At 61.0% G+C, this 48,113-nt stretch carries 49 protein-coding genes and 1 tRNA gene; 22 read left to right on the forward strand and 28 right to left on the reverse strand.

Annotated elements, in window-relative coordinates:
* Window positions 1-72 precede the first annotated feature (72 nt).
* The 4 genes from ACOYQJ_RS23465 to ACOYQJ_RS23480 all read right to left on the reverse strand — a co-directional run bounded on the left by ACOYQJ_RS23465 (window position 73) and on the right by ACOYQJ_RS23480 (window position 4,180).
* Entirely contained in the window at window positions 73-1,059 is a 987-nt protein-coding gene (locus ACOYQJ_RS23465; RefSeq protein WP_422908337.1) for an Ldh family oxidoreductase, read from the reverse strand.
* A 105-nt stretch (window positions 1,060-1,164) separates the two neighbouring features.
* Window positions 1,165-2,127 (reverse strand): calcium-binding protein, encoded by a 963-nt coding sequence (locus tag ACOYQJ_RS23470; RefSeq protein WP_422908338.1) that lies wholly within the window; start codon window positions 2,125-2,127, stop codon window positions 1,165-1,167.
* A 90-nt stretch (window positions 2,128-2,217) separates the two neighbouring features.
* Window positions 2,218-2,901 (reverse strand): ABC transporter ATP-binding protein, encoded by a 684-nt coding sequence (locus ACOYQJ_RS23475; protein ID WP_422908339.1) that lies wholly within the window; start codon window positions 2,899-2,901, stop codon window positions 2,218-2,220.
* The gene (locus ACOYQJ_RS23480) at window positions 2,894-4,180 is read right to left on the reverse strand and encodes a lipoprotein-releasing ABC transporter permease subunit (RefSeq protein ID WP_422908340.1); all 1,287 of its coding nucleotides are present in this window, start codon (window positions 4,178-4,180) and stop codon (window positions 2,894-2,896) included. Before ACOYQJ_RS23480 ends, ACOYQJ_RS23475 begins: the two co-directional genes overlap by 8 nt.
* Before the next feature lie 142 nt (window positions 4,181-4,322).
* On the opposite strand from ACOYQJ_RS23480, the gene ACOYQJ_RS23485 reads away from it, so the two are divergent.
* The 3 genes from ACOYQJ_RS23485 (at window position 4,323) to ACOYQJ_RS23495 (ending at window position 6,198) form a co-directional block, all read left to right on the forward strand.
* Entirely contained in the window at window positions 4,323-4,652 is a 330-nt protein-coding gene (locus ACOYQJ_RS23485) for a DnaJ family domain-containing protein (RefSeq protein WP_422908341.1), read from the forward strand.
* A 123-nt stretch (window positions 4,653-4,775) separates the two neighbouring features.
* Window positions 4,776-5,885 carry a pyridoxal phosphate-dependent aminotransferase gene (locus tag ACOYQJ_RS23490; protein ID WP_422908342.1) on the forward strand — a complete coding sequence of 370 codons (1,110 nt, stop codon included), beginning with the start codon at window positions 4,776-4,778 and terminating at the stop codon, window positions 5,883-5,885.
* Window positions 5,886-5,982: 97 nt separating this feature from the next.
* A complete protein-coding gene (locus tag ACOYQJ_RS23495; protein WP_422908343.1) occupies window positions 5,983-6,198 on the forward strand; it encodes a histidinol phosphate aminotransferase in 216 nt (71 codons plus the stop codon).
* 2 nt (window positions 6,199-6,200) lie between these two features.
* Here the strand turns inward: ACOYQJ_RS23495 and ACOYQJ_RS23500 are convergent, their stop codons facing one another.
* Complete coding sequence (locus ACOYQJ_RS23500) at window positions 6,201-7,409, reverse strand: pyridoxal-phosphate-dependent aminotransferase family protein (RefSeq protein ID WP_422908344.1); 1,209 nt, start codon at window positions 7,407-7,409, stop codon at window positions 6,201-6,203.
* 131 nt (window positions 7,410-7,540) lie between these two features.
* Here ACOYQJ_RS23500 and ACOYQJ_RS23505 point away from each other — a divergent pair, with 131 nt between their 5' ends.
* Both ACOYQJ_RS23505 and ACOYQJ_RS23510 read left to right on the forward strand, forming a co-directional pair.
* Window positions 7,541-8,266 (forward strand): fused DSP-PTPase phosphatase/NAD kinase-like protein, encoded by a 726-nt coding sequence (locus tag ACOYQJ_RS23505; RefSeq protein ID WP_422908345.1) that lies wholly within the window; start codon window positions 7,541-7,543, stop codon window positions 8,264-8,266.
* Window positions 8,263-10,035 carry an ABC transporter ATP-binding protein gene (locus ACOYQJ_RS23510; RefSeq protein WP_422908346.1) on the forward strand — a complete coding sequence of 591 codons (1,773 nt, stop codon included), beginning with the start codon at window positions 8,263-8,265 and terminating at the stop codon, window positions 10,033-10,035. The genes ACOYQJ_RS23505 and ACOYQJ_RS23510 overlap by 4 nt, the downstream gene beginning before the upstream one ends.
* A gap of 4 nt (window positions 10,036-10,039) precedes the next feature.
* Here the strand turns inward: ACOYQJ_RS23510 and ACOYQJ_RS23515 are convergent, their stop codons facing one another.
* Window positions 10,040-10,717, reverse strand: coding sequence for a TIGR04283 family arsenosugar biosynthesis glycosyltransferase (locus tag ACOYQJ_RS23515; protein WP_422908347.1), 678 nt, complete (start codon window positions 10,715-10,717; stop codon window positions 10,040-10,042).
* A 61-nt stretch (window positions 10,718-10,778) separates the two neighbouring features.
* Between ACOYQJ_RS23515 and ygfZ the strand changes: the two genes are divergently transcribed.
* Complete coding sequence (ygfZ, locus tag ACOYQJ_RS23520) at window positions 10,779-11,516, forward strand: CAF17-like 4Fe-4S cluster assembly/insertion protein YgfZ (protein WP_422908348.1); 738 nt, start codon at window positions 10,779-10,781, stop codon at window positions 11,514-11,516.
* The gene (locus ACOYQJ_RS23525; protein ID WP_422908349.1) at window positions 11,513-12,313 is read left to right on the forward strand and encodes a fructosamine kinase family protein; all 801 of its coding nucleotides are present in this window, start codon (window positions 11,513-11,515) and stop codon (window positions 12,311-12,313) included. The genes ygfZ and ACOYQJ_RS23525 overlap by 4 nt, the downstream gene beginning before the upstream one ends.
* Window positions 12,314-12,319: 6 nt before the next feature.
* Here the strand turns inward: ACOYQJ_RS23525 and ACOYQJ_RS23530 are convergent, their stop codons facing one another.
* Together ACOYQJ_RS23530 and efp are read right to left on the reverse strand one after the other, a co-directional pair.
* On the reverse strand, window positions 12,320-12,787 hold the full coding sequence (locus ACOYQJ_RS23530; protein WP_422908350.1) for a GNAT family N-acetyltransferase: 468 nt from the start codon (window positions 12,785-12,787) through the stop codon (window positions 12,320-12,322).
* A 75-nt stretch (window positions 12,788-12,862) separates the two neighbouring features.
* On the reverse strand, window positions 12,863-13,426 hold the full coding sequence (gene efp / locus ACOYQJ_RS23535) for an elongation factor P (protein ID WP_422908351.1): 564 nt from the start codon (window positions 13,424-13,426) through the stop codon (window positions 12,863-12,865).
* 217 nt (window positions 13,427-13,643) lie between these two features.
* Here efp and ACOYQJ_RS23540 point away from each other — a divergent pair, with 217 nt between their 5' ends.
* On the forward strand, window positions 13,644-13,967 hold the full coding sequence (locus tag ACOYQJ_RS23540) for a DUF6280 family protein (RefSeq protein WP_422908352.1): 324 nt from the start codon (window positions 13,644-13,646) through the stop codon (window positions 13,965-13,967).
* A gap of 110 nt (window positions 13,968-14,077) precedes the next feature.
* On the opposite strand, the gene ACOYQJ_RS23545 is transcribed toward ACOYQJ_RS23540, so the two are convergent.
* Both ACOYQJ_RS23545 and ACOYQJ_RS23550 read right to left on the reverse strand, forming a co-directional pair.
* Window positions 14,078-15,382 carry a hypothetical protein gene (locus ACOYQJ_RS23545; RefSeq protein ID WP_422908353.1) on the reverse strand — a complete coding sequence of 435 codons (1,305 nt, stop codon included), beginning with the start codon at window positions 15,380-15,382 and terminating at the stop codon, window positions 14,078-14,080.
* A 132-nt stretch (window positions 15,383-15,514) separates the two neighbouring features.
* Window positions 15,515-16,168 (reverse strand): protein-L-isoaspartate O-methyltransferase family protein, encoded by a 654-nt coding sequence (locus ACOYQJ_RS23550; protein ID WP_422908354.1) that lies wholly within the window; start codon window positions 16,166-16,168, stop codon window positions 15,515-15,517.
* Between the two features lie 184 nt (window positions 16,169-16,352).
* Between ACOYQJ_RS23550 and ACOYQJ_RS23555 the strand changes: the two genes are divergently transcribed.
* A tRNA-Cys gene (locus ACOYQJ_RS23555) sits at window positions 16,353-16,426 on the forward strand.
* 184 nt (window positions 16,427-16,610) lie between these two features.
* On the opposite strand, the gene ACOYQJ_RS23560 is transcribed toward ACOYQJ_RS23555, so the two are convergent.
* The 8 genes from ACOYQJ_RS23560 to ACOYQJ_RS23595 form a co-directional block, all read right to left on the reverse strand.
* Window positions 16,611-16,763 (reverse strand): hypothetical protein, encoded by a 153-nt coding sequence (locus tag ACOYQJ_RS23560; RefSeq protein ID WP_422908355.1) that lies wholly within the window; start codon window positions 16,761-16,763, stop codon window positions 16,611-16,613.
* Between the two features lie 485 nt (window positions 16,764-17,248).
* Window positions 17,249-18,610 carry an FGGY-family carbohydrate kinase gene (locus ACOYQJ_RS23565; RefSeq protein WP_422908356.1) on the reverse strand — a complete coding sequence of 454 codons (1,362 nt, stop codon included), beginning with the start codon at window positions 18,608-18,610 and terminating at the stop codon, window positions 17,249-17,251.
* Window positions 18,607-18,921 carry an L-rhamnose mutarotase gene (gene rhaM, locus ACOYQJ_RS23570; protein ID WP_422908357.1) on the reverse strand — a complete coding sequence of 105 codons (315 nt, stop codon included), beginning with the start codon at window positions 18,919-18,921 and terminating at the stop codon, window positions 18,607-18,609. Before rhaM ends, ACOYQJ_RS23565 begins: the two co-directional genes overlap by 4 nt.
* Window positions 18,921-19,904 (reverse strand): ABC transporter permease, encoded by a 984-nt coding sequence (locus ACOYQJ_RS23575; RefSeq protein WP_422908358.1) that lies wholly within the window; start codon window positions 19,902-19,904, stop codon window positions 18,921-18,923. Before ACOYQJ_RS23575 ends, rhaM begins: the two co-directional genes overlap by 1 nt.
* Window positions 19,901-20,881: an ABC transporter permease gene (locus tag ACOYQJ_RS23580; protein ID WP_422908359.1), complete on the reverse strand. Its 981-nt coding sequence runs from the start codon at window positions 20,879-20,881 to the stop codon at window positions 19,901-19,903. The genes ACOYQJ_RS23575 and ACOYQJ_RS23580 overlap by 4 nt, the downstream gene beginning before the upstream one ends.
* The gene (locus ACOYQJ_RS23585; RefSeq protein WP_422908360.1) at window positions 20,878-22,416 is read right to left on the reverse strand and encodes a sugar ABC transporter ATP-binding protein; all 1,539 of its coding nucleotides are present in this window, start codon (window positions 22,414-22,416) and stop codon (window positions 20,878-20,880) included. The genes ACOYQJ_RS23580 and ACOYQJ_RS23585 overlap by 4 nt, the downstream gene beginning before the upstream one ends.
* A gap of 75 nt (window positions 22,417-22,491) precedes the next feature.
* Window positions 22,492-23,487, reverse strand: coding sequence for a rhamnose ABC transporter substrate-binding protein (rhaS, locus tag ACOYQJ_RS23590; RefSeq protein WP_422908361.1), 996 nt, complete (start codon window positions 23,485-23,487; stop codon window positions 22,492-22,494).
* A gap of 36 nt (window positions 23,488-23,523) precedes the next feature.
* Window positions 23,524-24,324, reverse strand: coding sequence for a DeoR/GlpR family DNA-binding transcription regulator (locus tag ACOYQJ_RS23595; protein ID WP_422908362.1), 801 nt, complete (start codon window positions 24,322-24,324; stop codon window positions 23,524-23,526).
* Between the two features lie 188 nt (window positions 24,325-24,512).
* On the opposite strand from ACOYQJ_RS23595, the gene ACOYQJ_RS23600 reads away from it, so the two are divergent.
* Together ACOYQJ_RS23600 and ACOYQJ_RS23605 are read left to right on the forward strand one after the other, a co-directional pair.
* Window positions 24,513-26,615 carry a bifunctional rhamnulose-1-phosphate aldolase/short-chain dehydrogenase gene (locus ACOYQJ_RS23600; RefSeq protein WP_422908363.1) on the forward strand — a complete coding sequence of 701 codons (2,103 nt, stop codon included), beginning with the start codon at window positions 24,513-24,515 and terminating at the stop codon, window positions 26,613-26,615.
* Window positions 26,616-26,684: 69 nt separating this feature from the next.
* On the forward strand, window positions 26,685-27,923 hold the full coding sequence (locus ACOYQJ_RS23605) for an L-rhamnose isomerase (protein WP_422908364.1): 1,239 nt from the start codon (window positions 26,685-26,687) through the stop codon (window positions 27,921-27,923).
* Between the two features lie 36 nt (window positions 27,924-27,959).
* Here the strand turns inward: ACOYQJ_RS23605 and ACOYQJ_RS23610 are convergent, their stop codons facing one another.
* Complete coding sequence (locus ACOYQJ_RS23610) at window positions 27,960-29,612, reverse strand: ABC transporter permease (protein ID WP_422908365.1); 1,653 nt, start codon at window positions 29,610-29,612, stop codon at window positions 27,960-27,962.
* Between the two features lie 82 nt (window positions 29,613-29,694).
* Here ACOYQJ_RS23610 and ACOYQJ_RS23615 point away from each other — a divergent pair, with 82 nt between their 5' ends.
* On the forward strand, window positions 29,695-30,576 hold the full coding sequence (locus tag ACOYQJ_RS23615; RefSeq protein WP_422908366.1) for a hypothetical protein: 882 nt from the start codon (window positions 29,695-29,697) through the stop codon (window positions 30,574-30,576).
* Between the two features lie 79 nt (window positions 30,577-30,655).
* On the opposite strand, the gene ACOYQJ_RS23620 is transcribed toward ACOYQJ_RS23615, so the two are convergent.
* On the reverse strand, window positions 30,656-30,913 hold the full coding sequence (locus ACOYQJ_RS23620; protein WP_422908367.1) for a DUF2312 domain-containing protein: 258 nt from the start codon (window positions 30,911-30,913) through the stop codon (window positions 30,656-30,658).
* 140 nt (window positions 30,914-31,053) lie between these two features.
* Here ACOYQJ_RS23620 and ACOYQJ_RS23625 point away from each other — a divergent pair, with 140 nt between their 5' ends.
* Window positions 31,054-31,269, forward strand: coding sequence for a hypothetical protein (locus tag ACOYQJ_RS23625; protein ID WP_422908368.1), 216 nt, complete (start codon window positions 31,054-31,056; stop codon window positions 31,267-31,269).
* 2 nt (window positions 31,270-31,271) lie between these two features.
* Here ACOYQJ_RS23625 and ACOYQJ_RS23630 read toward each other — a convergent pair whose 3' ends face one another.
* From ACOYQJ_RS23630 to ACOYQJ_RS23640, 3 genes are all read right to left on the reverse strand, one after another.
* The gene (locus ACOYQJ_RS23630; RefSeq protein ID WP_422908369.1) at window positions 31,272-33,233 is read right to left on the reverse strand and encodes an enoyl-CoA hydratase-related protein; all 1,962 of its coding nucleotides are present in this window, start codon (window positions 33,231-33,233) and stop codon (window positions 31,272-31,274) included.
* Window positions 33,234-33,410: 177 nt separating this feature from the next.
* A complete protein-coding gene (locus ACOYQJ_RS23635) occupies window positions 33,411-33,626 on the reverse strand; it encodes a hypothetical protein (protein ID WP_422908370.1) in 216 nt (71 codons plus the stop codon).
* A gap of 32 nt (window positions 33,627-33,658) precedes the next feature.
* Complete coding sequence (locus ACOYQJ_RS23640) at window positions 33,659-33,976, reverse strand: TraR/DksA family transcriptional regulator (protein ID WP_422908371.1); 318 nt, start codon at window positions 33,974-33,976, stop codon at window positions 33,659-33,661.
* Window positions 33,977-34,116: 140 nt separating this feature from the next.
* On the opposite strand from ACOYQJ_RS23640, the gene ACOYQJ_RS23645 reads away from it, so the two are divergent.
* The 4 genes from ACOYQJ_RS23645 to ACOYQJ_RS23660 all read left to right on the forward strand — a co-directional run bounded on the left by ACOYQJ_RS23645 (window position 34,117) and on the right by ACOYQJ_RS23660 (window position 36,402).
* A complete protein-coding gene (locus tag ACOYQJ_RS23645) occupies window positions 34,117-34,980 on the forward strand; it encodes an MBL fold metallo-hydrolase (RefSeq protein WP_422908372.1) in 864 nt (287 codons plus the stop codon).
* A 117-nt stretch (window positions 34,981-35,097) separates the two neighbouring features.
* On the forward strand, window positions 35,098-35,523 hold the full coding sequence (locus ACOYQJ_RS23650) for a YeeE/YedE family protein (RefSeq protein ID WP_422908373.1): 426 nt from the start codon (window positions 35,098-35,100) through the stop codon (window positions 35,521-35,523).
* The gene (locus ACOYQJ_RS23655; protein ID WP_422908374.1) at window positions 35,523-35,960 is read left to right on the forward strand and encodes a DUF6691 family protein; all 438 of its coding nucleotides are present in this window, start codon (window positions 35,523-35,525) and stop codon (window positions 35,958-35,960) included. Before ACOYQJ_RS23650 ends, ACOYQJ_RS23655 begins: the two co-directional genes overlap by 1 nt.
* Window positions 35,961-35,970: 10 nt before the next feature.
* Window positions 35,971-36,402: a protein tyrosine phosphatase family protein gene (locus tag ACOYQJ_RS23660; RefSeq protein ID WP_422908375.1), complete on the forward strand. Its 432-nt coding sequence runs from the start codon at window positions 35,971-35,973 to the stop codon at window positions 36,400-36,402.
* A gap of 14 nt (window positions 36,403-36,416) precedes the next feature.
* On the opposite strand, the gene ACOYQJ_RS23665 is transcribed toward ACOYQJ_RS23660, so the two are convergent.
* The 5 genes from ACOYQJ_RS23665 to ACOYQJ_RS23685 all read right to left on the reverse strand — a co-directional run bounded on the left by ACOYQJ_RS23665 (window position 36,417) and on the right by ACOYQJ_RS23685 (window position 42,458).
* Window positions 36,417-37,613, reverse strand: a complete 1,197-nt coding sequence (locus tag ACOYQJ_RS23665; RefSeq protein WP_422908376.1) for a FliM/FliN family flagellar motor C-terminal domain-containing protein — start codon at window positions 37,611-37,613, stop codon at window positions 36,417-36,419.
* 84 nt (window positions 37,614-37,697) lie between these two features.
* Window positions 37,698-40,376, reverse strand: a complete 2,679-nt coding sequence (locus ACOYQJ_RS23670) for an ATP-binding protein (protein ID WP_422908377.1) — start codon at window positions 40,374-40,376, stop codon at window positions 37,698-37,700.
* Complete coding sequence (locus ACOYQJ_RS23675) at window positions 40,373-40,663, reverse strand: hypothetical protein (RefSeq protein WP_422908378.1); 291 nt, start codon at window positions 40,661-40,663, stop codon at window positions 40,373-40,375. The genes ACOYQJ_RS23670 and ACOYQJ_RS23675 overlap by 4 nt, the downstream gene beginning before the upstream one ends.
* Entirely contained in the window at window positions 40,656-41,027 is a 372-nt protein-coding gene (locus tag ACOYQJ_RS23680; RefSeq protein ID WP_422908379.1) for a response regulator transcription factor, read from the reverse strand. The genes ACOYQJ_RS23675 and ACOYQJ_RS23680 overlap by 8 nt, the downstream gene beginning before the upstream one ends.
* Window positions 41,028-41,159: 132 nt before the next feature.
* A complete protein-coding gene (locus ACOYQJ_RS23685) occupies window positions 41,160-42,458 on the reverse strand; it encodes a helix-turn-helix domain-containing protein (RefSeq protein WP_422908380.1) in 1,299 nt (432 codons plus the stop codon).
* Window positions 42,459-42,677: 219 nt separating this feature from the next.
* Here ACOYQJ_RS23685 and ACOYQJ_RS23690 point away from each other — a divergent pair, with 219 nt between their 5' ends.
* The 5 genes from ACOYQJ_RS23690 to ACOYQJ_RS23710 all read left to right on the forward strand — a co-directional run bounded on the left by ACOYQJ_RS23690 (window position 42,678) and on the right by ACOYQJ_RS23710 (window position 47,938).
* Window positions 42,678-44,024, forward strand: a complete 1,347-nt coding sequence (locus ACOYQJ_RS23690) for a substrate-binding protein (RefSeq protein WP_422908381.1) — start codon at window positions 42,678-42,680, stop codon at window positions 44,022-44,024.
* Between the two features lie 158 nt (window positions 44,025-44,182).
* Window positions 44,183-45,193: a branched-chain amino acid ABC transporter permease gene (locus tag ACOYQJ_RS23695; RefSeq protein WP_422908382.1), complete on the forward strand. Its 1,011-nt coding sequence runs from the start codon at window positions 44,183-44,185 to the stop codon at window positions 45,191-45,193.
* Window positions 45,194-45,199: 6 nt separating this feature from the next.
* A complete protein-coding gene (locus ACOYQJ_RS23700) occupies window positions 45,200-46,402 on the forward strand; it encodes a branched-chain amino acid ABC transporter permease (protein WP_422908383.1) in 1,203 nt (400 codons plus the stop codon).
* A 12-nt stretch (window positions 46,403-46,414) separates the two neighbouring features.
* A complete protein-coding gene (locus ACOYQJ_RS23705) occupies window positions 46,415-47,170 on the forward strand; it encodes an ABC transporter ATP-binding protein (RefSeq protein ID WP_422908384.1) in 756 nt (251 codons plus the stop codon).
* A 12-nt stretch (window positions 47,171-47,182) separates the two neighbouring features.
* Complete coding sequence (locus tag ACOYQJ_RS23710) at window positions 47,183-47,938, forward strand: ABC transporter ATP-binding protein (RefSeq protein ID WP_422908385.1); 756 nt, start codon at window positions 47,183-47,185, stop codon at window positions 47,936-47,938.
* Window positions 47,939-48,113 lie beyond the last annotated feature (175 nt).

Genomic DNA, 48,113 nt, shown 5'->3' on the forward strand with positions numbered 1-48,113 from the left:
GTTGTTCTCCATTGCAGATACCAGCTTGAATCACGATCAGCGCCCGGTGGAAATCCCTTTTGTCAACACGGCCTAGGCTCCGCCTTGCCCCGCCAATTGCCGAAGCTGCGCCCACAATGCCTCTGGCACCTCGGCGCTGGCCTTTGGCTGCTTGCCTTGCCCCGGCATGCGGCAGCCCTCATCCTCGGCCACAAAACCTGCCAATTGTTCGACCCGGTCGTAAAAGCCCCCCTCGCCCGGATGAATCAGAACAAAATACTGCCCCAGATCATGCGGTTCGCCCTCGGGCGCCTTGAGCGGCTTGACCTCCCGGCTCAGGTAGCCTCCGCCCAGACAGGCGGCCAGAATCTCGACCATCAGGCCAATGCCCCAGCCTTTGTAGCCCCCAGATGAGACCATCGATCCGGCCAAAGCCGCGTCTGGGTCGGTGGTCGGTTGCCCGTCGACATCGATGGCCCAGCCTTCGGGGATCGGCTCGCCAGCGGCCTTGGCCATGGTGATCCGCCCTAAAGCCACCGTCGTGGTCGATTGATCGAACAGCATAGTCACGCCGCCCTGCCCGTCCGGCACCGCGAAAGAGATCGGGTTCGTCCCGATAACCCGCGTTTTACCGCCCGGCGGCGCCACGATGGGCGAAGCATTGGTGACACCCAGCCCAAGACACCCGGCTTTGGCAATCGCCTCCGTGAAATAGCCCAGCGCGGTGCAGGTATGGGCGTGATGCAAGGCAAGGCTGACGATCCCGAATTCGCGCGCGGCCTCAAGCGCCTGCGGCAAGGCCTTGGCAAAAGCGGGCTGGGCAAAGCCGTGTCCGGCATCCACGCGAAACTCGGCCGGGCGCGGGTGCGCAATATGCGGCGCCGCTTGCCCGTTGACCCGCCCCGTGACAAGCTGTTGGCAGTAGCTTTCAAGGTAATACAGCCCGCAGATGCGGTTTCCCCGCGCCTCCGCCCAGGCAATCGCGCGCGCCATTTCGGCAGCTATGGCGGACGTGGCGCCGTGGCTTTCCAAGGCTTGCGCGCTCAGCGTTTCTATCTCGTCGATGGCAATTTCGGGCATTAGGCACTCCGTCCATTCAGGGACCGGAGCCTATCGCGCCCCGGCCTTTAACCGAACGGTAGGCTGCAAGACGGTGGGCCTCAAGCGCGAAGGCAGGCTCAGGGTTCAAGTGGTCGGGGCCAGCGCGATATAGGTCAGGCTGCTTGCGGCGATCATTTCGCCGACGCCCGCCAGCAATACCACCGTTCCGTCTGACAGGTTGATTGCGAGCCCCTCTGCCGACAAGGTCTGAGCGGTGATCGCAGGGGCCGTTGCGCCTGAATATTCGATCATCAGCATGTCTTCGCTGCTGTCGAAATCGGTGATTTGCACGACACCATTTGCATAAAAGCTATCGGCGCCGGAGCCGCCCGTCCCGACGTCGCCATCTTCAAGAAAGAGCGCGTCGTCGCCGGACCCGCCGTCCAGTATGTCGGCTGCCCCGTCCGGCCCGGTTGCCAGACCGCCGTCAAGCCTATCGTCGCCAGAACCGCCGTTCAGCGTGTCCGACCCGAGACCGCCATAAAGCACGTCAGCGCCAGCCTCTCCCTCTAGCGAGTCGGCTTCGCTTCCGCCCGAGATCTGATCCGCACCATCACCGCCGATAAGAAGATCCATTCCCTCGGCACCCAGCAAAGTATCCTGCCCAAGGCCACCAAGCAGCGTGTCGTCCCCGGCACCGCCAAAGATCCAGTCAAAGCCATCGGCTCCATCGAGTATGTCATTGCCGGCACCGCTTTCGATGGTGTCGCTCTGCGCCGTGCCGGTGATCGTGTCGGCGCCGTCGGTCCCGACCAGAGTTGTCGGCGCAGTATCTGCGCCCGTGTCCCCAACAATGGTATCAACGCCCGTAACTGCTGTGTCCGTACCGGTTCCCAAGGTATCCGTCCCGGCCCCTGTCGCGTCGTCAGGCTCCTCGACATCGCCCCGGTTGGCCAGGAATTCCGCCAGCGACGAGAAATCCAAAAGCGCGTCTTGCGCCGCGACCTCATCCTCGGTCGTGGCGACTTCTGCGCCGTTGCCGCCGGTCGTGGCAGCAATGGCAAAGGGCACCAGGCCCAGCATCAAAATGATCAACTCCACGCCCATAACGGCACCTCGAATGACTGCTCGGGTCCGGTCTATAGGGAGAAATTGCTTAAATTTTGACGAAATTGGGGTGAACGGCCACGCCTGCGCTCAGGTCTCGCTCAGATACCCGGCATCCAGACGCAGACAGCGGTCCATACGTCCCGCCAGCTCAAGGTTATGGGTGGCGATCAGCGCCGAAAGGCCAGTTTCGCGCACCAGCCGCATCAAGGCGTCAAAGACCCGGTCCGAGGTCGCCGGGTCAAGGTTCCCGGTGGGCTCATCCGCCAAAAGCAGGCGCGGTTCGTTGGCCATGGCGCGGCAAAAGGCGACGCGCTGCTGTTCGCCGCCGGACATGGCGGCGGGGCGGTGATCAGCGCGCTCGGCGATGCCGACGCTCGCCAAAAGATCCAGCGCGCGGGCCTCGGCCTTGTTGCGCGCAACGCCATTGGCCAATTGCGGCAGCACGATATTTTCCAGCGCCGTGAACTCGGGCAGCAGATGATGGAACTGATAGACAAAGCCCAGATGCTCGCGGCGCATCAAAGTGCGCTTGCGGTCCGAACGGCTTTGCATTTCCTCGCCTGCGATCTCGACCTTGCCCGCGTCCGCCGTGTCCAGAAGCCCCGCGATATGCAACAGCGTCGACTTACCGGCGCCCGATGGCGCCACAAGCGCGACCACTTCGCCCTTGTTGACCGTCAGATCGGCGCCGCGCAGCACCTGCACCTCGGCCGGGGTGCCTTTTTTGTAGACCTTTTCGATGCCGGTCAGGCGCAAGACGGGATCACTCATAGCGCAGGGCCTCAACCGGGTTCAGCCGGGCCGCGCGGCGGGCCGGAAAGATCGTAACGACAAAAGACAGGCCCAGTGACAGGGCAATCGCTGCCGTGACATCCTGCACCTGCAATTTGGCGGGCAAGGCATAGATGCCGCGGATCGACGGATCCCAGACGCCTCCGCCGGACAGATAATTCACCGTGGCAAAGATCGGGTCGATGTAGATCGCGAACAGGCAGCCCAACAGCACGCCCAGCGCCGTTCCGATGATCCCGGTAAAGGCCCCGCAGATGAAGAACACCCGCATGACGGAACCTTCGGTCAGACCCATGGTGCGCAGAATGCCGATATCCCCGCCCTTGTTCTTGACCAGCATGATCAGCCCTGAAGTGATGTTCATCGCCGCGATCAGCACCAGCACCGAGAGGATCACGAACATCACGTTGTCCTCGATATCCAGCGCGCGCAGAAACCCACCGCTCGCGTCTTGCCACGTCCAGATCAGCGCGCCCACGCCTGCAGCCTCGGCAATGCCAGCGGTGTATTGTTCGACCTTTTCAGGGTTTTCGACGATCACTTCCAATTCATCCGCTTCACCTTCGCGGTTGAAGTAAAGCTGCGCCTCGTCGAAAGGCATGTAGATGCGGGTGCGGTCGATGTCATAGCGCCCGGCGGTGAAGATATAAGTGACCTCATAGCTCTTGACGCGCGGGCTGACGCCAAAGGCGGTCTTGACCCCGTTGGGCGAGATCAGCTTGATCTGATCGCCAAGGCCCACGCCCAGCATCATCGCCACCCCGGACCCGATCGCGACGCCGTCGTCGAACAAATCCAGCGTGCCGCGGCCGGTTTCAGGGTCGGCAACGCGCGGGATGGCCTTGAGATCCTCGGCGCTGATGCCAAAGACCTCGACCCCGGCGTTGCGCCCGTTGGCGGTGGCCATGACCTGCCCTTTGACCAGCGGCGCGACGCGCACGACACCTGGCACCTGCGCCACGCGCGTCGCCATGGCGTTGTGGTCCGGCAGGGTGCGGGTGCTGCGACCCTGATCATCCGTGCGCTCGATATGGTAGACGGTGACATGGGCATTCGCGCCAAGGATCGTATCGACAAACTCGGCCCGGAACCCGGCGCGCACTGCCAGCGTCGCAATCAGCGCGAAGACCGCCAATGTGATCCCGACAAGGCTGATCCACGTCATCACGGACACCCCGCCTTCGGCGCGCTTGGCACGCAGATAGCGCCATGCAATCATCCATTCAAACGGGGCAAAAGGGGGCGGTGTCTTGGCCATTCGTGCTCTTATCCGGCTGCTCTGGCCGGAAACTGGCCTTTTGGGCCGGTCCGGTCAAGCGCAACTGGGCGGAACCCGGCCAATCACCTGTTTCCCATTGAACGCGCTTTGACGTTTAGGGCGCCTTCGATAGAGTTGGCCCATGGACAAACTTCAACAGCTGACCGAGTCGCAGATCCGCAAAGCGCTGGCCGAAGGCAAGCTGTCCGGCCTTGAAGGCGAAGGCAAACCTTTGCCGCTGCGCCCGGGGGATGCACTGATCGATGCAGGCGATGCTGTCGGTTTTCGCATCATGGCTGAAGCCGGAGCGCTTCCCGACGAAATCAAACTGAAGGCCGCCTTGGATCAGGCGCGAAAGGACTGGCAGCAGGAAACTGATCCTGCCTTGAAAAAGCAGTTGATGAAGGTCATTGCGGACATCCAGCTGAGATATGAAATCGCCCGCGAAGCCCGGCAAAAGTTCCTGCGCTGATTTTCGTCTGACGCAGAACGGTGTTGCGGGGCACTTTGGTTTCTTGCCTGAATTCGCGCCCCGATAGACCACATTCAAATTGCGAGGCTTGCACCCGTCCGCGTCCCTGCCATAGTTGCAGGCATGACTGGACCCAGATACCCCGCCCTGATCGCTGCGCTTCCCTCAACCGTGCCGTTTGTCGGCCCCGAAGTGCAGGAGCGCCAACGAGGCGCCCCTTTCCGTGCCCGCCTTGGCGCAAACGAAAGCCTGTTCGGCCCCTCGCCCTTTGCCGTGGCTGCCATGCAGGACGAGGCGGCGGATATCTGGAAATACGCCGATCCCACCCACCATGATCTGATGGGCGCGCTTGAGGCGCATATGGGCTGTCCGCGCGAAAACATCGTGATCGGCGAAGGCATCGATACGCTGCTGGGCTATACCGTGCGGCTTGTGGTGGAACAGGGGGATGCGGTGGTGACCTCGGATGGCGCCTATCCGACCTTCAATTTCCATGTCGCGGGTTATGGCGGCGTTTTGCACAAGGTGCCCTACAAAGACGACCACGAAGACCTTGAGGCCTTGATGGACAAAGCTGCCGAGGTCGATGCCAAGCTGGTTTACCTCTCCAACCCGGACAACCCCATGGGCACGTGGCACAGCGGAGCCAAGATCGAAGCCGCGCTGAAACGTCTGCCCGAAGGTACCTTGTTCGTGCTGGACGAGGCCTATATCGAATTCGCCCCCGAAGGCACCGCGCCCCGGATTGATCCCGAAGACCCGCGCGTCGTGCGTTTCCGGACCTTTTCAAAGGCGTATGGCATGGCGGGCGCGCGCGTGGCTTATGCCGTGGGCGCGCGCGATCTGATCACGTCTTACGACAAGATCCGCAACCACTTTGCCATGAACCGGGTTGCGCAGACTGGCGCCTTGGCGGCCATGCAGGATCAGGAATGGCTTGAGGAAGTCGTCGATCTGGTTGGCGCTGCCAAGGCCGAGATCACCCGCATCGCCGAAGACAACGGCCTGTCCACCCTGCCCTCGGCCACGAACTTTGTGGCGATAGATTGCGGTCGCGACGGGGATTTCGCCCGTGCGGTTTTGGCGGCCCTGATCGCAGACGGCGTCTTTGTACGCATGCCCTTTGTGGCACCGCAGGATCGCTGCATCCGGGTCAGTGCGGGCCGGGCCGAAGACATGAAGATTCTGGCAGAGGCCCTGCCAAAAGCGCTTGAAGTGGCAAAATCCGGCTGAATTTACCAAAAATTCGGACCTTTACGGGATCGTGACCGTGAAGGGGCAAATGTTGCGCTATCATTTGGGTAGCAGCCGTGCCGAATAGGAGCGCCAGATGGAGAACCGTCATCCCAAGCGGGTCGAGGATTACACCTTGGCCAATCTGATCCTGATCTTCGTCAACCTGATGTGGATCTTCACAGCCGTCTGGTCGACCTGGGGGCTTGGCCCGGTGCTGATCCTTGCCGCGATCCTGAATCACCTGATCACGCGGCTGGATCTGCACAAGCGGCGCAAGGCCCCCGGTTTTGACAAGACCGAGCAGATCTAGGCTCAGCCTTTCGCGCAGACACCCGCCAGAAACTCGGTCGCCGCGGTGACGCCGCCTTTGCCATGTGGGATGTCCAACGCCGCAAAGCCGGTTTCGACCACCCCCAACAGGCCAAGGATCATATGGGCGCTGACATGGCCCATATGACCAAAGCGGAAAAAGCCGGTGCCATTCGGGTCATCGGGTTCGGACATGCCGATGCCCAGCCCAAGCGTCACCCCGGTCTGAGCGTCGGCCCATTCGCGCAAACGCATACCGTGCGGCGCCCCAAGCCGCAGGGATGTCACCGCGTGTGAGCGGAGCGATGGGTCGGGAATGTTCAGCGTCAGCGGTCCCGCACTGCCCCAGACATCGCAAGCGGTCCAGATCGCCCCGGCCAGCGCTGCGTGACGCGCCCAGATCGCCTCCATCCCCTCGGCCTTGATCATGTCCAGCGCCACGCGCAGACCGTACAGGTGATGGGTTGGCGCGGTGCCGTTGAAATACTGATAGAACATCTCGGGATTGGCGCGGTTTGTCCAATCCCAGTAGCGCGAAACCTGCGCCACGGCCCGGCGCTGTTCGGCGGCCTTGTCGTTGAAAAAGGCAAAGCCCAGCCCGGGCGGCACCATCAGCCCCTTTTGCGAGGCCGAGATCATCACATCGACGCCCCAGTCATCCATGCGAAACTCATCGCAGGCAAGCGACGCGATGCAATCGACCATCAGCAGCGCCGGATGCTGCAGATCGTCCAGAACCGCGCGCAGGGCCGCAACGTCGCTGCGCACCGAGGTCGATGTATCGACGTGCACCGCCAGCACCGCCCTGATCTTGTGCGCCTTGTCCGCCTCCAGCGCGGCGCGCACGCGCTGTGGGTCAATGGCACTCTGGCGGTCATGCTCGATCAGATCGACCTCGATCCCCATGGCCTGCGCCGTATCCGCCCAGCCCAGACCAAAGCGCCCGGTGGCTGGGACCAACACACGCTCGCCCGCGGCCACGGTGTTGGCCAGCACGGCTTCCCACATGCCATGACCGTTGGTGATATAGATCGCAACATGCCCGCCAGTCTGCGCGACATAGCGCAAATCCGGGATCATCCCCCCGACCATCTCGGGCAAGGCGCCTTCGTAGATATTGGGCGCGGGGCGGTGCATGGCCTGCAAAACCGCGTCCGGAATGACTGAGGGGCCGGGAATCGCCAGGTAGGGGCGGCCATGAGCAAGCGACATTTCGTGATCTCCTGAAGCACCCCAATCGGGGCCGCGACACACTACCCAGACCGGGCCGCGCGTCAATGCCACGCTTGCAAGACGCCGGGTCAAAGGCTACATCCGGCCCCTGATGTGACGGGACAGACTTGATGCTGCGTAAATTGTGGACCCAACTGGACAATGCGGAACGCCGGTTTCGCCGTTCCTGGGGCAAGGACATCTCGACCCCGTCAGCGCGGCGTTGGGCCAAGCTGCATTACCATCTGTTCGACCACGCCTTTCTGCGTATTTTATGGACGAACTTCTGGCCCGTGGCGCCCGGCGTCTGGCGATCCAACCAGCCGACCCATGCCCGGTTCGAGAAATACGCCGCCATGGGGATAAAGACGGTCGTCAATCTGCGCGGGGAAGACAAACACGCGCATTACCTGTTTGAAAAGGAAAGCTGCGAGGCGCTTGGCCTGAACCTGGTCAATGCCAAGCTCTGGGCCCGCGAAGCCGCCCCGAGACGCCGCATCCTGAACGTGATCGAAGCCCTGCGCGCGGCGGAAAAGCCAATGATGTTCCACTGCAAGTCCGGCGCCGACCGCGCCGGCTTTGTTGCGGCAACCTATCAGCTGGTCTTTGAAGGCGCCGACATTCAGGAGGCCAAGAAACAGCTTGGCCTGAAATTCATTCACCTCGATTTCACCGCCACCGGTGTGCAGGACTATGTTCTGGACATCTACGAGGCGCGACTGACCCTTGGGCAGATAGGCTTTGAAGACTGGATCGCGGCCGAGTATCAGGCCAAAGCCATTCAAGCCAGCTATGAGGCCAAGCGCCCTGCGATCGAGATCGCTCGGGATTTGATACCCCCCAAGGCACCCGCATGAGCAAGAAGTCCAAGGAACCACTCCCCAAAGTCTTGCCCGAACAGGCGCGCGGGTTGTTCCTGTGGCTTTGGCGTGGATATCTGCGCCGCTACACCGGGCTGATGTTCGTAGCCATGATCTTCATGTCCGTCGAGGGCGCGATGTTCGGTATGCTGTCCTACATGATGAAGCCGATGTTTGACGACGTCTTTGTCGGCGGCAATGCCGATGCGCTTGTCTGGGTGGCGTTTGCCGTTCTGGGCATCTTTCTGGCTCGGGCAGTTGCCGGGGTTGTCCAGAAGGTGGTGCTGACCCGGGTTTCGCAACTGTCCATGGGTGATCTGCGGCAGGACATGCTGCGCCATATCATGTCGCTGGACACCGGGTTTCATCAGGTCAACGGGCCGGGCCTTATGATGCACCGGGTCGAAGGCGACGTCTCGGCCATCGCCAAGATCTGGAACACGCTGATCACCGGTGCAGGCCGCGATGCGGTGGCGCTGGTGTCGCTGTTCTGGGTGGCTCTGCTGATCGACTGGCGCTGGACGCTGGTGGCGCTGGTTGGCGTGCCGCTGCTCGTGGTGCCATCGGTCTTTTTGCAGCGCTTCGTGCGCGGCAATGCCCGGCGCGTCCGCGATGTCACTGCGCGGATGTCCTCGCATCTGAACGAAGTGTTCCACGGCATCACCCCGATCAAGCTGAACACGCTCGAAGCCTATCAGCACAAGCGTTATCGCCTGATGACACGCGACCGGGTGCGCGCCGAAACGCGGGCCTCGGCGGGGCAAGCCTCGCTTCCCGGCCTGATCGACGTGATGAGCGGGATCGGCTTTGTCGGTGTGCTGCTGTACGGTGGTCGCGAGATTATCTCTGGCACCAAGACCGTCGGTGATTTCATGGCCTTTTTCACCGCCATCGGCCTTGCCTTTGAGCCTCTGCGACGGCTGGGCGCGGTCAGCGGGGCATGGCAGGTGGCCGCCGCCAGCATCGAGCGGATCAAGGCCCTGATGGAGACGCAGCCGGCCCTGAAATCCCCTGCGAATCCGGTGCCGCCGCCGCAGGGCGTGCCGCAGATCGAACTGCGCGACGTATTCCTCAGCTTTGGCGAGGCCCCGGCGCTGCGCGGCGTGTCGATGACCGCAGAGCCGGGCCAGACAACCGCATTGGTCGGCGCGTCGGGGGCTGGGAAATCAACCATCTTCAACCTGTTGACCCGGCTTCTGGATGCCGATCAAGGCGAGGTTCTGATCGGCGGCGTTGCAACGCGCGACATGGACCTTGGTGCTTTGCGCCGCATGTTCTCGGTCGTCAGTCAGGATTCGCTGTTGTTCGATGAAACCCTCCGGGAAAACGTGGTTCTGGGCCAGAATATCGACGACGACGCCTTGCAGCCTGCGCTTGAGGCCGCACATGTGTCTGACTTTCTGCCGCGCCTTGATAATGGCTTGGAAACGCCGGTCGGGCCACGCGGGTCAAACCTGTCGGGCGGACAGCGTCAGCGCGTGGCCATCGCGCGCGCGCTGCTCCGCGACACCCCCATCCTGTTGCTGGACGAGGCGACAAGCGCCCTTGATGCGCAATCCGAAGCTGTGGTGCAGGCCGCCCTCGAACGCCTGTCGCAAGGCCGCACGACCCTTGTGATCGCGCATCGACTGGCCACCATACGCAACGCCGACAAGATTATCGTGATGGATCACGGGCGCGTCGTCGATCAAGGCACCCATGACGAACTGATCGCCCGCGATGGCCCCTATCAGGAATTGTACCGTCTGCAATTCGATCAGCACTGACGGACTATTTGCGGTACTGTTTCGCCAGTTGCGCGGGATCAGCGCCGAACAGATAGCGGATCAGTATGGACAGGTTCCGCGCGCCGCGCCGCAGCCACCCCTGACGTTGATATTTGCCTGCATTGGTGACGGCATAGGCGGGCAGTTCCAGCATCTGCCGACGCAGAAGACGAGCAAGCGCAACGTCTTCCATCAGCGGGATGTCCGGAAAGCCTCCCGCCTTCTCATAACTCGCCCGGTCAATCAGCAGCCCCTGATCGCCATAGGGCAGCCCAAGATAGCGCGACCGCACGTTCGCCCAGCCCGAAACAAGCCGCGGCGCCAGCCCCTTGGCATCAAACCGCAGGCGAAAATGATAGGCGCCGGGGGTGGGCAGCGCCCGCAGGACGACCTCGGTCCAGCCCTCTTGCAGCGCCGTGTCGGCGTGCAGGAACAGCAGCCAATCGCCCGCAGCCGCCTCGGCCCCTCGGCGCAATTGCCCGCCACGCGACGGCGGGCCGGACACCACCTCGGCGCCTGCTGCCTCGGCAATTCCGAGCGTGGAATCCAGAGAGCCGCCATCGGAAAAGATCACCTCGCGGATCAACCCGGCGTTCAACCCCTCTCCCAAGGCTGAAAGACAGTGCGGAAGGCCGCTTTCGGCATCGAGTGTCGGTATGATAACGGAAATCGGTGCGCGCATGGGGCCTGTTCGCTGTAGCTTGACCGCCCTATATGGCAAGAAGAACCAAAAGGGGAGAGCCATGGCACATAGCGATAGAGCGGTTTTGCGGGTGAGCGGACCGGATAGCCTGAATTTCCTGCAAGGCTTGGTGACCAACGATGTCACCAAGCTGCAAAACGGACTAGTCTATGCCGCGCTCTTGACCCCGCAGGGCAAATACCTTGCGGATTTCTTTCTGGTGCCCGACGGCGAGGACATCCTGATTGACGCAGACGCCGCCCAGGCCCCGGCCCTGCTGCAACGCCTGAGCATGTATAAATTGCGCTCAAAGGTCGAAATCGCGCAAACCGATCTGGTCGTTTCCCGTGGGATTGGCAACCCGCCTGACGGCGCCTTTGCCGATCCTAGAAATGCGATACTGGGCTGGCGCGGATATGCCGGGCAACCGGGCGACGAGGCGGATTGGGACGCCCTGCGCGTTGCCGCATGCATCCCGAAAAGCAGCGTGGAGCTGACCCCCGACACCTTTATCCTTGAAGCCGGGTTCGAACGGCTGAACGGTGTCGACTTCAAGAAAGGCTGCTATGTTGGCCAAGAAGTGACCGCCCGAATGAAACACAAGACCGAGCTGCGCAAAGGTCTGGCCCAGGTCTTGGTCGAAGGCCGCGCCCCTGTTGGCGCCGAACTGACCTCGGCTGGCAAAGCGGCTGGCACGCTTTATACCCAAAGCGGCGGGCGCGGCATCGCTTACCTGCGCTTTGACCGCGCCTCGGAGGCCATGCAAGCCGAAGGGGCAACAGTGCGCTATCCGGCATGAGTGCGCATCTGCAGATCGAGACGCTGTTTGGTGCGCCTGTCGCCCGCGTGCGCCCTTTGCAAGGCGGCGATCTGTCCGAGGTTTTCCGCGTTGATCTGAAAGATGGGCGCCGCATTGCGGTCAAACGTGGCCCCCTGGTTTCGGTCGAGGCGCGGATGCTGACGGCCATGGCGCAGATCGGGGCGCCGGTGCCCGAGGTTCTGCATCAAGCGGACAGTCTGCTGTGCCTCGAATGGCTGGAAGAAACGGCCCCAACGGCGGGGAACTGGGCCGCGCTGGGACAGGCTTTGGCGCGCCTGCACCGCGTTGCAGGGCAAAGCTTTGGCTGGCCCGAAGATTATGCCTTTGGCAAGGTTCAGATCAGAAACACGGCCAGACAAGACTGGGTCACCTTCTGGGCCGAGAACCGCCTGCTGCCCTTCCTGCCAGATCTGCCCGCTGATCTTGCCACACGCGTCGAAGCCCTTGCGCGCGACCTGTCGAGCCATCTTCCAGACGCGCCCCGACCGGCCTTGTTGCACGGCGACATCTGGAGTGGCAATGCGCTGTTTACCGGCGACAAAACCTATCTGATCGACCCGGCTTGCTATTACGGCGACGCCGAAGTCGATCTGGCGATGATGGCGTTGTTTGGCGCACCCCCATCCGATTTCACCTCGGCCTATGGCGCGCTCGCTGATGGGGCGGCCTTCCGTCGTCCGATCTATCAACTATGGCCCGCGCTGGTGCACTTGCGGCTGTTCGGTGACGGGTATCGCCGGCTGGTCGAGAGATTGCTGGCGACGTCGGGGCACTGACCGAGCTCAGCCGCCAAGCGTCTTGCCCAGCACATGCACCGCTGGTCTCGCCCCCTGCAGCGAAAAGAATCGCTGCGCCTGATCGTTAAAGGCGTGATGCGTCACTCTCCATTCGCCGATATCCTCTTGGCGCATTTCGGCCTCCATCTCGGCGACCAAGACCTGCGCCAGACCCGCGCCCCTCAGCGCTGGCGCAACATAAAGATGATCCAGCAAAATGCATTTCCGGGCATTGCGAAAGCTGTCTCGCGGCAGATACTCGGGCACCGCCATGAGATAGGCCGACAAAATACCGTCCTCGCGATGGCCAAAGACCCAGGCTCCGGCCTTCACCTGCGTTTCCAGATGCGCCAACAAAGCCCCGCTCGATGCCTCATCGTGAAACACGTTTGGCAGATGGTTCACATGATGGGCATGCAGGGCCCGCAACAGCGGGACAACCTCGGGCAGCTCATGCGGGCTGAGTCTGGGCATGAAAAAGGCCTCCTGGCGCTGCGCCGGAGGCCTTGGTTCAGTTTGCCCACCGGTATCAAGGGCGAGACGCAGCCCTTAGGCGCGTTCGGAATATTCCATGGTTTCGGTGTTGACGACGATGTCTTCGTCCTGACCGACGAACGGCGGCACGGTGATACGCACACCATTGTCGAGAACCGCAGGCTTGAAGCTGTTTGCAGCGGTCTGGCCTTTGACCACCGGCTCGGTCTCGACAATCTTGCAAACCACCTTCTGCGGCACCGTCGCGTTCAACGCTTCGGCATCGTGGAATTCCACAACGATGGTCATGCCATCCTGAAGGAAGGGACGGCGATCGCCCAGCAGGTCAGCGGGCAGCTGAACCTGCTCATAGGTTTCAGTATCCATGAAAATCAGCTGGCCATCGTCTTCGTAAAGGAACTGCATGTCCTTCTGTTCAAGACGTACGCGTTCGACCTTGTCGGCGCTTCTGAAGCGTTCGTTAAGTTTTGAGCCGTTACGAAGATTTTTGAGCTCGACCTGAGCGAAAGCTCCGCCCTTTCCGGGCTTTACGTGGTCGACCTTTACAGCGGCCCAAAGGCCACCGTTGTGCTCCAGTACGTTTCCGGGGCGGATCTCGTTTCCGTTGATCTTGGGCATGTGGCAAAACCGTGGCAAAAGGTTGATGAATTCTTGACGGCCCCTATATCTGGCACAAGACGACCTTGCAAGACAACGATATGTCGTGTCGCATTCGCAGAAAGATATGCGAAAATTGCATAGGTGGTATGTGAATGTGGGGTATCCGAATCGGTACGAATAGGTCATAACCCCCCTCACGCCGAAAAAGACAAGAGCAATAATCAAAGGTCCACTCATGAAAGATTTCGTTGACAGCACCGCCTTCAATGCCGAGCAAGGCAACCGCGCACGCAAGCTGTTTGCGGCGGTGGTGTTGGCTGCCCTGGATGATGCCATTGCGGACGACAAGAAGTATGGAAACGGCCCCGAACAAATCGCCCGTTGGGCGCGTTCACGCGATGGTCGTGAAGTGTTGTCCTGCGCTGGGATTGACCCAAACGAACGTGTCGTTTCCGGCTTGATGGATTTCGTTGGCAAAGGCGTACGCACCTCTGTTGCGCTGTCGCGCGAAGAGAGCGAGCGTCGCAATGCAGCAGCGCAACAGGCCGAAGCTGCCTGATCCTAAAATCCAAGTCTGCCAGACAGAAAAACGCGCCCTTCGAGGGCGCGTTTTTTGTTGATCCAAAAGTCTGAATTATACGATCTGCACACTGCCGACGATATTGCCGTTCAGTCAAAATCCTGGCTGATCATGGCACGGTGAATCTCGCGGCGTACCAGCTTGCGGACGTTACGTGTGATCCGTTCGCCCAGCGCACCTTGCAGTTCTTGACGGACAATTTCGGACACCATTTGGCGCAGCATTTCGTCGTCAATAGTTGGCAAGGCCTCGGCTTCAGCTTCAGCTTCAGCTTCGACAGGGGCCTGAACAGCATTTTCGATACCAGCAGCCTTGGGCTGAGCGATCTTCACGTCTGCTGCGGGCGTGTGATGATCTTCCCACTCCAGCGGTGCAGAGGGGCGATGCACAAATGCCGCCTCTTCAACAGTATCTCCGTCCCATTCACCCGACTGATGCGCGACCATTTCTTCCAATGCGGCAATCTTGCTTTCCAAGCTCCGCGCCGGTGTTTCCTCTGATACCGGTTCTTCTGCTGCTTCGGCCTTGTCGGATTGTATTGCTCCGGCAAGCGCTTCAGCCGAAACATCCGTGACGCTGGCTTCCGGCTTTGTCTGGGTCAGATCCTCGGCGAGAAGGTCCTCCAAATCACCGCTGTCACCCTCGTCCATAGATGTCCCGGTCTCAACCTCGTCGCGGGCGTCCGCAGGAGCAGCGTCGATACGCAACGATTCGACTTCGACTTCGCGGCTCTCAATCGCGGCGCCTTCCGAGAAGGCGCGGGCGACCTCCTGTTCCACAAGCTGGCTCAAAATTGATGACGCGGTCAGAGGCGTGTCCGACTCAAAATCGTCATCCTCGAGATCGTCATCCGATTGCGAAACCTCATCCGAGTCTTCAAGGGAATCGGCCAGATCACCAGCATCCGCGTCAAGGAGATCCTGCAGTTGCAGCGTATCCGACGGCTCTTGTTCATCCGGTGCCGGTGTGCTGCGAAACTCAATGGTGTCCACAATCTCGTCAGAGGCGACCGGCAACGCAGGGGCGTCAGCCAGATCTGCCAACGCGGTTTCAAGCGCGTCCTGAACAGCGTCCTCAGACCCGACGAGTTTCGTCTCGGCCCCATCTGACCTGGCTTTACGTTCCGGCAGAATGGATTTGCGCTTGGGCAGATTGGTCGGATTGGTGAGCAGGACTGGCACTTCAGCAGAGGGCGCGGATTGCTTTGGCGTCTCCTCGATTTCCACGCTCTCGTCGCGGTCGTCCTGCTTAACGCGCAACGCTGGCGTCAGAACCAGACGGTCCGCCTGTGCCGGCGATTCGTGCGGGCGTTTCGGGCGCGTATCCTCGGATACGAGCCGCCGGATTGAGGACAAAACATCCTCTATTTCCATATTCGTCACAGGGTCAGACATTTTTTTATCCACTCTCGCCTCGGACAAGAGTTTACCCGCGCCAAGTCTTTCGCACAACAGAAGCAGAAAAAGTTAATCTTTTCTATGCGCACGCGATGGGCACATCTATCACTGGATCGGAAAGGAGCCGCCTCAAAGGGCGAAAGCGGCCTTCTTTTCAAAGCCCGGAAGCACCGGGGCCGTGCCGTTGAAGGCAAACCGCCAGTTCACCGCGCCATCCACCTTGTGCCCGATCCGCACTGTTCCCAACGCGTTTTCCATAAAGATCACTGCAATTCGGCCGCCATCCTTAAGCTGATCCGTCAGCCCCTCGGGCAAGGTCTCGACCCCGCCTTCGACGATAATCGCGTCATAGGGTCCGTGCTCTGCGGCCCCCTGTTCCAGCGGCCCGACGTGAAGAATCACGTTATCGGCATGGTGTTCGGTCAAAAGCGCTTGCGCCTCGGCGGCGCGATCTTCATCGTCTTCCACGGCGACGACAGCCTCGGCGATGCGCGCGATCACAGCCGACGAATAGCCAAGGCCAGCCCCCAGATCGAGCACGAAGTCCGAATTGCTGAGGTTGAGCGCATCCAGCATCTTGCCGAAAACACGCGGCTCCAGCACAACACGGCCTGCGCCCAGTTCAACATGGGTGTCCGCATAGGCGGCCTCGATCCGCTCGCGCGGGACAAAAACCTCGCGCGGGATGTTCAACATCGCGTCGATGATCGGAAATTCTGTCACATCGGACGGACGCACCTGAGTGTCGACCATCATGCGGCGGCGAGTAGCGAAGTCAGCCATGAACTAAACTCTTTCGTTCAGATACCCTGTCCTTTTGTGACACAACCGTCGGGGATGGGCAATGTCTTGCAAGCGCGTCCGGACGATTTGCGCATAGGTTGCTTACCGATTTGTATTGCCTCCGCAAAGCCGGTTGATATGCGCTTGACGAAGCTTTGAAGAGCCCCTAAGCAGGCGCTGCTCTGGCGAGTTGGCGGAGTGGTGACGCAGCGGATTGCAAATCCGTGTACACCGGTTCGATTCCGGTACTCGCCTCCATTTCACATCAAGCACTTGCGTCACCGTGTTTGCCCCTTCCTTTAGTTTCTGAAACAACCGTTGAAACTTTCACGTTTCGATCTTGCTTCTATCCAATTGATTTCTTGCCTCTTGAGCGCCCTTCTCAAGCTCCGTTTGTCTTCCAGACGCCCGGTCGCAAGGTCATCGCTGTGATAATCAGGGATCATCGGATGTCTCCCACCTTGCGCTTCCAATGCGAGGCGATGTCATTGAACAGCGCAGTGAAGGGCGGCAAGGCGTCAAAGCCGTTCGAGCTTTTGACCACCTTCACCTTGGCGCAATCATCCTCGACGCTGAGGATCTCGACACAGAACACGCCGCCCAAACCGGACGGAACAGCGATCTTCTTGCGCTCGTGCCGGTGCTTCCAGCATCAGACACACGCGCTATAAAGCCCGTCGATGACGTGACCGCCGGTTGTGCGATCACAGTCGCAGGTCCTGAATTTCGGGGGCTGATTTCGTGAGCCATTTGTGACCTCCTTTGGGAGGGGCTGGGGTTTGGTTCGTGGCTCAGGGAAACGCTCCCGTGGAGCCTTTCCGGTTTCCTCCCTACCCCACCGAAGGGCTGCACACCGGCCAATCCGATCTGACCGAATTCGCGACCAACGTCGCCCAAGCATCAGCTGCGCGTATTCTCGAACATCGGCCGCACGTCATGTCCGGCCATCTCTGGGTTTGCCTGCCGCCCGCTACCATAAAATTGGGTGACAACTAATTTCACCTGCTCTCTGTCGCTGGTGTCCGTGACTGAAACGGTTCGAGGCCGCAACATTTAGGCGCATCCGCGAGACGCCAAAGGCTAAAGCATTGAGGTCCAAGCCTTCGCATAAAGCGCCATCGGCTTTGACCCGGGCGCAAACCGGCTTGCCCCGGCGTCCGACGGAACCACTTTGCTTTCCGCCGCCAAAAGCGCTGCCCCCTGCGAAGTGCCCGTGGCGCTTTCCGAGGTCACGACATGCTGCCCCGAGGCCGCGGCCAGCATCTGGCAATATTCGGCATTGCGAGCAAAGGGGCCTTCGACGATGACCTCGCCCTGATGGCCTATTAGCTCAAGGCAGGTGGCCGTCATCAGCGCGAGGTAAAAGCTGGCGGCAACCGTGCGCTGCGGGCTGCCCAAGGCCGGTTCTTGCCCAATCCAAGATGCTTCGCGTCCCTGAAAGGGGCCGGATTCGCGAACAACGGCAGGCAGCAACATGGTGCCGTTTTCCAGGATATCCGCCACGGCCTCAGGCGTCGCCGGGGCCTGTTGGCCCGACAGGATCACCTCGTATTCGCGCCCGCCCATCACGCGGGCCGAGGGCACGGGATCGCCCAAACCATTGACATTGATCAAGGTATCGCGCGCCGGGTCCAGCGCCACCTTGCCCGCGCCCACCGCCATGACGATCACCCAAGTGCCTGTCGACACAACCGAGAACGGCGCCTTGCGCCCCAGCACATGCGGCAAAAGCGAAGCGTTGGAATCGTGTATGCCGCAATGCACGGGCGTTTCGGGGGGCAACCCGGTGCCCGCTGCGATTTCGGACAGGATATGGCCGAGCTTGTCCGCTGAAGGGCGCGCTGGCGCGATCCGCCCTTCCAATCCAAGCTTTGCTACCAGCGAGGAAAAGCGCCCCTCGCCCGGGTTCCAAAGGTCTGTATGACAGCCCAGCGACGACACGTCCGACGCCAAGGCACCAGTCAGCCGAAACCCCCAGTACTGAGGATAGGTCACGACCGTCGCAATCCGTGCATCAAGATCCGGATCGGTTTGCAGCATCCAATGCAACTGCGCGCCGACATTCAAACCCATCGGCAGCCGCGGCGAGCCTGTCTCGGAAAAATCCGGGCGGATGGCGTCATAGGAATCGGCCGTCTCATTCGGGCCCGTGTGTTCATAGTCCAGCACCGGCGCCGCCAACCCGCCCTTTTGGTCCAGAAGGACTGCGCTGGCGCCATGTGTGGTGATCGAAATCGCGTTGACGCCATGGTCGCGGTGAAACCGTGCCAGCCCCTCCAGCAGGAACGCCCAATGTCCTTCCACATCGAAGTGCGGATAGGGCGGGCCGGGCATAACCCTGTTGGGCCGGGTGAGAACGGCCAGCTCGGTCAGGCTGTTCAAATCGACCAGCGCCAGCTTGGCATTGGTTTTGCCTATATCGATGACAGCGACGTGGGTCATGGCATGTGAAAGACAGGCGTCAAAGCCGTGGCGACAGGTTCTTTGTCCGGTTTCGTCTGCATGATGTCCGCCATATGCGCCCACCATTTTTGCATCACCGGATGGCGCGGCAAGTCGTCCATGCCATGATCGTCGCGGCGCCAGAGCACCCCGAAAAGGATGTTCGTCTCTTCGTCCAGATAGATCGAATAATCCGACACGCCGGCTTCTTTCAGCAAGGTGACCAACTCGGGCCAAATTGCATCATGGCGTGCTTCGTATTCCGCCCGCGAGCCGGGGTTGAGCAGCATCTTGAAGGCGTATTTGTGCATCATCCCCTCCACATGGCCCAAAGCCGTGGCAGCGCGATCACTCCGATCAACAGCACCCCGATGAAGATCGACATGACGATCCCCGGCACGTTCAACAGCCCCAGACCAAAGGTGACCAGCCCCATGACAAAGGCCGCGATCACGACGCCCGGAATGGTCCCCGATCCGCCAAGGATGTTCACGCCGCCCAGCACCACCATGGTCACCACCTCCAGTTCCCAGCCAAAGGCGATCGAGGGACGGGTCGAGCCTAGCCGCGAGGTCAGACAGACCGAGGCGACCCCGGCCATCAGGCCCGTCAGCAGGAACAGGATGAACTTGACCCGCTGCACGCGGATGCCGGAAAACAACGCCCCTGTGGGGTTGTTCCCGATGGCAAAGACCGCGCGGCCAAAGTTCGTCTTGTGCAACAGCACACCGTAGACCAGCGCCAAAACCGCGAAAAGCACGAACTCGAACGAGATCACCCACCAGACATAGCCCTGCCCGAAATAAGAAAACTCCGAGGGGTAACCTTTGAACACCTGATCGCCCAGCACGATATAGCTGATGCCGCGAAACAGGCTCATGGTGCCGATTGTCACCACGATGGACGGCAGCCCCATGCCGGTGACCAGCAAGCCGTTGAAGGCCCCGCAGGCCAAGCCAACGCCCAACCCGATCAGCACCAAAACCGGCGCACCGACCTGCATCTGCGCCGCCGCCCCCATCGCGGTCGAGGCGAGCGCGATGATCGAGGCTACGCTGAGGTCAATTTCTCCGGCGATGATCAACATCGCCATGGCAAAGGCGATCATCGCCTTTTCGGTGAAGTTGAAGGTCGCGTCGCTGAGGTTCCAGGCGTTCAGGAAATAGGGCGAGGCCAGCGAGTTGGCGACAAAGATCCCCACCGCCACGGCCAGCAGCAGGCTCTCCCAGCTTTTCAGCAGACGGGCTGCGCGGCTTTCCAGACGGTCGGGAATATGTCGTGCAGTATCGCTCATGCCAAGCCCTCTGCTTTCTTGAGGATGATGCGGCCTTTGGCGCGGCCCGAGCGGGCGTTGAAGGCCACGGCGATGACAATGGCCGCGCCCGAGATGGCCAGTTGCCAGAAGGGCGAAATACCGACCACCGGAAGCGCGTTCTTGACGATGCCAAGGAAAAGCGCGCCCAAAATGGCGCCCAGCACCGTGCCCGCCCCCCCGGCAATCGAGATGCCGCCAATCACGCAAGCCGCCACGACCTCAAGCTCGAACCCGCCTGCGATGTCCACATAGGCCACCGAATAGCGCGCTACCCAAAGATAGCCTGTCAGCCCGGCCAGCGTCCCCGACAGCACAAAAGCCCAGAATTGCGTCTTGCCCACGTCCAGCCCGGTATAGACCGAGGCATTGGGATTGCCGCCCACCGCGTAAAAGGCGCGGCCCAGTGGCGTGCGGGCGATCATTGTGAAGAACACGGCAGCCACAAGGATGGCGATCCAGCTCAGCACCGGCAGGCCAAGGATCATGGCGCGCGGAAAACCGGTAAAGGCAGCGCTCATTTCGTGGCTGTTGACCCATTCGCCGCCTGAAATCACGAAAATGATGCCGCGGTAAATGGTCATGGTGCCCAAGGTGACAACAATGGGCGGGATCGACAGTTTCCAGACCATCACCCCGTTCACCGCCCCCATAACCGCCCCCATGCCCAGCGCCAGCGCAAGGATCACCACGACGGGAACACCGGGGTAGGCCGCGTTCAACATGGCGCAGACCATCCCGGTCAGCGCCAGATTGGCCGCAACGGACAAGTCGATACAGCGCGTCAGGATCACCACGGTCTGCCCCAGCGCAAGGATCAACAGGGGCGAGGTGTCGTTGAACACCCGCGCCAGATTGTCCGGCGCGACAAAGCCCGCAAAGCGGCTTGCGATCAGCACCAGCAGCACAAGGATCACGCCAATCAGAAGCGCCTCGCGCGATTTCAGAAAACCCGTCATTGTGTTGCTCCGATCCCGGCCGCGTGGCGCACCAGCGTTTCGGGCGTCAGATCATCGCCTTCAAGTTCCGCTGCAATCAGCCCTTCGCGCATCACGATCACCCGGTCCGACATGCCAAGGATTTCCGGGATCTCCGAGCTTACCATGATCACCGCCAAACCCTGTGCTGCCAGTTCCGCCATGAACTCATGCACCGCCGCCTTTGACCCGATGTCGATGCCTTTCGTCGGCTCGTCCAGAATGATCACCCGGGGCTTGGTCGCCAGCCATTTGGCGATCACCACCTTTTGCTGGTTGCCTCCGGACAGATTGCCAACGTCCTGATCCAGCGAAGCCGCGCGCAGATCCAAACGTTCGGTATACTCACGTGCCAATTTCAGCTCTTCGGCCAATCGCAGGAACCCGCCCTTTGACGTCTGCGCCAGCGACGGCAGCGTCACGTTCTGGAAAATCGGCAGGCCGATGATCGCCCCCTGCTTGCCGCGATCCTCCGGGACATAGACGATCCCGTTCTCGATCGCATCGGCAGGCGAGCGGATCACCCGCACGTTGCCATCAATGCGCACCGCCCCTTTCGAGGGCTTGGTGATGCCAAAAAGCGCTTGCATCAACTCGGATCGCCCGGCTCCGACAAGCCCATAGAACCCAAGGATTTCTCCGCGTTTCAGATCAAAGTTGATGTCGTCGAATTCGGTCGGATGGGCATAGCCAACGACTTTCAGAACTTCATCCCCAACCGTGTGATCGGACTTGGGGAAAATCTGATCCACATCGCGGCCCACCATCAGGCGGACCAATTCAGCTTCGCCGACATCGGCCATCAGGCCCGAGCCGACGAGCTGACCGTCGCGAAACACCGTGTATCGGTCGGCGATGCGGAAAATCTCATCGAATTTGTGGCTGATAAACAGGATCGCCCGCCCCTCGGCCTTGAGCCGCTCGACCAGGTCGTAAAGCTCTTCGATTTCCTTCTGGGACAGCGCGGCCGTCGGTTCGTCCATGATCACCACACGAGCGTCGACGGAAAGGGCGCGTGCAATGGCGACAAGGTGCTTGTTGGCAATCCCCAACTCGCGCAGTGGCATCATCGGATCCAGAGGCGCGTCGATCCGTTGCAGGATGTCCCGCGCCCGGCGGCGCATTTCCGGCCAGTCAATCAGGCCAAACCGGGTGCGCGGCGCGTGACCGATAAAGATGTTCTCGGCCACCGACAGCTCATCGAACAGCACGGTTTCCTGATGGATCGCGGTGATGCCGGCCTGCGTGGCATGCTGCGCCGATGGGAAATGCACCGGCGCTCCGTCCACGTTAATCTCGCCGCCATCGGGTTGATAAATACCGGTCAGCACCTTCACGATGGTCGATTTCCCAGCGCCGTTTTCGCCCACAAGCGCCGTCACCTGCCCCGGATACAGGGCCAGCGACACGCCATCCAGCGCCTTGACGCCCGGAAAGGTCTTGGTGATCCCGGTCAGGGCCATGACGGGTGCAGTTGTCCCGTCCACGGGCCTTTGGGCTTGCGCGGTTTGCAGCATTGTGGCGCCTAATTCAGCTGGGATTTGAAAAGGGTCCGGGGCAGCGAACCGCCCCGGAACATGGTCACCCAAAGATCAGAAGATGTCTTTGAACTGTTCGATGTTGGAAGCGTCATAGACGAAGGGGTCCGCCATCGCGCCTTCGCTGTTTTCGTCCAGCTTGAGGCTTCCCATGCGGCCCATGGGGATTTCCGCGCCCGGACCGGCCTCGGCCTTGCCGGTGGCCAGGTTGTAGGCCAGCATCGTCGCCGAATAGCCCAGATCAATCGGATTCCAGATCGCAAAGGACTTGGACGCGCCGCTTTCGATTGCGCCCGCCATTTCCGACGGAAGGCCAAGCCCGGTCACATTGACCTGACCGATCTTGCCCGCATCCGCCACCGCTTGGGCGGCAGCCACGATGCCAACGCTGGTCGGCGCGATGATCGCGTCAAGATCCGGATAGGTTTGCATCAGGCCCGTCGCTTCGCGATAGCTTTTGTCCGCAAGATCATCACCATAGACGGTGCCGACGACCTCGATGCCCGGGTAATTGCCCATCACCTTGTTCATCTCGTCGATCCAGACGTTCTGGTTCGTCGAGGTGGTGGTGGCGGACAGCACCGCGACCTGGCCACCTTCGGGCAGCTCATCGGCGGCCAGCTTGATGATCATGTTGCCGATCAAGGGGTTGGACGACGGGTTCAGGTGCAACTGGCGACCTTCAGGCGCAACGCCCGAGTCCCAGCTGATCACGGTGATGCCGCGCTGCATGGCCTTTTTCAATGCCGGAACCAGCGCGTCGGTGTCGTTGGCAGACACGGCAATCGCGTCGACCTGCTGGGCGATCAGGCTGTTGATCACTTCGATCTGGCCTTCTGCGGTGGTGTCGGTCGGACCGGTATAGATCACCTCGACGTTGCCCAACTCGGCTGCCGCCTCGTTCGCGCCTTCGGCGGCCGCTTCGAAGAAACCGATGCCAAGCGCCTTGACCACCAGCGCGATACGCACCGGATCCTGCGCATGGGCCTGTCCAGCCAACATCAGAGATGCAAGGGCAGCGCCCCCGAAAAGTCTTCTGGTAATGCTCATGGTATCCTCCCGTTTTGAGCAAATGAAATAGGCCGGTTATGCCGACCCCTGTTCCGCCGCGGCGTTTTCTTGCGCCACGATCAGTTTGATATCTGCCGCCTCCAGCATCTGCGCGGCACGGTCGCTGATCCCGTCGTCGGTGATCACGACGTCGATCTTGGTCAGCGGGCACAGCACAAGGCTCGACCGGTTCTCGAATTTGGAGCTGTCCACCAGCACCACCAGTTCGTCCGCCTGGCCGATCAGCTTTTGTTCGGCCTGGATCAACAGCGGGTCCGCCTCCATCAGACCCAAGGGCCCCAGCCCCTGCGCCCCCATGAACATGCGCCGGGCATAGAAATTCCGCGTCACATCGTTTTCAAACGGTGACAGGATGATGTTTTGTTCGCGATAGATCGCCCCACCCGACAGCATGATCGTGTTCTTCGAATGCTTCAGCAGATGCTCGGCAATCGGGAATGAGTTGGTAAAGACCTGAAGGCGCCGCGTCGCCAGCGGGTGCACCATCTGAAAGGTCGTCGTGCCGCCGTTGATAATGATCGGTTCGCCATCTTCGCAGAGTTCAACAGCCGCCCGCGCGATCGCCTGCTTTTCCTTGATCTTCATCGTCTCGTTGACGGCAAAGGTGCGGCCGGCCAGCCCGACAAACTGAGGCGGTGTGATCGCTTCGGCCCCGCCGCGCACCCGGCGCAGTTTCTTTTGCATGTGCAATTGCGCGATGTCGCGTCGAACCGTCGCCTCGGAGACCCCAGTCAGGTTGCACAGGTCCACCACCGTCACGACCGGACGATCCTGAACTGCGGACAAAATGATCCTGTGACGCTCTTTCTCGTGCATCTGATCCTCCCTTGATTGCCTAAGCTGTGCAGATTCGTCGCATCTGTCAATCATTATCTGTCAATTTCAATCACTCAGCGATTATAGATGATTGCTTTTGATTGTTGGTGATTGACATTTCGACGCATCCCTCGCAGGTTCTGGGCAAGTCAGAGCAACGGGCCAACAGCGCCCAGCGGGAGGGAACCATGCTGAAAACGGCCCAAAATCAGCGCCTTGTGAACGGTTGGGACGATACCAAAGCCAGCGGAATGAGCGAATCTGAGAAGCTTCTCTATCGCTCGAACCTGCTTGGGTCGGACAAGCGGATCACCAATTACGGTGGCGGGAATACCTCGGCCAAGGTCATGGAACGCGATCCGTTAACCGGCGATCAGGCCCAAGTCCTTTGGGTCAAAGGGTCCGGTGGCGACGTCGGCAGCATCAAGATGGACGGATTTGCGACGCTGTACATGGACAAACTGCGCGCGCTGAAGGGGATTTATCGCGGTGTTGAATTTGAGGATGAGATGGTTGGCCTTCTGCCCCATTGCACCTTTAACCTGAACCCGCGCGCTGCCTCGATCGACACACCGCTGCATGCCTATGTGCCCCGCAAACACGTCGATCACATGCACCCAGATGCCATCATCGCCATCGCCGCATCAAGGAATTCACGCGACCTGACCGCCGAGATTTTCGGGGATGAGATTGGCTGGCTGCCGTGGAAACGCCCGGGTTATGAATTGGGTCTCTGGCTGGAAAGATTCTGCCTTGAGAACCCCAAGGCCAAGGGTGTTGTCCTTGAATCCCATGGGCTTTTCACGTGGGACGACGATGCCAAGGCCTGCTATGAATTGACACTTGACGTGATTCAGCGCGCGATGGACTGGTTCGAGACCAAGACCAAGGACACCCCGGCCTTTGGCGGCGCAATCCATCAAAGCCTGCCCGCCGAGGAACGCCGCGCCGTCGCTGCCCGCCTTATGCCCGCGATCCGCGGCATGGTGTCGGGCCAGCAGCACATGGTTGGCCATTTCGACGACAGCGACACAGTGCTGGATTTTGTGAACGCGCGCGACATGCAGCCCCTCGCCGCGCTAGGGACATCCTGCCCCGACCACTTCCTGCGCACCAAGATCCGCCCGCTTGTAGTCGCCTTCGATCCGGCGAAAAACAATCTTGATGAGGTCATGCAAGGCCTGCCCGACCAAGTCGCCGCCTACCGCGCGGATTACGCCGCCTATTACGAGCGCTGCAAACACGACAATTCGCCTGCCCTGCGGGACCCCAACGCGGTGGTCTATCTGATCCCCGGTGTCGGCATGCTGACCTTTGCCAAGGACAAGGCCACAGCCCGCATCTCGGGCGAATTTTATGTCAACGCTATCAACGTGATGCGTGGCGCCTCGGCAGTTTCAGACTACTGCGGCCTGCCCGAGCAGGAGGCCTTCGACATCGAATACTGGCTGCTCGAAGAGGCCAAGCTGCAACGCATGCCCGCACCGAAATCGCTGGCGGGCCGGGTGGCACTGGTGACCGGCGGCGCGGGCGGCATCGGCGCTGCCACAGCCGCGCGTTACTTGTCCGAAGGCGCATGCGTCATGTTGGCGGACATCGACGAAGCAGCATTGGCCGCGACCGCCGAGCAGCTCATCGCACGGTATTCGGGCGACGTGGTGCGCACCGTTTCGATGAACGTCACCGACGAGGCCGCGGTAATCGCGGCCTTTGGACAAACGGCGGTGGAATTCGGCGGCGTCGATATCCTTGTCAGCAATGCTGGCATCGCCTCGTCCGCCGCGATCGAAGACACAACGCTGGCTTTGTGGAACAAGAACATGGATATCCTGAGCACAGGATATTTCCTTGTCTCGCGTGAAGCCTTCAGGCTGATGCGGGCGCAGGATATTGGCGGCGCGGTGGTCTTTGTTGCCTCCAAGAACGGCCTCGCGGCAAGCCCTAACGCTTCGGCCTATTGCACAGCCAAAGCGGCGGAAATCCATCTTGCGCGTTGCCTGGCGCTGGAAGGCGCGGAGGCTGGCATTCGTGTGAATGTCGTGAACCCAGACGCCGTGCTGCGCGGCTCGAAAATCTGGGAAGGCGAATGGCTCGACCAACGCGCGTCGACCTATGGCACGGACAAGGACGGGTTGGAGGAAATGTACCGCAATCGGTCGTTGCTAAAACGCTCGGTCCTGCCCGAGGATATCGCCGAAGCCGCCTATTTTCTGGCTTCGGACAAATCCGCGAAATCGACCGGCAACATCCTGAACGTCGATGCGGGCAATGTGCAGGCATTCACACGCTGAGCGCAAATTCCTTTCAAAGGAATTTGCAAAAGTCTTTGAAAGACTTTTGCACCGGGAGGAGAGAAGACAATGACTTACGACAGCGCCAAAGCTCAATTCGCCGATTGGGGTGTGGATGCCGAGGCCGCCATTGAGCAACTTGCGGGCATCCCGATCTCGATGCACTGCTGGCAGGGCGACGACGTGGTGGGCTTTGAGACGAAAAGCGGCACCTCGGGCGGCGGCATTCAAGCCACCGGCAACCACCCGGGCCGCGCCCGCACTCCGGATGAGTTGCGCGCCGATCTGGAGTTTGCCTATGGCAATATCCCCGGTCGCCACCGCCTGAACCTGCACGCCATGTATATGGATACGGATGAGACCCCCGACCGGGACGAGATCGAATTCCGCCATTTCAGCCCTTGGGTGGACTGGGCCAGGGAGATCGGCATAGGGCTGGACTTCAATCCGACCTTCTTCGCCCATGCCAAGGCGGACGACAACCTGACCCTCGCCCACCCGGACAAGGGCATCCGCGACTTCTGGATCGAACATGGGCGCCGCACTCGGGACATCGCCGCGCAGATGGGCGCAGCGCAGGGCAATGCCTGTGTCAACAACATCTGGGTGCCGGACGGCTTCAAGGATACGCCAGTGGACCGGATGGCCGCACGCGCGCAACTCGAAGCCTCGCTCAATGACATGCTTGCGCCGAAACAGGATCCCGCGCAGATGCTGGATGCCGTGGAAAGCAAGCTTTTCGGCATCGGGGTCGAGGCATGTACAGTGGGCAGCCATGAATTCTACATGGGCTACGCGATCCGCAAAGACACGGTTCTGTGTCTGGATATGGGCCATTTCCACCCGACCGAGAACATTGCCGACAAGCTGAGCGCCGTGGCGCTTTCGGTCGATCAACTGCTGCTGCATGTCTCGCGCCCCATGCGCTGGGACAGTGATCATGTAATCCTGCAAAGCGACGATATCTTGCAGATGGGTCAGGAACTGGTCTTTTCGGGCTTGCTCGACCGGACCCGCATCGGGCTGGACTTCTTTGACGCCACGATCAGCCGCACGGCTGCTTGGGTGATTGGCACACGCAACATGCAAAAGGCCTTGTTGCGGGCGATGCTGCTGCCAGAGGCTCGGTTGAAGCAGGCGGAACGAGCGTTGGATTTCACCACCCGGTTCATGATGACCGAAGAGCTGAAGGATCTGCCATTTGGCGCGATCTGGGCCGAGTTCTGCACAAGGCACGACATGCCCTCCGGGCTGGCCCTGATCCGCGAACTGGACAGCTATCAAGCTCAGGTCGCCTCGCGCGGGTAATGCGCTGTGTTCCCCGGGTCAGACCCGGGGGGCCGCCTAGCGGTTCGCGCGCGCCAGCAATCCCACCGCCAAAAGTCCCACGGCAATCACCAGCATGGCCGCAGGCGCCGCGCCGCCAAGGTTCTCAAGCGAAGCCTGTTCGTGTACGCGCGTCGCCAGAGTCTCGTAATTGAACGGGCGCAGCAGCAGCGTTGCTGGCAGTTCCTTGACGCAATCGACAAAAACTAACAGCAAAGCCGAGGCGACCGAGGCCCGCATCAGCGGATAGTAGACCTCGACCAATGTCTGGCCCTGATTGCGCCCAAGGGATCGCGCCGCAGCCGCAAGGTTGGGGGATACACGCCCCATGGCCGCATCGGCGGCCCCCTGACCGATGGCAAAAAAGCGCACGCAATAGGCCAACACCAGCGCAAAGGCTGTGCCGGTCATGAACAGCCCCGGATCCCAGCCCGTCGCCGCCCAGATCGCATCGGCGATGGTATTGTCCAGCGCGGCCAGAGGGATCAGGATGCCCACCCCCAACACGGCGCCGGGTGCCGCATAGCCTATGGTCGTCACCGGCAGCAAGAGCCGCGGCAAACGCCGCCCCGACAGGCGCACGCCGTAAACCAGAAACACGCCTGCACCGACGGTAATCAGTGCCGCCAGCCCGCCCACTGTCAGCGTGTTCAGACCTGCCTGCCACAGCTCGGCGTCGCGCCAGTTCTTGGCATTGTCCAACGCGTGGCTAAAGATCACCCCGGCGGGCAGCACAAAACCCACGGCAAAAGGGATCGCGCAGGCCAAAGTCGCCGCCCACGCAGCACGGCCCGTCACAGGCTTGCGCGCAACGGGTCTGTGCCGCGTGGACAGGTTGAAAAACCGCATCTTCCGACGCGAGACTTTCTCCATCACCACCAGAAAAATCACCAGAAACAGCACAACGCTGGCGATTTGCGCCGCACCGCCCGCGTTATTGGCCTGAAGCCATGTGCTGAAAATCCCGGTCGTGAGGGTCTGCACCGCAAAATAGTCAACTGTGCCGAAGTCATTGACGCTTTCCATCATGACAATCGCCATACCAGCCGCGATGGCCGGACGCGCCAGAGGCAGTCCAACCCGCCAGAACCGACCGAATGCCCCGGTGCCAAGCGACTGCGCGACCTCTTCGGAAGCGCCGGATTGCTCGCGGAAGGCGGCGCGCGTCAGCAGGTAGATATAGGGGAACAGCGACGCCGAAAGCACAAGGATCGCCGCGCCCATGCTGCGGATCTGCGGGAACCAGTAATCCTGCGCGCTGCTCCAGCCAAAGACCCCGCGCAGGAACGTCTGCACCGGTCCGGCGTATTCCAGAAAATCCACCAGCGCATAGGCGCCCACATAGGCCGGAATCGCCAGCGGCAAAAGCAAGAGCCATTCAAGCCAGCGCCGCCCCGGAAAATCATAGCGTGACACCAGCCAAGCCGCGCCTGTCCCAACCATCGCAGACAACAGACCAACGCCGCTCATCAATATGGCGGTGTTCACCAAATAGCGCGGCAGCGTCGTTGCCAGAAGATGCGGCCAGATATTCTGCGACGGAAAGAGCGCGATCCACAGAACCGACAGGATCGGTGCCACCACGATCACCGCAATCGCCACAGCCCCCGCAGACCACGGGCTGACCCTTGGAAGGCGCAGTTTGGCGGGCGTGCTCTCGGTGACACTCATGGCTTGGCCTCCCTTGCTTGGTGGTTACTCTCGCAACGAAAGGGCTTATAGTGCAGCCGCGAGCTAACAAAAAGACCCCGACATGCAGGTTATCCTTCACACTGGCGTGCATTGCACGGATGACGACAGGCTGCTCAAGGGCCTTTTGCGCAATGCTGATGGCTGGCGGCACGAAGGCATTTCGATCCCCGGCCCAAGCAACTATCGCCAGCTTCTGTCCGAAGCGGTCAACAGTATTGCCGACGGGCGCCCCACACCAGATGCGCGCGAAGTGGTAATGGATGCAATCATGTCCGAAGACCCCGAGGATGTTCAGCGTCTGGTTCTGAGCCACGCCAATTTCTTTTGCGTCCCGAAACTGGCGCTCAGCGATGGGCTGCTTTACCGCATGGCTGAGCGGCGCCTGCGGACCCTGCGCAGGCTGTTCGCAGAGGATGAGCTGGAGTTGCACATCGGACTGCGCGATTTCGCGACCTGGCTGCCTGCCCTTCTGGCCAATTCCCCCCGGCAGCATCTGAACGATGTGTTATGCGGCGCCGACCCGATGCAACTGCGCTGGTCCCACCTGATCCACCGCATTCGGATGGAGCTGCCCGATGTGCCGATCACCGTCTGGGCGAACGAGGATACACCGTTGATCTGGGGACAACTGCTGCGCCGTCTTGCCGGGATCGCGCTGGACCGCAAGATAACCGGCGCGTTTGACATGCTCTCCGCTGTGATCGCGCCCGAGGGGATGCAGCGCTTTCGCGCGTTCCTCAAGGAAAACCCCGACGTCCCCGAGCCGCAAAAGCGCAAAATCATGGCCGCTTTCATGGACAAATACGCGATGGATGAAGCGGTCGAAGAGGAACTCGATCTGCCTGGTTGGGACGTGGCCTATGTCGATATGCTGACCGAGCTTTACGACGAAGACCTCTACCATATCGCCGGGATGGAGGGCGTGACTTTCGTCGCGCCCTGAGGCCGCCTTTCGCCCAAGCGAGGCTTTCAGATTTCAGAAGGACCAAGGGCAAATCAGCCCTTGGCAACCCGCCGAACCTTCAGGCCATTCCCAGCGCGGACTTGTACATTTCAAGCACCGCCTCTTCTTCGGCGATGTCGTCGGCGCTGCGTTTGCGCAGGGCGATCACCTTGCGCATGACCTTGGTGTCATAGCCGCGCGCCTTGGCCTCGGCCATGACCTCTTTTTGTTGCTCTGCGACTTCTTTCTTTTCTTCTTCCAGCCGCTCGAAACGTTCGATGAACTGGCGCAATTCGCCTGCCGCGATGCCGTAGCTGTCCGACGGTGTATCCTGCATGGGGTCTCTCCTGCCATATGGGCCTCAATCCGCCCTAGCTATCCAAGCGCAGCGCCTCCATCAAGAGGCCCCGCCCCTTGTCACGCCGCGCGCGCTGCTTTACGCCCCGAAGCCGTAGGATTTTGGCAAGGAAACGTGCAATGGATTTGCTGATCTGGATTGGAGCCGTGATCACCGTGGCCGGACTGGTGGGGCTGATCTGGTGCATCCTGCGAGTCGCGGGCGCACGCAAGGCCGGTCTGGATGACGACGCCCTGCGCGAGGTCGTGCGCAAAACCGTGACGTTGAACATGGCCGCTCTGTTCTGTTCGGTCATCGGGCTGATGATGGTGATAATGGGCGTCTTTCTGGGCTGAGCCTACAGGTCATCAAAGCTTTGGCCGTTCTTGACCAGTCGCGCCCATTCTGGCTGTGGAGTCCAGAAGTCGCGGTCGGGATGACCAAGCCGCTCCATTTCCTTCTGCACCGCGAACAGCCCCCAAAAGCTGACCGCCTTCATGATACCGCCGCGATGGCGTGGGACCTCAAGTCCCAGAATGCTGACCACGTCCAGATCCGAGGCCCGCTGGGCCTTGCCCTCGGTCAGAAGGCGCAGGCCTTCGTTGGCCATGGCGCCGATCACAAGGTGCACAATTTTTTCGGGGGCAAAGCTTTGCGCGGGGCGTTCGCGATCCAACAGCGCCTGAACCTGTCGTGACGGCGACGGCTTACCTTTGGACCAGTCGTAAAATCCTCCGCCTTCGGCCGCGCCCATGCGATCCTGCTCTTGTAGCATTGCCGACCAGTTACGCCCGTGCGCTGGCTGGATGTGCGCCATATCGCCAAGGCTGCGCTTGTCGCGTGCCTGAAACGGGCCGGTCGGTAATCCCCAATTGCGCAAAGCTGTGTCAATCTCATAGGGGCTTGCCCCCTGATCGATCAGAGCGTCCACCGCACGGTGCATCGCGGCGCCCAGCCGACCGGCCAACGTATCGTGGCTGGATTTCACAAGCACAGGCACCTTGCCCAGTTGGCCGGCCAAAACGGCGGCGCGCGCCACATCCGCCGCCTGCGCCTGCGGTCCGTGCAACACTTCAACAAGCCGCGTCGCGTAGACCGGGGGAACAAATCGCAGACCCAGCGCCTTGACGCGCGAAGGATAGGCCAGCAGGCGCACCGCCCCTTCGGACAGCGGCACTTCTTTTTGTCCCCGCGCGGCGAGGATTGCCATGTCGGCGCCTTGCGCCATCTCTTCGCTGCTACCCGTGGTCAACGCCCCCAGTCGCTTTTCGGACTGCTCGGCGCTTATGCCGCCACCAGCGACCGCGGCGTCAAAGATCGCCGTCAATTGGTCCCGGCTGATTTTCAAGATATCGGGATCGCGCGCGCCCCAGCGCAGGGAAAACCCCGCGTTGAGTGCCGTCACCACGATCTGCACCGCAAGGGGACCGGCCCCCAACACAGCCAAGACCTTAGTCTTAGGCGCGACGGTTCTGGGCAGATCAAAACGCGCCGCGCGGCGTTCGGCCTGAAAGGCATGGCGCAACCCGCGCGACCGCTGAGAACGCAGACACTCGGCGAAAATCTCGCTCTCCATGTCCAAACCCGCCTGGAAAGGCAGCAAAGCCGAAGCCTCGACCAGCGACAGGATTTGTGCCTCAGCACTGTCTTCATCGCCCGCCCAACGGGCCCGTCTTGCAGCGATCTCTTTTTGGAATTTCATGGGGTTGTCCGCGCCCGGCATCACCGCGCTCAGGGGGCGGCGCCCCCCGCCTTTTTGCAGCAGCCGTGCGCAAAAGGCCAAAGCCGCGCCGCGCACGTCGCCATCGGTCAGCGTATCGACCATGCGCTGCCCGGCCGCGTTGTCGGCGCTCAGGACGCGCCCCTCCATCAACATATCCAACGCCAGCGCCGCACCAACCAGACGCGGCAGACGCTGCGATCCGCCGGCTGACGGGGGCAGACCCAGATGGATTTGGGGAAAGCCAAAGCGCGTGCCCCGCTGCGCAACCCGGTAATGGCAAGACAGCGCCAGTTCCAATCCGCCGTCAAACACAGTCCCGGCAAGCGCCGCAACAACCGGTTTTTCAGAAAACTCCACCCGTTCGCACAGATCGCGCAACTGCGGCTCACCTGGCTCGGCGTCGTACTCCATCACGTCCGCGCCAGAAGGGAAGCTTTGCCCGGCGCCTATCAGGACAATCGCTTGTGCGCTGTCATCTTCTTCGGCGCGGTCGATCGCATCCATCAAGGCCGAGCGAACGGCCCGCGACAGTCCGTTCAAAGGAGGCTGCGCGACCTCAAGCACCGCGACGCCATGCTCGACCTTATACCCCACCATGATAGTCACCTGCCCAACTGCTCCAGACGGGCAGGCCACTTGCCGCCTGCCCTGCGCGTTTATCGCGCTTTGCGCAGGATTAGAGGCCAAAGACCGCCTCAAAACAAGCTTCAGGGCGCCGATGGGCCGAATCATGCCTTAAGGCGTGGCCGGAAGGACTCGCCTTGGGGCGCATATTTACAGAGGCATATTGTCGAATTGTTCCTCGACGCCTTCTTCATCGTCCCACGTCGCCAGATGGGCCTTGGCCCATGCCGGAGCCGTCTCACCCTTGGCTTCCAGACCAAGCACAGCTTCTTCAAGATGTGCCAATAGGTCGGCGCGTTCCTTGGCGGTTGCCTTGGCCAATTCAGCCTCCAGAGCCTCAAGCCGCTTTTGCAATTCAACTGACATTGTCTTTCCCCTATCCAGATGTGACGCGTCGCTCAGGCAGCGGCGCAGTTTCGACACAGCGCGGCATCCGGCACAACATCAAGCCGCGCTTCGGAAATTTCCTCGCCGCAGCGAACGCAGGTTCCATATTCCCCGTCGGCCATGCGCGTCAGCGCAGCCTTGATCCGGGCGATTTCCGCCTGTCCGCTTTCCCCCAATGCCTCAAGAACCTCTTCGCCCTCGCGTTCGACGGCCATGTCCTCCCAGTCTTTGGAATGTTCTTCGACAAGGGCTGCGCCGATCTCGTCCAGACGTCCGCCCAATTCCTTGAGCCGTCTGAGCAGGGCCAACTTGTACTTGTGGTGAGACATCAGAATCCTCCTATCAAAACCTGTGGTACACTTTGCCTGATTAGCCCTGCGACAACGTTGATACAGGTCAAGCACCACTGGGGGCTTGAAACACATTCGCATAAGTGTATATGTTCTATCGAAACAGAGGGAACGCTACCATGAAACCTGAAGTCACAGCATTCTTCGACGACGCCACCAATACCATTTCCTATGTCGTGCGCGATCCCAACGGCTCGGCCTGCGCAGTCATCGACTCGGTTTTGGACTTTGACTATTCCTCGGGCCGTACCGATACCAAATCCGCCGACGCCATCATCGCCTTCGTGAAGGAAAAGGGATACGAGTGTCAGTGGCTGCTGGAAACCCATGTCCACGCCGACCACCTCTCGGCCGCGCCCTACCTGCAAGACGCTTTGGGCGGCAAGATTGGCATCGGAGATCGCATCAAGATCGTGCAGGACACTTTTGGCAAGGTCTTCAACGAAGGCACCGAATTCCAGCGCGACGGTTCGCAATTCGACCAGTTGTTTGTCGAAGGCGACAGCGTTCATATCGGCCAGTTGCGCGTTGACGTCCTGCACACACCGGGGCACACGCCCGCCTGCCTGACCTATGTCATTGGCGACGCTGCCTTTGTCGGCGACACCTTGTTCATGCCCGATTTCGGAACCGCGCGCTGCGACTTCCCCGGCGGCTCTTCCGAGACGCTGTATGACTCGGTGCAGAAAATTCTCGCGCTGCCGGACGAAACCCGCATCTTTGTCGGTCATGACTACAAGGCGCCGGGCCGCGACACCTATGCATGGGAAACCACCGTGGGCGAGCAAAAGACGAAGAACGTCCATGTGGGCGCAGGCAAGACGAAAGAAGAGTTCGTCGAAATGCGCGACACACGCGACGCGACGCTGGATATGCCCAAGCTGATCATCCCGTCATTGCAGGTGAACATGCGTGCCGGACAGATGCCGCCTGCTGATGAGCAAGGCGATGTCTTCCTCAAGGTGCCGGTCAACAAGCTCTAAGTCGCCCGCTCGGCCCCCCTTGCCATCACGGCAAGGGGCAGAAGTCCGGGCTGCGGCCAAGAAAAACGGCCCCAATGCGAACGGGGCCGCCATTACAGGACAAAAGGAAACGCCAAAATGCCTATGGATTGGGTTTGGGGCCTGATCGGCGGTTTGCTGATCGGGACAGGTGGCGCCGTTTACCTTCTTGGGAACGGGCGCATCATGGGGGCCTCCGGGATTATCGGCGGGCTGGTGGATGGCTCGGGCCTCAGCACCAAGTGGGAGCGTCTCGTTTTCCTGCTGGGGGTGGCCGTGTTGCCGATCCTTCTGATGCCGTTCTACCGCACAGTCGACACGCATATCACCGACAACTATCTCGTGCTCGCAGCGGCTGGCCTGCTGGTTGGCGTTGGCACGCGGATCGCCAATGGTTGCACATCCGGGCATGGCGTCTGCGGCATGTCGCGGCTTTCTGTGCGCGGTTTCGTGGCCACACTTTGCTATATCGGCGCTGGCGGTTTCGGTGTGATCATCTTCCGCCATCTTCTGGGAGTAATCTGATGCTGACCCTGATCATTGCATTCATCGCAGGCGGCTTTTTCGGCGCGGGCCTGTTCGTTTCCGGCATGACCGACACCACCAAGGTGCAGGGCTGGCTCGACGTCTTCGGCAATTGGGACCCGACGCTGGCCTTCGTGATGGGCGGCGCCATGATTCCCATGGCCGTGGCCTGGTTGATCCGCCGCCGCCGCGTCACCGCCCTGAACGGCGCGCCTCTGCCGCCCGCGCCCTCGACCGAGATTGACAGCAAGCTGGTGTTTGGCTCGGTCATGTTTGGCATTGGCTGGGGGCTGGTCGGGCTTTGCCCGGGCCCGGCAATCGCATCGCTCAGCTACGGCGGGCCGGGGCTGTATGTCTTTGTCGCAGCGATGTTGACGGGTATGGTCGTGGCGCCCGTGTTGCGCGCACGTCTGGACAGAGCGGTGCCTGCGGAATAAGCCTTGTCGCATGACACCGCGCCAAATCACCCCCCGCTATCACGTGACCCCGCAGATCACCCCCGAGGACATTCCCGCCATCAAGGCGGCGGGCTATGTCCGGGTGATCTGCAATCGGCCAGACGCTGAAAATCCGCCCGACCTTCAGGCCGCTGCCGTCGGCGCCGCTGCCGAGGCGGCAGGGCTGGAGTTTCATGTCCTTCCCCTGACCCACCAGACCATGACCCCCGAGAATGTCGCCAAGCAAAAGGCGCTGTTCGAGGAGGCCGCCGGACCGGTTCTGGCCTATTGCGCCTCGGGTACGCGGTGCACGGTGATCTGGGCATTGGGACAGGTCGGGGAACGCACGGTCGACGACATCCTGTCTCAGGCGGCCCAAGGCGGTTATGATCTGGCTGGGTTGCGTCCGACGCTCGAGGCGATGGCTGCGCAAAGGGGCTGAACCGCCCGCGTTGATTATTCCTCGAAATCGAACTCGACGGGGGCTGACGCAAAGTCGCCGCCGATATCAGGCAAGGTTTCGCCGCCCTCGGCCGGGGCGGCGTCAAAGTCAAAATCGCCGCCGCCAAAGTCCATGTCGAATTCGCCTGCCTCGGCCGCGAAATCCATAGGCGGCAGATCGGGAAGTTCCTCCGCCGCGCCATCATCGAACCCGCCGCTGTCGAAGCCGCCCGCGTCGGCAATCGCTGGCAGTCCGGGCACCGATGCTGGCTCAGCGCTTTCGGCAAACCCATTGTCCGCCTGCTCGGACGAAGCGCGAGACGTGGCTCCGGCGCCCGCTGCTGCTGGCAGGGTCAGACGAACAGCGCGCATACCATTCAGCTGCCCAAGGCGACCAACAACAACCGTACGCCCGCGACCGGCCGACAGTTCCACCCTGTCCAAGGCATCATGCGGCAAGGGAACAAGATCACCGGGCTTAAGCGCCTGCGCCTTGTTCAAAGGCAGCGACAGATGCGCCAGCACTGCGTCCAACCGGGCTGGCACCCGCCCAAAGACCTCTTCATGCGGGCCAGGTCCCGCATTTTCCGCGCCATTGGCCCCGTTGCCCTTGGGTTTCCGCCGCTCCGGCAGGATGAACGACAGCTTGCCCCTGCGACGGCCAAGCGCGATATCCACCTCGGCATGGAAGGCGCGATAGCTGGCGGCATTTAGCAACAACCCAGCACTGCGCGCGTCCTCCAGCATGGCACCGAACTGGAACCCTTCGATCTGCGGCAGCAACGGATGCTCACCAAGGTTTTCGACAAAACGCTGCAAGGTGCCGTCGATCATCGGCGCCATCATGGCCGCGTCGGTCGGTGTCAAAACCCGGTCCGTGTCCACAGGCATCTGCGTAACCTGCTGGATGGTCTGAACCTCGATCAGTCCGGTGATGACTTCGCGGTCAATGACAACAAGGCCCAAGGCACCGTCAGGCCCATCAATGAGAATCAGCAGATCAGCGGGATTGAGCCCCTCGACCACGCCATCCTGATCCAGAACCTCGATGTTCACGCTTTGCGTGACCAGCGCGAGATCCCAGTTCACATCCGCAGTTCGCGAAAGCGCACGTCGCAAGGCCTTGGCTGGCGACATGCCGCGCGCTTCAAAAGCACGCTGCGCCGCCTGGGCCTTCTGCCCTAGAACGTCCTGTTGTGCGCCGTCAGCCATCCAAGAAATCGCCCATCACATCCTCTGCCTCAGGCTTTGGTTATGGAGCGATTTGGTTACCAACCGCTTTAAATGTGCGTGAAATTATTGCGCTGCCAAGGCTTCGTCCCCGGGCAACAGGATGCGGAAAGCACCGCCCCCCTGCCCCGGCAGATATGAGATATCGCCGCCAAGACGAGCCATGATCTGACGGCAAATGGCCAATCCCAGCCCCGCCCCGCCCGCTTCGCGATCGCTGACACGCGCGAATTTTTCAAAGATCACGTCCTGCTGATCGGGCGCCACCCCCGAGCCGTTGTCGATGAAATCCACCACCGCGCGGCCTTCGCTTTGACCTACGCGAATCTCAAGCGTCGGATTTGGCGCATCACAATACTTGCGCGCATTGGCGATCAGATTGATGCAGACCTGCGCCAGCCGGTCGATATCGGTGTGCAGCCAGAAAGCTTCGGAGGCGGTGTTGCGCCGGATCGTCAGCCCCTCGCTGCCCTGCGTTGCCGCTGCCACCGCGCGATCCAGAAGCGCGGACAGTTGCGCGCGACGAAGGTTCAGGCTGACTTGGCCATTTTCAAGCACGGACAGGTCCAGAAGGTCGTCCAGTAACCGGGTCAGGCGGATCGCCTCGTCGTGGATGATCGAGGAATAGCGAATCCGGTCTTCGGAGGCCAACCCCTCGGCGTCTCGCAGGATTTCCGAGAACGCACGGATCGAGGTCATCGGGGTGCGCAATTCGTGGCTGATCTGGCTCAGGAAGGCGTCTTTCTGCACCGAAAGCCGGGTCAGTTTTTCGTTCGCTTCGCGCAACTGGCGGGCGGTGCGCGTCAGTTCCTGCGACTGGGTCTCCAGTCGTGCGGAATACTCCATCATCTGTGCCGTCTCATCGGCCACGGCCATCAGGTCCTGCACCGACACGCTGGCGCCACCGACGATCTGGCTAACCATGGCATGGGCGGTCGCCGCCCCCACCGAACCGGACAACTCGCGTTCCAACACTTCCAAGAAGTCGGGTGTCGGATCGGGCAACAGGCCGGACACGCCCTGCTTGCGCGCTTCGCGCAGGAACAACGATTGCGCCTCTGGCGGGCCGAGGATGCGCTGCGCCATGACCATCAGATCTTCGGATTCGGCGATGCCGCCGGACCAGCTGCGGGTGCGGCTGGGGGCGCGACCGATGTTGACGAATTGCGCCCCTTGCAGACGCTCCAGCGGCGACGGGAAGCTCATCAGCGAGGCCGCGAAAAAGGCCACGGTGTTCAGCGAGAGCGACCACAGAACTGCGTGCAGCAAGGGGTCCAGCCCCTCGATCCCGAACAGCGCCTGTGGACGCAGCCAGCCGATCCCAAGCGGACCATGGTCAAACAACGTTGCAGGCAGCACCGTGCCGGGGCCAAAGCTGGGCAGGTAAAGCGTGTAAAGCCAGACGGCAAAGCCAACACTTAGCCCCGTCAGCGCGCCGATGCGCGTGGCCCCGCGCCAGAAGATGCCGCCGAGCATCGCTGGCAGCACCTGCGCCACGCCGGTAAACGAAATCAGACCAATAACCGATAGCGCCTCGCCCCCGCCGGAAAGCGAATAATAGAAATACCCAAGCGCCAGCACCCCAGCAATCGACAGACGCCGCGACAGCAGAACCACATGGCGCACGTCACCGGACACGCTGGCCCCCCCCTCGCGCCAGCGCAGCCAAAGCGGCATGACAATGTGGTTCGACACCATCGTCGACAGGGCAATCGCCGCCACAATGACCATCGAAGTGGCCGAGCTGAAGCCCCCGAGAAAGGACAGCATCGCCAGCCCCTCCTGACCATGGGCCAACGGTACAGTCAGCACGAACAGGTCGGGGTTGGCCCCTTCGGGCAAGACATCCAGCCCGACCACCGCGATGGGCACGATGAAAAGACTCATCAGCATCAGGTACAAAGGGAAAGCCCACGCAGCCATGCGCAGTTGCGCGTCATTGTCATTCTCGACCACCATCACCTGAAACATCCGCGGCAAACACAGAAAGGCGGCGGCGGACAACAGCATCAGGCCAGCCCACCGCCCCTCGTTCACCTCCCAGTGGCCAAGGCTGGAGGCATCGATCCTTGCCAGCGTCCCGGAAACGCCGCCGGATATCCCCCAGACCACAAATGCCCCCACCGCCAGCAATGCCGCCAGCTTGACGATCGCCTCGACCGCGATGGCCATGACCACGCCGTGATGGCGTTCATTGGCGTCCAGATTCCGGGTGCCGAAGATCACGGTAAAGATGGCAAGGCCTACCGCGACCCAAAAGGCGGTAAAGGGTTCGTCGGACTGGGCCATATCGCGTGCATCGGCAAAAACCTCGACCGAAAGGGTAACCGATTGCAGTTGCAGCGCGATATAAGGCGTGGTGCCGATCACCGCCAATAGCGTCACCCCAACGCCCAGCAGGTTCGACTTGCCATACCGAGATGAAATCAGATCGGCCACCGAGGTGATCCGCTGACTGCGCCCGATGCGCACCAGTTTGCGCAACACCCACCACCAGCCGACCAAAACAAGGCTCGGGCCCAGATAGATGGTCAGGTATTCGAAACCGTCACGCGCCGCCGCGCCGACCGCGCCGTAAAACGTCCAGGCGGTGCAATAGATCGACAAAGACAGTGTATAGATGATCGGTGAGCTGAGCCATGCCCCGCGCCCGCGCCGCGCCGCTTGTTCCGCGAAAAAGGCCACGGCGAACAGCATCAGCACATAGGCGACCGAAATCGCCGCCAGTGAGTTGATCGCTGTCACTGCCCGTCTCCGGTTCGGCCGGACTGTGCATCGCGTCGGCGCAAGGCAATGATCAGCAACCCTGCCGTGACCACAAGCCCCAGCCAAACCGAAAAGATGTAGATGATCGCGCCCGAGGCGCTGTGCGGTCTTTCTGGCAGCGCCCAAAGCAGCGGCACCCACCACAAGAGCAGCCCCAAGACCGGCAGCGCCCGAGCGGCATCGACGATGCGTCGACGACGATAGGTTTGCCGCTCGACGAACAGCGGGGTCTTTTGCGACAACGGCAATGCCGGATCGTCACTCATGCGGAACCAGTGACCTTACAGCGTTCAGCACTTCGGAATTAGAGAAAGGCTTGGTCATAAAACAATTCACCCCCGCACGTTCGGCCAGTTCGCGATCCTTGCTTTGGCCGCGGGCCGTCAGCATCAACACCGGCAGCCCCGCGGTTTCCGGTGCTTCGCGCAGGTCGCGCAGAATGTCATAGCCCGAGCGTCCCGGCAGCATGACATCCAAGATCAGCACGTCCGGCACCTTGGTCCGCACGATATCGACCGCATCGACGCCATTGGAATGCGTGTCCACCTGCCAGCCATCGCGCGACAGAATGAATCGAATGGCTTCGATGATATTTGGCTCATCCTCGATAAGCAGCACGTGGCCTGCCATTTCATCCCCCTCGTTTCCCGCAGCCCTCGTTTTGCCGATGGTCCTCCCTGCAGGTCGGATGACTTTAGGACCATAGTATTAGGCTGTCAAAACAGAGTTGGCGCATTATCATTTGATGCCCCGAAACGGCCGTCACACCCCCGCCAGAACCGAAGGCTCGCGCCGCCCCTTGCAATCGCTGAGCGGGCAGACGCGACAAGCTGTGCCCACATTGAGCGGCGCCACCCCACTGGACCGGGATTGTGCCGGACGGATCATCATATGCGCCTCGAAAAGAGGATCCGAGTTGACCGCGATTCCGCCCACCGGGCTTGCCAAAGCGTCCGCCTGATAGACGACCTCGTGCCGCCCCGGTTGCACCACCGGCAACGACAGCACCACCCAAGGGCGGTTGAGCGCGCGATACAACGGCCAAAGCGGACAAGCGGCGCCAAAACGGGGCATGGGGAAGTCCGGCAGCGGTTTGCGGTAACTCAGAACCCCGGAAGCGTCGCAGATCGCCAGACCAACGGGATCGGGCAGCACGTCGGCCGTCAGCGAGGCCAAGCGCCGCATGACACGCGCCGGATCAACCCCCAGAACCCGTGCAAGGGTCGCCGGATCGGGGCCATGATCGGCAAGCGGGCCCGCAAGCTGCGGGATGGGAATGGCGGCCGCGTCTTCGGCATAGCGGCGCAACCAGTCGGTCAACAAAGCCCGCGCCGTGGTCGACAACCCCTGCCCCAGACGCGCCGCTGCAGAGGCGACTGTGCCGCCCTCTTCGAGTTCGGGCACATGATGACCCGCGGCAGCAAGGGCTGTGTCCACCTCTTCCTGCGGCACGCCAAGCTCGGTTGCGGCATCGCTATCGGCCTCAAGGTATGTGACCAGCCCGCGCGAGGTTTCCGCCAGCCTTTCGCTGTCCTCGTGAATGTTGCGGTGGAACCGCGCCTGCCATTCCGGGTCCACATCGCCCGGTTCGGCCAGAATGGTGGCCGCGGAATGGATCGCCGTCACGGTCGACAGCATCTCGTGCAGGGAGGCCGCCAGATGCGGGTCGTGGGTCATCCTGTCGGTCAGGGTTTCAACGGTACGTTCGAGTGCAGCGATGCGTGCACGGCCATCGGCCATCAACTGTGCCCAACCGGGGAACCGGCCGGCGAATTCCTCGACCCGGTCCAGTTCGGCCCCCGCCTGCGGCGCGTCCGAGGCCGCTTCGCGCAGGGTTGCGATCAACGTCGCTTCGGCACCTTCGGTCAATGTCGTCGGTTCAACATCAAGAACCGAGGCGATATTGAGCAGCAACTTCCCGCCGATTCTGCGCCGGTTGTGTTCGATCAGATTAAGGTACGAGGCCGAAATCCCGGCCTTTCGGGCAAGATCTGCCTGTTTTACACCGCGCATAATGCGTCGCTCGCGGATGCGAGAGCCGGTCAGCGTGTCACGGGGCATTGACATTCCTCAAGTGTATTCAAGGGTTTTCTGCGATGCGACATAAAGAGATTTACAACTTGTTATAGACTATTGTTCAGTCGTTGACAAAAAAATTGTTTCGCACAAGAGGGTTGTTGCGAAACTTTACGTCTTGGCGCGATACTGGCTTTGCACAAACTGGTGCGCGAACCCGAGTTGAGGAGCTCGGCTTTGCATTTCACAATTTGGGAGGATTACATGTCCAAAACCAACCTGACACGTCGTGGCGTGATCAAGTCCGGCGCCGTCGTGGGCGCGGGCGTCGCATTGCCGACGATCTTCACCGCCTCGTCGGTGGCCGCATATACAAACGAGCCGACCGGCGGCTCTGTCACCCTCGGCTTCAACGTGCCCCAGACCGGCCCCTACGCTGACGAAGGCGCAGACGAGCTGCGCGCCTATGAGCTGGCTGTTGAGCACCTGAACGGTGGCGGCGATGGCGGCATGATGAACACCTTCTCCTCGAAGGCTCTGGATGGCTCCGGCATCCTCGGCAAGAAGGTCGAGTATGTGACCGGCGACACCCAGACCAAGTCTGACGCAGCACGTGCATCGGCAAAGTCGATGATCGAAAAAGACGGCGCTGTGATGATCACCGGCGGCTCGTCTTCGGGTGTGGCTGTGGCTGTGCAGGGTCTTTGCCAGGAAGCTGGCGTTATCTTCATGGCCGGTCTGACCCACTCGAACGACACCACCGGCAAGGACAAGAAGGCAAACGGTTTCCGTCACTTCTTCAACGGCTACATGTCCGCTGCCGCACTGGCACCGGTTCTGAAGTCGCTGTATGGCACCGATCGCAAGGCCTATCACCTGACCGCCGACTACACCTGGGGCTGGACTCAGCAGGAATCGATCGCAGCCGCGACCGAAGCCATGGGCTGGGAAACCGTCAACAACGTTCTGACCCCGCTGGCCGCGACGGACTTCTCGTCCTACATCGCGCCGGTTCTGAACTCGGGTGCCGACGTTCTGGTTCTGAACCACTACGGCGGAAACATGGTCAACTCGCTGACCAACGCTGTTCAGTTCGGTCTGCGCAACAAGCAGGTCAACGGCAAGAACTTCGAAATCGTCGTTCCGCTGTTCTCGCGCCTCATGGCACGCGGTGCTGGCGAGAACATCAAGGGCATCGTGGGTTCGACTAACTGGCATTGGTCGCTGCAGGATGAGGGCTCCAAGGCCTTCGTGAAGTCTTTCGGCACCAAGTACGGCTTCCCGCCGAGCCAGGCCGCGCACACCTGCTATGTGCAGACCCTGCTTTATGCAGACGCCTGCCAGCGCGCCGGAACCTTCAACCCCTGTGGTGTCGGCGAAGCCCTTGAGGGCTTTGAGTTCGACGGCATGGGCAACGGTCCGACCCTGTATCGCGCCGACGACCACCAGTGCTTCAAGGACGTGCTTGTCGTGAAGGGTAAAGAGAACCCGACCTCCGAGTTCGACCTTCTGGAAGTGGTCGAGGTTACTCCGGCTGCACAGGTTACCTACGCACCCGATCACCCGATGTTTGCGGGCGGTCAGCTGGGCAATTGCAACCCGGGCGCATAATGGCCAGGGGTGCGTGGAAACACGCGCCCCACCGCCCTTTTCTAGCGGAGACCCAAGCGATTTCCGCAGGTTACACAACGTAGAAATCGGCAGCTTAATCCCTCGTCCCTCGGCATCTCCGGGGGGCGCTCTCTACACTTAACCCGATGGTGGGGTCCATGGACGCAATCCTCCTGCAAATTCTCAACGGGCTCGACAAGGGCTCGGCCTATGCGCTGATCGCGCTTGGGCTTACACTCATCTTCGGCACGCTGGGCGTGGTGAACTTTGCCCACGGCGCCATCTTCATGATCGGTGCCTTCTGCTCCGTCACGCTGCAACGCTTCTTCAATCTGTCTTACGAAGTCATCGACGAGACGCAGAAGGACTTTCTTGGCAATCCGCTCAAGGTAAAGACCCCCTACGTCGAAAGCTGGTTTGGCCCGGATGTTGGCGGCACCATCATCGACTGGTCCGTGCCACTGGCGATCCTCTTTGCGATCCCGGTCATGTTGATCATCGGTTACGTGATGGAACGCGGGCTGATCAAGCATTTCTACAAGCGCCCGCACGCCGACCAGATCCTTGTGACCTTTGGCCTTGCCATCGTGCTGCAAGAGGTCATCAAGGCGATCTACGGCGCCAACCCGATCCAGACCCCGGCCCCCGAGATGCTTTCGGGCGTGGCCCAACTGGCTGAGGGTATCGTCTATCCGGTCTGGCGCATCGTCTATTTCTGTTTTGCCGTGGTCATCATCGGAGGGGTCTTTGCCTTCCTGCAATTCACCACTTTCGGGATGGTTGTTCGTGCGGGTATGGCGGATCGTGAAACCGTTGGCCTTCTGGGCATCGACATCGACAAACGCTTTACCATCATGTTTGGACTTGCGGCCGCAGTGGCGGGCCTTGCGGGTGTGATGTACGGGCCAATCAACGCGCCAAACTATCACATGGGCATGGACTTCCTCGTGCTTAGCTTCGTCGTGGTTGTTGTAGGCGGCATGGGCAGCTTGCCCGGCGCCGTTCTGGCGGGCTTTGTCCTCGGGATCCTCGAAAGCTTTGCCTCGACCACATGGGCGACCACCACCCTGCCCGGCATCAACCAGATCATCATCTACCTTGTCGCCATTATCATCCTTCTGACCCGTCCGCGCGGTCTGATGGGTCGTAAAGGCGTGATGGAGGAATAATCAGCCATGTTCGGACTTGAAAAGAACGACAGCAAACTGCTGGTCATCGTCGCAATCCTGACGTTGCTGGCCCCTTTCATCCTCAACCCCTTTCCCGAAGGCTCGGCCATGGCGCAGTTCAACGCCGGCTATCCCGACCTGATGCAGCGCTTTGTGATCTTCGGGATCTTTGCCATCGGCTTTAACATCCTCTTTGGCCTGACAGGGTATCTGAGCTTTGGTCACGCCGCGTTCCTGGGTGTCGGATCGTACTCGGCGGTCTGGATGTTCAAGCTGCTCAGCATGAACATCATTCCGGCAATCGCCCTTTCGGTGGTAATCTCGGGGCTCTTCGCCATCGTCATCGGCTATGTGTCGCTGCGCCGCTCGGGGATCTACTTCTCGATCCTGACCTTGGCCTTTGCGCAGATGTCCTTTGCGCTGGCCTATTCAGTGCTGACACCGCTGACCAACGGCGAAACCGGCCTGCAGCTGACGCTGGACGATCCGCGCATCCTTGGCACGTCGGCGGGCGAAGGCGGCTCGATCCCGGTGACCAACCTGTTCGGTCTGGAAATGCGCTCTGCCTTTGACATGGCGATCGGACCGTGGAGCTTTACCTTCTCGGTTGGCTACTACGTCTGTGCTGTGTCCCTGCTGATCGCTTTCTACCTTGCGATCCGTATCTTCCGGTCGCCCTTTGGCCTGATGCTGAGGGCGATCAAATCAAACCAACAGCGCCTGAACTACACCGGCCTGAACGCACGCCCCTACACGCTGGCTGCTTTTGTGATCTCTGGCATGTATGCCGGACTTGCTGGCGGCCTTCTGGCTGCAATGGACCCGCTGGCAGGCGCCGAGCGCATGCAGTGGACCGCCTCGGGCGAGGTTGTTCTGATGACCATCCTCGGCGGTGCGGGCACCCTGATCGGCCCGGTACTGGGCGCGGGTTTCATCAAGTACGCCGAAAACATCTTCTCCAAGATCAACGAGAATGTGCTGCATGGCTGGTTCAGCTTCCTGCCCGACTCGATCGAAGACGGCGTTGTCTGGCTTACCTCGAACTTTGTCGGCGAAGGCTGGCATCTCACGCTGGGCCTGATCTTCATGCTGGTCGTGACCTTCCTGCCCGGTGGCCTTGTCGAAGGCGGCCAGCGCATCGCGCGGCTGTTCAAGGGCAAGAAAGCCAGGGACAACGATAAATCCGCCAGCACTGAACCCGCGGAATAAGGAGACGGACAGATGGGAATTCTTGAAGTCAAAGACGTCAACAAGCGTTTCGGCGGGTTGCAGGCCCTTGGCAACGTGAACCTCTCGGTCAAAGAGAACACGGTTCACGCCATCATCGGCCCCAACGGCGCGGGCAAATCGACGCTTCTCAACTGCCTTGTGGGCAAGCTGATCCCCGACACCGGCTCGGTCATGTTTGACGGGCAGTCGGTTCTGGGCCGCAAACCCTACGAGATCAACCAGATGGGCATCAGCCGGGTCTTCCAGACCCCCGAGATTTTCGGAGACCTCACGGTGTTCGAGAATATGATGATCCCGATCTTTGCCAAACGCGATGGCGCTTTCCGCCTGCACGCCATCGAAAGCGTGCAGAATGAAAAGCAACTGCGGGAACAGGCCGAACAGATGCTCGACGACGTGAACATGCTGGACAAGCGCAACATGCACACAGCCTCGATGTCGCGCGGTGACAAACGACGGCTCGAAATGGCCATGTGTCTGGTGCAGGAACCAAAGCTGTTGTTGCTGGACGAGCCGACAGCGGGCATGGCGCGCGCCGATACCAACAACACGATCGACCTGCTCAAGGAGATAAAGCAAAAGCGCGACATCACCATGGCGATCATCGAACACGACATGCACGTGGTGTTCAGCCTTGCCGACCGGATCACCGTTCTTGCGCAGGGCACCCCCCTGGTCGAAGACGCGCCGGAAAACATCAAAGGCCACCCGAAGGTTCAAGAAGCCTATCTTGGCGAAGCCCACTGAGGAGATACCAAAATGAACGTACGTCCGGATTTCTCCAAGAACGCCAACCTGGCCGAAACGGCTCCGGCCTTCCTCTCGGTCTGGGACATGCACAGCTATTATGGCGAAAGCTATATCGTGCAGGGCATTTCCTTTAACGTGCACGAAGGCGAGATCCTTGCCCTTCTGGGCCGCAATGGCGCCGGCAAGACCACCACGCTGCGCTCGATTGCGCGCCTTGATGATCCGCAGGTCAACAAGGGCGAGATCTGGCTGGATCACCAACCGCTGCACACGATGAAAAGTTATCAGGCGGCCACCGTCGGTCTGGGCCTCGTGCCCGAAGATCGCCGCATCATCCCCGGCCTGACCGTTGAGGAAAACCTCAAACTGGCACAGATCGCCCCGCCGATTGGTTGGTCCATCGAGCGTCTGTATGAACTGTTCCCCCGCCTTGGCGAGCGCCGCAATCAAGAAGGTGTGACGCTTTCCGGCGGCGAACAGCAGATGCTGGCGATTGCGCGGGCTTTGGCGCGCGACATCAAGGTGCTGTTGCTGGACGAACCTTACGAAGGTCTGGCGCCGGTTATCGTCGACGAGATCGAAAAAACACTGCGCCACATCAAGGAACAGGGCATGACCACGATCATCGTCGAGCAGAATGCCGTGCGTGCGCTGCAGCTGGCCGACCGCGCGGTGATCCTTGATACCGGGTCTATCGTCTTTGACGGCTCGGCCGCAGAAGTTCTTGAAAACCAGGAACTGCGCGCGGAATACCTCGCAATCTGAGTAAATTCCCGGCCCTACGCGACCAAAGTGGTCTTGATCTTGGGGGCCGGGACCTGTTCCCTGCCCCCAAATAATTTGTGGAGGAGCCACCCATGAGCAAGACCTATCCGCCGAGTGCCGAGATGTCGGCGCATGCCAACATTGACGCGGCGACTTATGATGCGATGTATGCGCA

Origin of the sequence: Pacificoceanicola algae (assembly GCF_049341065.1) — a bacterium.
GTDB lineage: Bacteria > Pseudomonadota > Alphaproteobacteria > Rhodobacterales > Rhodobacteraceae > Pacificoceanicola.

Excerpts from the sequence above, each read along its gene's own strand:
- ACOYQJ_RS23465 (WP_422908337.1), bottom strand. The coding sequence starts at position 1,059 with ATGCCCGAAATTGCCATCGACGAGATAGAAACGCTGAGCGCGCAAGCC.
- ACOYQJ_RS23470 (WP_422908338.1), bottom strand. The coding sequence starts at position 2,127 with ATGGGCGTGGAGTTGATCATTTTGATGCTGGGCCTGGTGCCCTTTGCC.
- ACOYQJ_RS23475 (WP_422908339.1), bottom strand. The coding sequence starts at position 2,901 with ATGAGTGATCCCGTCTTGCGCCTGACCGGCATCGAAAAGGTCTACAAA.
- ACOYQJ_RS23480 (WP_422908340.1), bottom strand. The coding sequence starts at position 4,180 with ATGGCCAAGACACCGCCCCCTTTTGCCCCGTTTGAATGGATGATTGCA.
- ACOYQJ_RS23485 (WP_422908341.1), top strand. The coding sequence starts at position 4,323 with ATGGACAAACTTCAACAGCTGACCGAGTCGCAGATCCGCAAAGCGCTG.
- ACOYQJ_RS23490 (WP_422908342.1), top strand. The coding sequence starts at position 4,776 with ATGACTGGACCCAGATACCCCGCCCTGATCGCTGCGCTTCCCTCAACC.
- ACOYQJ_RS23495 (WP_422908343.1), top strand. The coding sequence starts at position 5,983 with ATGGAGAACCGTCATCCCAAGCGGGTCGAGGATTACACCTTGGCCAAT.
- ACOYQJ_RS23500 (WP_422908344.1), bottom strand. The coding sequence starts at position 7,409 with ATGTCGCTTGCTCATGGCCGCCCCTACCTGGCGATTCCCGGCCCCTCA.
- ACOYQJ_RS23505 (WP_422908345.1), top strand. The coding sequence starts at position 7,541 with ATGCTGCGTAAATTGTGGACCCAACTGGACAATGCGGAACGCCGGTTT.
- ACOYQJ_RS23510 (WP_422908346.1), top strand. The coding sequence starts at position 8,263 with ATGAGCAAGAAGTCCAAGGAACCACTCCCCAAAGTCTTGCCCGAACAG.
- ACOYQJ_RS23515 (WP_422908347.1), bottom strand. The coding sequence starts at position 10,717 with ATGCGCGCACCGATTTCCGTTATCATACCGACACTCGATGCCGAAAGC.
- ygfZ (WP_422908348.1), top strand. The coding sequence starts at position 10,779 with ATGGCACATAGCGATAGAGCGGTTTTGCGGGTGAGCGGACCGGATAGC.
- ACOYQJ_RS23525 (WP_422908349.1), top strand. The coding sequence starts at position 11,513 with ATGAGTGCGCATCTGCAGATCGAGACGCTGTTTGGTGCGCCTGTCGCC.
- ACOYQJ_RS23530 (WP_422908350.1), bottom strand. The coding sequence starts at position 12,787 with ATGCCCAGACTCAGCCCGCATGAGCTGCCCGAGGTTGTCCCGCTGTTG.
- efp (WP_422908351.1), bottom strand. The coding sequence starts at position 13,426 with ATGCCCAAGATCAACGGAAACGAGATCCGCCCCGGAAACGTACTGGAG.
- ACOYQJ_RS23540 (WP_422908352.1), top strand. The coding sequence starts at position 13,644 with ATGAAAGATTTCGTTGACAGCACCGCCTTCAATGCCGAGCAAGGCAAC.
- ACOYQJ_RS23545 (WP_422908353.1), bottom strand. The coding sequence starts at position 15,382 with ATGTCTGACCCTGTGACGAATATGGAAATAGAGGATGTTTTGTCCTCA.
- ACOYQJ_RS23550 (WP_422908354.1), bottom strand. The coding sequence starts at position 16,168 with ATGGCTGACTTCGCTACTCGCCGCCGCATGATGGTCGACACTCAGGTG.
- ACOYQJ_RS23565 (WP_422908356.1), bottom strand. The coding sequence starts at position 18,610 with ATGACCCACGTCGCTGTCATCGATATAGGCAAAACCAATGCCAAGCTG.
- rhaM (WP_422908357.1), bottom strand. The coding sequence starts at position 18,921 with ATGCACAAATACGCCTTCAAGATGCTGCTCAACCCCGGCTCGCGGGCG.
- ACOYQJ_RS23575 (WP_422908358.1), bottom strand. The coding sequence starts at position 19,904 with ATGAGCGATACTGCACGACATATTCCCGACCGTCTGGAAAGCCGCGCA.
- ACOYQJ_RS23580 (WP_422908359.1), bottom strand. The coding sequence starts at position 20,881 with ATGACGGGTTTTCTGAAATCGCGCGAGGCGCTTCTGATTGGCGTGATC.
- ACOYQJ_RS23585 (WP_422908360.1), bottom strand. The coding sequence starts at position 22,416 with ATGCTGCAAACCGCGCAAGCCCAAAGGCCCGTGGACGGGACAACTGCA.
- rhaS (WP_422908361.1), bottom strand. The coding sequence starts at position 23,487 with ATGAGCATTACCAGAAGACTTTTCGGGGGCGCTGCCCTTGCATCTCTG.
- ACOYQJ_RS23595 (WP_422908362.1), bottom strand. The coding sequence starts at position 24,324 with ATGCACGAGAAAGAGCGTCACAGGATCATTTTGTCCGCAGTTCAGGAT.
- ACOYQJ_RS23600 (WP_422908363.1), top strand. The coding sequence starts at position 24,513 with ATGCTGAAAACGGCCCAAAATCAGCGCCTTGTGAACGGTTGGGACGAT.
- ACOYQJ_RS23605 (WP_422908364.1), top strand. The coding sequence starts at position 26,685 with ATGACTTACGACAGCGCCAAAGCTCAATTCGCCGATTGGGGTGTGGAT.
- ACOYQJ_RS23610 (WP_422908365.1), bottom strand. The coding sequence starts at position 29,612 with ATGAGTGTCACCGAGAGCACGCCCGCCAAACTGCGCCTTCCAAGGGTC.
- ACOYQJ_RS23615 (WP_422908366.1), top strand. The coding sequence starts at position 29,695 with ATGCAGGTTATCCTTCACACTGGCGTGCATTGCACGGATGACGACAGG.
- ACOYQJ_RS23620 (WP_422908367.1), bottom strand. The coding sequence starts at position 30,913 with ATGCAGGATACACCGTCGGACAGCTACGGCATCGCGGCAGGCGAATTG.
- ACOYQJ_RS23625 (WP_422908368.1), top strand. The coding sequence starts at position 31,054 with ATGGATTTGCTGATCTGGATTGGAGCCGTGATCACCGTGGCCGGACTG.
- ACOYQJ_RS23630 (WP_422908369.1), bottom strand. The coding sequence starts at position 33,233 with ATGGTGGGGTATAAGGTCGAGCATGGCGTCGCGGTGCTTGAGGTCGCG.
- ACOYQJ_RS23635 (WP_422908370.1), bottom strand. The coding sequence starts at position 33,626 with ATGTCAGTTGAATTGCAAAAGCGGCTTGAGGCTCTGGAGGCTGAATTG.
- ACOYQJ_RS23640 (WP_422908371.1), bottom strand. The coding sequence starts at position 33,976 with ATGTCTCACCACAAGTACAAGTTGGCCCTGCTCAGACGGCTCAAGGAA.
- ACOYQJ_RS23645 (WP_422908372.1), top strand. The coding sequence starts at position 34,117 with ATGAAACCTGAAGTCACAGCATTCTTCGACGACGCCACCAATACCATT.
- ACOYQJ_RS23650 (WP_422908373.1), top strand. The coding sequence starts at position 35,098 with ATGCCTATGGATTGGGTTTGGGGCCTGATCGGCGGTTTGCTGATCGGG.
- ACOYQJ_RS23655 (WP_422908374.1), top strand. The coding sequence starts at position 35,523 with ATGCTGACCCTGATCATTGCATTCATCGCAGGCGGCTTTTTCGGCGCG.
- ACOYQJ_RS23660 (WP_422908375.1), top strand. The coding sequence starts at position 35,971 with ATGACACCGCGCCAAATCACCCCCCGCTATCACGTGACCCCGCAGATC.
- ACOYQJ_RS23665 (WP_422908376.1), bottom strand. The coding sequence starts at position 37,613 with ATGGCTGACGGCGCACAACAGGACGTTCTAGGGCAGAAGGCCCAGGCG.
- ACOYQJ_RS23675 (WP_422908378.1), bottom strand. The coding sequence starts at position 40,663 with ATGAGTGACGATCCGGCATTGCCGTTGTCGCAAAAGACCCCGCTGTTC.
- ACOYQJ_RS23680 (WP_422908379.1), bottom strand. The coding sequence starts at position 41,027 with ATGGCAGGCCACGTGCTGCTTATCGAGGATGAGCCAAATATCATCGAA.
- ACOYQJ_RS23685 (WP_422908380.1), bottom strand. The coding sequence starts at position 42,458 with ATGCCCCGTGACACGCTGACCGGCTCTCGCATCCGCGAGCGACGCATT.
- ACOYQJ_RS23690 (WP_422908381.1), top strand. The coding sequence starts at position 42,678 with ATGTCCAAAACCAACCTGACACGTCGTGGCGTGATCAAGTCCGGCGCC.
- ACOYQJ_RS23695 (WP_422908382.1), top strand. The coding sequence starts at position 44,183 with ATGGACGCAATCCTCCTGCAAATTCTCAACGGGCTCGACAAGGGCTCG.
- ACOYQJ_RS23700 (WP_422908383.1), top strand. The coding sequence starts at position 45,200 with ATGTTCGGACTTGAAAAGAACGACAGCAAACTGCTGGTCATCGTCGCA.
- ACOYQJ_RS23705 (WP_422908384.1), top strand. The coding sequence starts at position 46,415 with ATGGGAATTCTTGAAGTCAAAGACGTCAACAAGCGTTTCGGCGGGTTG.
- ACOYQJ_RS23710 (WP_422908385.1), top strand. The coding sequence starts at position 47,183 with ATGAACGTACGTCCGGATTTCTCCAAGAACGCCAACCTGGCCGAAACG.